This window comes from Paracoccus sp. R86501 (assembly GCF_042466435.1).
In the GTDB taxonomy this organism is placed as follows: domain Bacteria; phylum Pseudomonadota; class Alphaproteobacteria; order Rhodobacterales; family Rhodobacteraceae; genus Paracoccus.
The window spans coordinates 608768-665614 of the sequence record NZ_JAXHPZ010000001.1 but is presented as its reverse complement, the minus strand read 5'-3'; the positions used below and the strand labels follow the sequence as shown (position 1 = coordinate 665614).

Sequence of the window (56847 nt, the reverse complement as noted above, 5' to 3'; positions counted from 1 at the left end):
GCAAAGCGGCACCTTGACGTCCGACAGGTGCAGACGCTGGCCCATGACCTCGAAGCCTTCGCCCGCAAAGGCGTTCTGCTGGCACAGGCCGTGCAGGTATTGCATTGCCATGCGCCCCGGCAGGTTGGTGCTGTCGCCATTCCAGAACAGCAGGTCGAAGGCCGGCGGCGCTTCGCCCATCATATAGCTGCGGATCGCCGGTCCCCAGACCAGATCATTGGCACGCAGGAAGCTCATGGTGCGCGACATCAGATGGGCGCGCAGCAATCCGTGGCGCTTGACCTCTTCGGCGATGCCCGAGACGAAATCGTTCTGCAGGAAGCTGGTGAACTCTCCCTGATCCGAAAAATCCGTCAGCGTCGTGAACAGGGTGGCCGAATTGACCCGCGTGTCGCCGCGCTTTTCCAACAGCGCCAGCGTCAGCGACAGCGTCGTCCCCGCGATGCAGTATCCGACCGCGTTCAACTGCTTTTCGCCGGTCAGGTCGCGGACCTTGTCCATCGCCTCTAGGTAGGCCGCGATGTAATCCTCCATGCCGGTTTCGGACAGTTCGGGGCCGGGGTTCTTCCAACTGACGATGAACAGGGTATGCCCCTGTTCCAGCAGCCAGCGGATCATGCTGTTCTGCGGCTTGAGGTCCAGGATGTAGAACTTGTTGATCCAGGGCGGGAAGATGATCAGCGGAAGCGCATGGACCTTGTCGGTCGTGGGCGCATATTGGATCAGCTCGTACAAGGGTGCGCGGTGAACGACCGTGCCGGGGGCGGTGCCGATGTTGTCGCCGACGGCAAATGCCTTGCGATCGGCCAGCGACACGACCATTTCGCCGCCGTTCATCTCGACGTCGCGGACCAGGTTCTCAAGGCCGCGGACAAGGCTTTCCCCCTCGGTCTCGATGGCCTTTTCCAGCGCATCGGGGTTGGTCGCCAAGAAATTCGTCGGCGCCATCATGTTGACGATCTGGTTGGTCAGCCAATCGACACGGCGGCGGGCGACCTTATCGGGCAGTTCCAGTTCGCTTGCGGCGTCGCGCAGGGCGCGGGCGTTGGTCTGGTACTGCTTCTTGATCAGGTTGAAATAGGGGTGACTTTTCCACAGCGGGTTCGAGAACCGCCGGTCGCCGGTATCCTCATCCTCGGGGACGGACAGCGGTCCCTTGACCAGCGCCCGCTGCGCGCGGGAATAATTCGTCAGTGTTTCGGCCCAGTACGACACCTGCGTTTCCAGCATGCGCGTGGGATGTTCGGTCAGCGTCTTCATGAAGGCGCTGGTGGCGGTCATGAACAGATCCGCACCCGGCCCTTCGACACCGGGATTGGGCAGGCTGCGCGACCCGAAGGCCTGCATCAGGCGCTGTCCCAGCCCCTCGATCCGCTCGATGTTCTCGGCCAGCTTCTGCGCGGTCGGGCCATGGCCCATATCGGCCATGCGCGACAGCATGCGCGCAGCCTCCTGCTGGCTGTCATGGATGTCCTGCACGGGATCGGCCGCCTTGTCGGCAGTTGCCTGTTCCTTTGGCACATCGACCTTGGGTGCCGCCTTGGCCGAGGGCTTGCGCACCCTGCTGCGGGGGGTGGCCGACGGGTCCTTCTTCGCGGCAGTTTTTCGCTGCACTGCAGCATCTTGCGACGGCTTTTCGGTTGCCGCATCCGCCGTCGTGACCTTGCTGCGCGATTTGCCGCTGGTTGGCTTCTTGCGCCCTGCCCCGGTAACTTCTTTGTCGGAATTCCTTGGCTGGCTTGCCATATGAAACATTCCCCCCTAATAATATTGGAATGATACGCGCAGGGCAGGCAAGGCGTAAACCCGGCTTGTGACCGAAATTCGGCACGCCTCGATCGCGAAAATACTGATGCCGCAGCGCAGCAAGATGGTGGATGACATGCCGGTCAAGGGTATCAAGGGCATCGTGTCCTATGACGCGATGGAGACGATCAGGAATACGAACGAATGGCTGGGTGCCACGGCGCGCGCGATGGGGTCCTATCCGGCTTTCGCGCTGGTGCCGAACCCGGCGTTCCACCTGCTCAGCGCATGGGGCCGCGTCACCGAGCGCAGCTTCAGCCGCATGGTGCTGAAACCCGATTGGGAAATTCCCAGCATCGTCGGCGAAGAAGGTCAGGACCACATCGTCTATGTCGAACCCGAGGTGAAGCGCGCCTTTGGCGATCTGATCCACTTCCGCGTCGCACGCCGCGAACCCATGCCGCGCAAGGTGCTGCTGGTCGCGCCGATGTCGGGCCATTACGCGACGCTGATGCGGTCAACGGTCATCTCGCTGCTGCCCGACTGCGAGGTTTACGTCACAGATTGGCACAACGCCCGCGACATTCCGGTCAGCGAGGGCAAGTTCGACGTCGAGGATTACACCAGCTATCTGGTCGATTTCATCAAGCATCTCGGCCCCGACACCAATGTCATCGCCGTCTGCCAGCCCGCCCCCTTGGCGCTGGCCGCGACCGCGATTCTGGCCGCCGAAAACCCAAAGGCCCAGCCCCGCACGCTGACCCTGATCGGCGGTCCCGTCGATCCCGACGCCGCCGCGACCGAGGTGACCGATTTCGGCAACCGCATCACCATGGGCGAGCTGGAGCATCTGCTCATCCAATCCGTCGGCTTCAAATATCGCGGCGCGGGCCGGATGGTCTATCCGGGGCTGGCGCAGCTTAGCAGCTTCATCGCGATGAACGCCGAATCCCATTCGCGCGCCTTCATCAACCAGATCTTCGCAGAAGCCCGTGGCACCGCATCCGAGGCCGACAAGCACAACAAGTTCTATGACGAATATCTGGCCGTGATGGACATGACGGCCGAGTTCTATCTGTCAACGGTCGAACGCGTCTTCAAGAACCTGGAAATCGCGCAGAACCGGTTCACCGTCAACGGCACGCCGGTCAACATCAGCAAGATCACCGATGTCGCCGTGATGACGGTCGAAGGCGGCAATGACGACATCTCGGCGCCCGGGCAATGCGTCGCGGCGCTGGACCTGTGCAGCGGCGTTCCCTCCGAAAAGAAGGTCCAGCATCTGGAACCGGGCGCGGGCCATTATGGCATCTTTGCCGGCAAGTCATGGCGCTTGAACATCCGCCCGCTGGTTCTGGACTTCATCGATGAAAACGCCGCCCTGCCGGATTCGATCAAGCCCAAGCGTCGCCGCAAGGAAGGCGCCAAGAACCCCGATTGCGGCATCGTCAACTCCATGGACGACGGCAAGATCGCCGTCTGAGGTCGGCGGAACCGCAGGTCGCGCGCGTCGTTATCCCCCGATGGTCGCATCATGCGGCCAAGGGGGATTTCCATGACCGACCATGACACCCACGCCGACCAGTTCTGGGGCCGGCTCGACGATGTGAACGCAGGCATGCTGGGCACCACCGAGGATCCTCGGCTGGTGCCCATGTCGCATTATGCCGATCGTGATCAATCCACGCTTTGGTTCATTGGCGCCAAGGGTACCGATCTGGCCGAAACGCTGGCAGGCGGGCCCAAGGACGCCATTCATGTCGTCACCGATGCCGGCAAGGGCATCTATGCCCGCATCCATGGCAGCCTGTCGCTGTCGGATGATCGCACCAAGCTGGACGAGATCTGGAACGCCATCGCCTCCAGCTGGTTCGAGGGCGGCAAGGACGATCCCGACGTGCAGCTGATGCGGCTGACCCTGTCCGAGGCCGAGGTCTGGGCCACGGACGGCAGCATCGGCTTCCTGTTCCAGATCGCCAAGTCCAAGGTCACCGGCGACAAGCCCGACATGGGCGAACATTACACCCTGCCGTTCTGATTACGACCCGATCGGCAGCGCGCTGATCGTATCGGTGACCAGATCCAGACATTCGGGCGTCGAAAAGCGATGATCGGCGCCCTTCACCATCGTCAGCCGCAGGTCCGGCGATGTCGCATGCTCCATCAGGTCCAGCGCCCATTGAATCGGCACATCGGTATCGGCCGTCCCCTGCAGCAGACGCACCGGGAAGGGCAGGTCCAGAGGCTGGTTCAGAACCTGCTGTTCGCGACCGTCCTCGATCAGGCGGCGGGTGATGACATAGGGCTGATCGGCGTAATCACTTGGCAGCTCCAGCCTAGCGTCCCGCATCAAGGTCTGGCGCTGTTCCTCAGAAAAGCCGGGCCAGAAGCCACGCTCGGTGAAATCGGGGGCGGCGGCGATGGTCACCAGACCCGCTACGCGTTCGGGCATCCGGCGCGCGAACAGCAGGCTGATCCAACCGCCCATCGACGATCCGACCAGCACCTGCGGTCCCGTCGTTAGGGTGGCGATGACCTGTATGGCATCCTCGGCCCAATCGCCGATGCAGCCATCTTCGAAGGCCTCGCTGCTGTCGCCATGGCCTGAATAATCAAAGCGCATGAAGGCGCGGCCCTGCGCGCGGGCCCATTCCTCCAGATGTACGGCCTTGGTGCCGGTCATGTCGGACTTAAACCCGCCCAGAAACACGATGCCGGGCCCCTGCCCCGTTGTCTGTCTGTAAGCAATCCGCCGACCCGAGGGCGTATCAAGATAGTCGTTCATCAGCCAACCTCGTCCAATCCAAAGGCGACCCATGCGCCGGCAACCGAGGCCAACGCAAAGACCGCAATGACCCACAGCGCGCCCAAAGTCGCCAGTGCCGCCGATGCAGCACCCGCCACCAGGATCACCACCCCGACGATCAGGTTCGACACTGCAGTATAGGCCGCGCGCTGATCGTCGGGCGCCATGTTGACCAGATAGGTCGAGCGCCCCTGCCTGACGCCGTGATAGGCGATCATCAGGCCGAACAAAACCACCGCGATGGCAATCGCATGCCCCGCCAGACCAGCGACGCTCAGCCCGATGGCCAATGCAAGCGCGACAGCGGCCGCAACCCCCGACCAGATCAGCACCCGCCGCGCCGAGCGGTCGGCCATCCGGCCCCAGACCCAGGACGACACCAGCGATGCCAATGCCGAGGCCAGCACCAGCAGTCCCAGCTGCCTGTCGTCCGCATCCTGCCCCGCTGCCAGCACCAGAAGGAATGGCGGCGCCAGTGCAGTGCCCACCAGCAGCGACCGGGCCACGACAAAGCGCGCCAACTGCCCGTCGCGCCGCAGCAGCTTCAACTGCGCCAAGGATTCGCGCAGGCCAAGCGCACCCGTTTTGGGCTCGGCGGCCTCGTCCAGCGTGGCAAGGATCGCGCCGCCCGCAATCCAGGCCGCGCCTGCCAGCAGGATCGCGCCGACGACCAGAGGCGCGCGATCCACCGGTCCCCACAACAATAACAGCGCGAAGATGATGACGCCCGCTGCTCCGATGCTGCTGGCAAGCCCGGTGGCCGATCCGCGCCGTGATTTGCCGACCGTCTTGCCAAGGATGTCCTTGTAGGATGCCGAACAGGCCGACCGCGCCAGCGCCAGAACCGCCAACAGTCCGACAATCGCCAGCCCTGCCGCCGCCCCCTGCATGGTCAGCGCCACGCCCGCGATGCCAAGCGCGGCCAGACCCTGCAGGATGCTGCCCGCCGCCCAGACCCATTTGCGGCGCGGCAGCGCGCCGATGGCCCCCGCGGTGAACAGTTGCGGCAACAGCGATCCCGCCTCGCGGACGGGGACCAGCAGGCCGATAAAGACCGACCCCGCGCCCAGGTGCGTCAACAGCCACGACAGGACCAGTTTCGCATCCACCAGCCCATCGCCCAGCTTGGACCCCGACAGCGCCGCGATGTGGCGCAGGAAGTTGCGCGGCTCGGACTTGCGCTGCCTGTCGTCCAGCCCGCCATCGGTTTGGGGGTCGTCGACCAGCGCCTCGAACAGCTGTTCCTCGATATCTCTCATCCGGTCATCCTGATTGCTGCCAGCACTTATCTTGACAGTTTTTGCACGGGGGTCCATTCCTGCGGCCTTAACATAACCCGCAACCGGGCGTTCCGTGGGCGCCAAACCGACGAGGAGGACCTATGTCCCAGATTTCCCTCACCTTCCCCGATGGCAATTCGCGCGAATATCAGGCAGGCGTCACCGCCGCCCAAGTGGCCGAAAGCATCGCCCCCAGCCTTGCCAAACGCGCCATCAGCGCCAGCCTTGATGGCCAGCACATCGACCTTGCGTGGCCGATCATGGCCAGCGGCCAGATCGCCATCCATTCGATGAAGGATGAGGAACAGGCGCTGGAACTGATCCGCCACGATTTCGCGCATGTCATGGCCCGCGCCGTGCAGTCGATCTGGCCCGATGTCAAAGTCACCATCGGTCCGGTCCGCGACTATGGCTGGTTCTATGACTTCGACCGCGCCGAACCCTTCACGCCCGAAGATCTGGCCGTGATCGAGGCCGAGATGAAGAAGATCATCGGCGCCCGTGATCCTGTCCGCACCGAGGTCTGGGACCGCGACAGCGCCATCGCGCATTACAAGGCCGCGAACGAGCCCTTCAAGCTGGAGCTGATCGACCGCATCCCCGAAGATCAGGATCTGCGGATGTATTGGCATGGCGACTGGCAGGATCTGTGCCGCGGCCCGCACCTGCAGAACACCGGCCAGCTGCCGGCGGACGCTTTCAAGCTGACCCATATCGCGGGTGCATACTGGCTGGGTGATGCGACGCGCCCGCAGTTGCAGCGCATCTATGGCGTCGCCTTCCGCAATCGCGACGACCTGAAAGCCCATATGACCATGCTGGAGGAGGCCGCAAAACGCGACCACCGCAAGCTGGGCCGCGAGATGGACCTGTTCCACATGCAGGAGGAGGCCCCCGGCCAGATCTTCTGGCACGCGAACGGCTGGAACATCTATACCACGCTGCAGGATTACATGCGCCGCAAGCAACGCGCCGATGGCTATGTCGAGGTGAACACCCCGCAGGTCGTCAGCCGCAAGCTGTGGGAAGAATCCGGCCATTGGGAAAACTATCAGGACAATATGTTCATCGTCGAAGTCGATGAGGAACATGCCAAGACCAAGACCATCAACGCGCTGAAGCCGATGAACTGCCCGTGCCACGTGCAGATCTTCAACCACGGCCTGAAATCCTATCGCGACCTGCCGCTGCGCATGGCCGAATTCGGGTCGTGTAACCGGTATGAACCCTCGGGCGCGCTGCACGGCATTATGCGGGTGCGCGGTTTTACGCAGGATGACGCGCATATCTTCTGCACCGAAGATCAGATCGAGGCCGAAACCAAGAAGTTCATCGACTTTCTGGCGGGTATCTATGCCGATCTGGGCTTCACCGGCTGGCGGATCAAGCTGTCCACGCGCCCTGAAAAGCGCATCGGTTCGGATGAAAGCTGGGATCGGGTCGAGGCGGCCTTGGGCAATGCCTGTCAGGCGGCGGGCTATGACTACACCATCTTCCCCGGCGAAGGCGCCTTCTATGGCCCCAAGCTGGAATTCGTGCTGACCGACGCCATCGGTCGCGACTGGCAATGCGGCACCTTGCAGGTCGATCCCAACCTGCCGGAACGTCTGGACGCAGAATATGTCGGTCAGGACGGGCACAAGCACCGCCCGATCATGCTGCACCGCGCGGTTCTGGGCAGCTTCGAACGATTCATCGGCATCCTGATCGAAAGCCATGCGGGCAAGCTGCCCTTCTGGCTGGCTCCGCGTCAGGTCGTCGTCGCCTCGATCGTGTCGGACGCCGATGACTACGTCCATGAGGTCGTCACGGCACTGCGCGCCGCAGGCATCCGCGCCGAGGCCGACATTCGCAATGAAAAGATCAACTACAAGGTCCGCGAACATTCGGTCGGCAAGGTCCCCGCGATCATGGCCATCGGCATGAAAGAGGTCGAGGATCGCACCGTTTCCCTGCGTCGCCTTGATGCCCAAGGCAGTCGCACCCTGCCCTTGGCAGAGGTGATCCAGATGCTGACGACCGAGGCGACCGCCCCCGACCTGCGCTGAAACGGCCAGATGTCGCCCAAGCTTCACGCGCAGGCCACCGCCTGCGCGTAAAACAGACTTGCCTTTTAATTCGATTCGGTCATCCTTTGATCTGCGTGAGCAAGAGACTTTCTACCGCTCCCTTTACGGGCAGCCGGAAGACCGAAAGCGGGCTGCACGGCCTGGCGCAATCCCTGCGCCGGGATGACTTGAAGGAGAGAACGGTTATGGCGACCGGAACGGTTAAGTGGTTCAACGCCACCAAAGGCTTTGGCTTTATTGCACCTGATGATGGCGACAAGGACGTCTTCGTCCATATCTCGGCCGTGGAACGTGCCGGGCTGACGGGCCTGCAGGACAACCAAAAGGTCAGCTACGAATTGCAGTCGGGCCGTGATGGCCGTGCATCGGCAAGCGATCTGCAGCTGCTTTAAGACGCGTTCGTCGCGTGACTTGACGGCCCGTTCGCACGGGCCGTTTTTATTTGGCCAAAAGGCTGACCCAAGTATTCCAGAGCCATGGCCTTCGCAGTTGCCACAGGCTGCTTTCACTGCAGCCCCGGCAGGCCAAAGCACATCCTGCCGTCATCGGCGATATCCCTGCGGCGTGCCGCTGGCCGATGCGCAGGCTCTGGCCCGCGACAGGTCGGCGCGTTACAAGCAGCCCCGCGAATTCGTCGGTGGTGCCGCATCAGCTCCGCACCCCGACCGGCAAGATCAACCGCCGCGCTTTGCGCGACGCCCACTGCAAGGATCGATCATGACCCGCCTTGATATTTTCGCCGACCCTGTCTGCCCCTGGTGCCTGATCGGCAAGCTGGAGCTGGACGCGGCATTGGTGAACCGCCCCGACCATCCGTTCACGATCATCTGGCACCCGTTCCGCCTGAACCCGCAGATGCCCAGGCAGGGGATGGATCGCGCCGAATATCTGACCGCCAAGCTGGGTGAGAACGCGCAGGCTGCCGAACAGGCCGTGGCCGATCGTGCCGCTGCATTGGGCGTGACGCTGAACCCCGCGACGCGCGAACCCGACACCACCGATGCCCACCGCCTGATGCATTGGGCGGGTCTTGAAGGATGTCAGGACGCCGTCATGACCGGTCTGCTGCGCGCCCATTGGCTGGAGGCCGAGGACATCGGCGACCCCGAGACCCTGACCCGCATCGCCGCCGGTGCTGGCATGGATATCGCGTCAACCGCCCGGCTGCTGGCCAGCGACGCCGACCGGGATGAGATCAACAGCCGCGAATCCCATGCCCGTCAGCGGGGCATCAATTCCGTCCCCACCTTTGTCGTGGCCGACACCCATGCGGTCAGCGGTGCCCAGCCTGCAACCCTGTGGGAAGGCGTCATCGATGAATTGACGGGACAGACGCCGCTGTAAAACTTGCATAGTCTGCAAAACGGGGTTATCTGCCGGGTCTGAACCGACAGGTGATCCCCATGACCCAAACGACCATGACCGGCACGACGCAGCAGCGTCGGCTGCCCTTGCCCGAATTCATCGCGATGCTGGCGTTCCTTTTCGCCACCATCGCCTTTTCCATGGATGCGATGCTGCCGGCCCTGCCCCGCATCGCGTCGGACCTGACGCCCGACAACGTCAATCGCGCCCAACTGATCCTGACCAGCTTTGTGGCCGGCATGGGGCTGGGCACGCTGTTTGCCGGTCCGCTGTCGGATGCCTTGGGCCGCAAGCGGACCATCACGCTTGGCTTTGGCATCTATATCGTCGCCACCATCGCGGCCCTTTACGCCAATTCGCTTGAACTGCTGCTGATCGCGCGCTTCGTGCAGGGTATCGGCGCGGCTGGACCCCGGATCGTCGGGCTGGCACTGGTCCGCGACCTCTATCAGGGCCGCGAGATGGCGCGCATCACCAGCTTCGTGATGATGATCTTCATCACCGTTCCCGCCATCGCGCCCACCATCGGTGCGGGCATCATCAGCTTTTCGGATTGGCACGGGGTCTTCATCGCCTTCATCGCCTTCGCCCTGATCGGCGCCACATGGCTGAACCTGCGCCAGGCCGAGACCCTGCCCGTCCCCGAGCGCCGCCCCCTGCGCGTCACCACCTTGCTGGCGGCCGCCCGCGAGGTGCTGTCGAACCGTCAGGTCATGCTGGCCACCGTCATCCTGACCCTGGGCTTCGGGCAGATGTTCGGGCTGCTGTCATCGGCACAGCAGCTGTTCGGTGAAACCTATGGCAAGGGCGAGAATTTCCACCTGTGGTTCGCGCTGATGGCGTTGTTGTCGGGGTCGGGCACGATCCTGAACGCGACCTTCGTGATCCGCTTCGGGATGCGCCGGATGGCGAAATGGGCCTATGTGATGCAGACCGTGGTGTCCTCGGTGATCCTGCTGCTGATGCTGGCCGATGTCATTCCGGTGGCTCTGCAGTTCCCGGCCTTCTTCTTTTGGGCGACCAGCGTCTTCTTCATGGCGGGCGTCACCTTCGGCAACCTGAACGCGCTGGCCTTGCAGCATATGGGGCATATCGCGGGGATGGCGGCCTCGATCGTCGCGGCAATCTCGACGCTGTCGGCGGTGGTCATCGCGGCCCCCGTGGGGCTGCTGTATGACGGGACCGCGATCCCCGCGATCACCACGACGCTGATCTGTTCGGCGCTGGCATGGTTCCTGATCCGCCGCTTGGGCGACTGACATGCAAAAGGGCGGGACATCACGTCCCGCCCTTTTCAGATCTGCCATCGCCTTGCGTCAGGCGGCGACTCCGTCCGGAACCTTGGCGCCGGTCATATAGGCCACGGCATCCGACATCGTATGTTCCTTGGGGTTGATCACGCAGAGGCGCTTGCCAAGACGGTGGATGTGGATGCGGTCCGCGACCTCGAAGACATGGGGCATGTTGTGGCTGATCAGCACGATCGGGATGCCCCGCGACCGCACATCTTGGATCAGGTCCAGCACGCGACGGCTTTCCTTGACGCCAAGCGCCGCAGTCGGTTCGTCAAGAATGATGACGCGGCTGCCGAAGGCTGCGGCACGGGCCACGGCCACGCCTTGACGCTGACCACCCGACAGGGTCTCGACCGGCTGGCTGATGTTCTGGATGGTCATCAGCCCCAGTTCGGACAGCTTTTCACGAGCAAAATTATCCATGGCGGGCTTGTCCAGCATGCCAAGGAACTTGCCCATGAAACCTTTGCGGGTGATTTCGCGGCCCATGAACATATTGTCGGAAATCGACAGGGCGGGAGACAGTGCCAGCGTCTGATAGACCGTCTCGATCCCCGACTTGCGGGCATCCAGCGGGCTGTCGAAGCTGATCGGCTTGCCGTCCAGCCGGATCTCGCCCTCATCGGGGCGGACCGCACCGGAGAGGGCCTTGATCAGGCTGGACTTGCCGGCACCATTGTCGCCGATAACTGCCAGGATCTCGCCGGGATAGAGGTCGAAATCCGCGTGGTCCATGGCGGTCACGCGACCATAGCGCTTGACCAGATTGCGGGCGGAAAGAAGCGGCTCGGTCATGACGACACCTTTCTGATCCATTGGTCGATGGCGACGGCGAAGATGATCAGCCAGCCGGTCGCGAACAGCTGCCACAACACGTCCACACCCGCCAGCCGCAGCCCCGAGTTGAAGACACCCACGATCAGCGCCCCGATCAGCGGCCCAAGGATCGACCCGCGACCACCGAACAGCGAGATGCCCCCGATGACGACTGCGGTGATGGATTCAAGGTTGGCCTCGAAGAACGAGGTCGGGCTGATCGAACCGACGCGCCCGATGGACGACCAGGCGGCCAGCGCGCAGATCATGCCCGCGACAACATAGACGGACATCAGGATCTTGTTGGTCTGGATGCCTGCCAGCGCCGCCGATTCCGGATCATCGCCGACGGCATAGACGCGACGGCCCCATGCGGTCTTGTACAGCGCGTAATACAGCACGGCAAAGACGATCACCATCAGGACGACGCCATAGGTCAGCACCGCGTCCCCGACGTTGAAGCGGGTGCCGAAGAATTTCAGGAAGGGCGCTTCTGCGTCCAGCGTCTGGCTTCGGATCGTTTCCCTGCCCGACATGTAGTAGTTCAGCGCAAGGAAGATGTTCCAGCTGCCAAGCGTGGTGATGAAGGGCGGCAGTTTCAGCCGCGTGACCAGCAGGCCGTTCAGCGCGCCGGTGCCCGCACCGCAGGCCAGACCGATGATGATGGCGATCGGCACCGGGATGCCGAAGTTCACCGCCAGGTTGCCCATGATTACCGAGATCAGCACCATGACCGCACCGACCGACAGGTCGATACCCGCCGTCAGGATCACCAGCGATTGCGCCGCCGCCAGCGTGCCGACGACCGCCACCTGCTGCAGGATCAGCGACAGGTTGAACGCCGAGAAGAAGTTGGGAGAGATCATCCCGAAGGCGATCAGCGACAGTACCAGCACGATGACCGGTACCATGGTGGGATATTGGTGCAGGAAATGCTGCGTCCGGTCCAGAAGGCTGCGCGAGTGGTGTTCGAATTGGGCAACCGACTCGCTGGCATTTCGCTGGACCACGGGATCTGGGGAATCGGACATGAATGTCTCCGTGGGTTTGGACCGACAAGGCAAGGCGGCGACCAATGTCGCCGCCGCCCCGTCAGGTTGTCATGGTCGGCAGGGGATCAGCCCCAGCAACGATCCAGGCCTTCTTCGACGCTGATCGACTCGACGCCATCGACGGCTTCATCCGTGACCAGGCTGACGCCGGTGTCGGTGAAATCAAGACCTTCGGTGGTCTCGGGCTTGGTGCCGTCCTTGGCGAAGGCGGCAATGGCTTCGACGCCCTTGGATGCCATCAGCAGCGGGTACTGCTGGGACGTGGCGCCGATGACGCCTTCCTGCACGTTGGTCACGCCCGGGCAACCGCCGTTGACCGAGACGATCAGGACGTCGCTTTCCTTGCCGAAGGACTTCAGCGCCTCATAGGCACCGGCCGCGGCAGGTTCGTTGATGGTATAGACCAGATTGATGGCGGGGTCCTTTTGCAGCAGGGCCTCCATCGCCTCGCGGCCGCCTTCCTCGTTGCCCGAGGTGACGTCATGGCCGACGATGCGGGCATCGTCTTCGTCGCCGATCTGGTTTTCGTCCTTCACGTCGATGCCAAAGCCTTCCAGGAAGCCCTGGTCGCGCATCACGTTGACCGAAGGCGCACTGGCCGACAGGTCAAGCATGGCGATCTTGGCGTCAGCGGCCGCTTCGCCCATCTTGCCCGCGGCCCATGCGCCGATCAGGCGGCCGGCTTCGCGGTTGTCGGTGGCAAAGGTCGCATCGGCGGCGTCGATCGGGTCCAGCGGCGTGTCCAGCGCGATGACCAGCATGCCGTTGTCGCGGGCCTGGCTCAGCGAATCGACGATGGCCTTGGTGTCGGATGCCGCGATCAGGATGCCCTTGGCACCAGCCGCGATGCAGCTTTCGACGGCCTGCTGCTGGGTTTCGTGGTCGCCATCGACCTTACCGGCAAAGGTCATCAGCTCGACGCCCAGTTCATTGGCCTTTTCGGTCGCGCCTTCCTTCATCTTGACGAAGAACGGGTTGATGTCGGTCTTCGTGATCAAGCACGCCTTGGTCGTGTCCTGCGCTTGTGCGAAACCTGCCGACAAGGCAAGGGCGGACAGCGCGACGGACGCGCGGAAAACGGTTTTCATGGTCACTTTATGTATCTCCTCCAGCATGGCGGTTCCTCGGCCGCCTTGCGATCAGAAAGCCTCAAGAAATAACCCTTGTCAATAAATCAATCATGTTGATTAATACATTTTCGGAGGAGAACTGCATGACAACTGATCGTGTCGATCCCGGCTGGCTCAGCCGGAACGAGCGGCTTGTGCTGTCGTTGATACGGCGTCACGGCCCGATGTCGCGCGCGGTGCTGGCCCATCAGATCGGGCTGTCGGCACAATCGGTCACCAACCTGACGCGCAAGCTGATCGGCGCCGGTCTGCTGGAAACCGAAGCCGCCATCCGGGGCAAGGTGGGCCAGCCTTCGACGCCCTTGGCGCTGGCTCCGGGCGGGGCGCTGTTTCTTGGCCTCAAGATCGGGCGACGGCTGGTGGAACTGGCGCTGGTGGATTTCACCGGTCAGGTCCGCATCCACCGCCAAGAGGTCTATGCCTTTCCCGACCCCGAAAGGGTGCTGGCATTTGCCCGCCACGGGCTGGCCACCATCCTGCGGTCCCTGGACCCCGACGAGATGCGCCGCCTGATGGGTCTTGGCATCGCGGCCCCCTATCGCCTGTGGGACTGGGGCAGCGACATGGAGACATGGCTGGACGTCGATTTGCACCGCATTCTGGATCAGGAAATGCCGTTCCCGGTGTTTTTGGAGAACGATGCGACGACGGCCTGCGCCGCCCAGCTGATCTTTGGCGGACAACGCCTGCCACCCGACTTCATCCACATCTATATCGCCCATTTCGCGGGGGGCGGCATCGTGCTGGATGGTGCCCTGCGTCACGGACCACAGCGCAATGCCGGGGCGCTTGGCTCGATGCCGGTCCCCGAGGGCGGGCAACTGCTCGAGATCGCTTCGGTCGCGGCACTGGAACGCGACATCGGTCACATCCTGCCGCCCGACGACAGCGGCTGGAACGTGCCGCCGGATCTGGAAGCGGCGTGGTGCAAACGCGCGGGCAAGGCGCTGGCCTTCGCCGCACTGTCGGCGGTGGCGCTGGTCAACCTGCCGCTAGTGGTGATCGACGGCGCCCTGCCCCCCGCCACCCGGACCCGGCTGGCCGAAGCGACTCGCTTGGCACTGCTGGAGCGCCCCACGGCGGGCATCGATCTGCCGCAGGTGATCGAAGGGTCCCTGGGCCGCAGTGCCCGCATTCTAGGTGCCGCCGCCCTGCCCCTGTCGCATTTCTTCCAACCGGACGGCACCCTGTCGTGAATCTGCGCCGTTTCTGCGGGCTTTGCGGTTGACGCGCGGCCACACCCCTGTATAAGCCGCGACTTCATTGGTGTTGGTGGACCCCGCGAGGGGAACCCTGTCAGGCGCAAGCCAGAGGACAACGCCCTTCGTAACCTTAAGAAGGAGATCAGCCGTGACAAAACGCACGTCTGCCAAGTACAAAATTGACCGCCGCATGGGCGAAAACATCTGGGGCCGCGCCAAATCGCCGGTCAACCGTCGTGAATACGGCCCGGGTCAGCACGGTCAGCGCCGCAAGAACAAACTCTCCGACTTCGGCACCCAGCTGCGCGCCAAGCAAAAGCTGAAGGGTTACTATGGCGACCTGACCGAAAAGCAGTTCCGTCGCATCTTCGGTGAAGCCGAGCGCGTCAAGGGCGACACCGGTGAGAACCTGGTGGGTCTGCTGGAGCGTCGTCTGGATGCGATCGTGTATCGCGCCAAATTCGTCGCCACGATCTTTGCCGCACGTCAGTTCGTGAACCACGGCCACGTGGAAGTGAACGGCCAGCGCGTCAACATCCCGTCCTACCGCGTCAAGGAAGGCGATGTCATCTCGATCCGCGAGCGTTCGCGCCAGCTGGCCGTCGTGCTGGAAGCCGTCGCCCTGACCGAGCGTGACGTTCCGGACTATATCGAAGCGGACCACAACAAGATGACCGCGACCTTCGTCCGCACCCCGGCACTGGGCGACATCCCCTATGCCGTGCAGATGGAACCGAACCTGGTCGTCGAATTCTACGCGAAGAACTGATCTTCGCCATCATCGACTGTCGAAAGGGTCGCATCTTCGGATGCGGCCCTTTTTCATGTCGCATCCCGTGGGGTCTTTCATAACCCGCAGCGGCGGATTAGACGGGGCGGGACAAAGGATGGACCCATGACCCAGATACCCGTGCAGCCCGGCATCATGGACATTGCGCTCTACGTCAGCGGCGAAAGCACGCTGAAGGGGCGCGCGGACGTGTTGAAACTGTCCTCGAACGAAAACCCGTTGGGCTGCAGCCCTGCGGCGCAGGCGGCCTTCGCGGCGGCCTCGGGCGATCTGCATCGATATCCGGTCACCGATCACAAATCCCTGCGCACCGCCATCGGCCAGATCTGCGATCTGGACCCCGACCGCATCATTTGCGGCGTGGGTTCCGACGAGGTGCTGCAGTTCATCACCCATGCCTATGCCGGCACCGGCGATGAGATCATCACGACCGAGCACGGCTTTTCCATGTATCCGATCCTGGCGCGGATGGTCGGCGCGGTCCCCGTCACCGTTTCCGAAGGCGAACGGCGCGTCGATGTTCAGGCGATCCTTGATGCCGTAACCGAACGCACCCGTATCGTCTTCATTGCCAACCCGGCCAATCCGACGGGGACGATGCTGAATGCGGATGAACTGCAGCAGTTGGTTGACGGCCTGCCCGACCGCGTGATTCTGGTCCACGACGGCGCCTATACCGAATTCGCCGATGGCTTCGACGGTGGCGCATCGCTGGTCAACCGGCATCCGAACGTCATCATGACGCGCACTTTCTCCAAGATCCACGGGCTGGGCGGGCTGCGCATCGGCTGGGGCTATGCCGCGCGGGACATCATCGATGTCCTGAACCGCGTGCGCCAGCCGTTCAACCTGTCCAACGCGCAGATGGCCGCCGCCGAAGCCGCCATCCGCGACACGACATTCACCCGGACCTGTGCCGATCTGAACCGCCGGATGCGCGACTGGATGCGTCAATCGCTGGTGCAGATGGGCATCGGCTGCGACGAAAGCTTTGCCAACTTCGTGCTGGCGCGGTTCGACAGCCCTGAAACCGCCGCCGCCGCCGATGCCGCCCTGCGCGACGATGGCATTCTGGTGCGCCGCGTCGGTGGATACGGCCTGCCGGCTGCCCTGCGGATCACGGTCGGCGACGAAGACGGCTGCCGTCGTGTCATCGCGACCCTTGGCAGCTTCATGGCCGAACGGAGAGCGGAATGACCGTCATTTACGACCGCGTTGCCCTGATCGGGCTGGGGTTGATCGCGGGCTCGATGGCGCATGCCATGCGGGCGGGTGGGCTGGCCGGACATATCGCAGGCTTTGCGCGTAGCGCCGAGACCCGCCAGACCGCCCGCCAGATCGGTCTGTGCGACAGCATCCATGACGATATCAAGGATGCCGTTGCCGGTGCCGATCTGATCGTGCTGGCGGTTCCGGTGGGCGCCATGGGTCAGGTGATGGCCCAGATCGCGCCGCATCTGGCACCGGGGGCGACGGTCACGGATGTCGGCTCGGTCAAGCAATCGGTCATTGATGCCGTCGCGCCGCATGTCCCGCAGGGCGTCCACTTCGTTCCCGGGCACCCCTTGGCCGGGACCGAACATTCGGGGCCAATGGCCGGTTTCGCAACGCTTTTCGCCAATCGCTGGTGGCTGCTGACGCCCCTGGCCGACAGCGATGATGCTGCCGTTGCGCGGCTGGACCGCCTGATCACCGCCATGGGTGCCAAGACCGACCGGATGGAGCCGACGCATCACGATCTGGTGCTGTCCGTCACCAGCCATGTTCCCCACCTGATCGCCTATACGATGGTCGGCGTCGCCGATCATCTTGGCCGCGTGACGGATGAGGAAGTGATCCAATATTCCGCCGCCGGTTTCCGCGATTTCACCCGCATTGCCGCCAGTGATCCGACCATGTGGCGTGACGTGTTCCTGCACAACAAGGATGCCACGCTGGACATCCTTGGCCGCTTCACCGAGGAACTGTTCGTTCTGCAGCGCGCCATCCGCATGGGTGACGGCCAACAGCTGCATGATTACTTTACCCGCACGCGCGCAATCCGGCGCGGCATCATCGATGCGGGTCAGGACACGGGCGCACCCGATTTCGGCCGGACGCCGGGGGCGAAACCCTCGGCCTAGATGGCGCCGAAGGGCGGGGCGGGTCCGATGGGGATGCCGCCCAGCCTGATCTGCCCCTCGATCATCTGTACCGGCAGCCGCACCTGCCCGTTCGCCGGTTCGGGATAGTCGGGGCCGGGCATTTCCGCATCGATCTGCGCCCTGGCCAACTGTCCCAGCCCGGCACGCAGCAACATCCGCGTCGATGGCGGGATCAGCCCCATGTCCGAGGCCTGATCGATGATCTGCTGGGCATCGGCGGTATAGATGGCGACCTGTCCCTCGGCCAGACCGTCCTTGTCGCGCACGACACGGCCCACGACGCGCAGCGACATCGCCCCTGCCCCGATGGTCAGGCCCGATGTCTGCCAGCCCACGATCGACGGCGTCGCCTGCCCCCGAACCGAAGGCGTCCCGTCCAGCCACAGCAGGATGCTGCCGCTGACACTGACCGGATCGGGAATGCCCTGCAGGTTCAGCCCCATCTGCGACAGCAGCGCCGTCTGAACCGCCCCCAGCCCCAGATGCGCATCATAAGACGCACGCGCGACAAGCGGCGCGTCCGAACCCAGGCGTGACATCTGCAGTTCAAGATCTAGCCCCTCGATCACCGGCGTGCCGTCAAGCGTGATCCGATCTGCCATGATGTCGATGTGATCGGGCGCCAGACGCTTCAGCGGTGCTAGACGGATCATCGCATGCGGACCATCCAGCCCAAGGACATGGGTCTGACCGGCAATGGTCATCTGGCCGTCGTTCGGCAGGATCAGATGCGCCGTGGTCGGTGCGGCAGGCGACATGCGGACCACCGCCCAAGGCAGCGACAGGCCGCCCACCGGATCGCTGAAAGAAGGCGCCTCGATCCGCAGTCCGAAATCCGGAGGGTCGCGCAATGGCTGAACGGATGCTGCCTGCAACGCCGGATCGCCCGCGATCAATTCGGCGACACGGCGGCTGGCCAAGGTTTCACCCCCCGCCCAGAGGCCCACGACCGCCGCAGCACACAGCCCGATGCCGATGAATGCCCTGAACATGCGACCTGCCTCTTTTTTCCGCCCGTCTGGTGGCTTACCTTTGCCGACAATGGATGAAACGACAACGCATAAGATCGAATGGGTCTTCGGCTATGGCTCCCTGATCTGGGACCCGGGCTTCGACCCCGTCGAAACCGCCCCCGCGCGCCTTGCAGGTTTTGCGCGCAGCTTCTGCCTGCGCTCGATCGAGCATCGGGGCACCTATGACCTGCCCGGGCTGGTCCTGGGTCTGGATGAGGACCCGCAGGCCGCCTGTCGCGGTGTGGCACTGCGCATCGCCCCGCAGGACCATGACCGCGTGCTGGCCTATCTTCGCGCGCGCGAACTGGTCACCGAGGCCTATCGCGAAGAAATCCTGCCCCTGCAGCTGGAGGACGGGCGCCATGTCCACGCGCTGGCCTATGTGATGCGACGCGATCACTGGCAATATGCGGGCGGCTTGCCGCATGACGAACAGGCCCGCATCATCGCCATGGCGCATGGTGGCCGGGGACCGAATGCGGATTATCTGCACAACACCGCATCCCATCTGGCCGACATCGGCATGGCCGACGATGAGCTGAACAGCCTGTCGCGCGCGGTTCGGGCATTGCAGGACGCCATACCGCGCGGCTGAGGCCCCTTTCGGAACGCTTGGCAAGTGCAGGGGCCTTCCCTACACTTGGCGGAAAAGCATCGAAGGGACGGGTATTTACGTGAGCGATCCGACACATGGCGAACCTCGTGCCCCCGGGCGGCTGACCCTTGGCGAACGCCGTATCACCGCGACGCGCGATCAGGCGTTGATGGGTGCCGGTGCGCCGCGCTTTTCCCAACCGGTGCGCCAGATCCTGCTGATGCTGACGGTGCTGGCGCTGGTGATGATCGGGGGCTGGCTGACCTATGGTCGGATCCTGCCGATCTTCATGGCCAACACCTGGCTGAACGGCCTGATCTTGGCGGTCTTTGGCCTGGGTGTGCTGGCCTGTTTCTGGCAGTTGGCGCAGCTGGTCCGCTCGGTCAGCTGGATCGAAGGATTTGCCGCCCGCCGTCGCGGTGCCGAAACCGCCGCGCCCGATGCGGTGGCCCCGCGTCTGTTGGCGCCACTGGCCGCGCTGTTGGGCACGCGGGGCCCTGCGGATGGCGTGATCTCGACCGGATCGGCGCGCTCGATTCTGGATTCGGTGGCGACGCGCATCGACGAATTGCGCGACATCACAAGATATCTTGCCAACCTGCTGATCTTCCTTGGTCTTCTTGGAACCTTCTACGGGCTTGCGACCACGGTTCCGGCGGTGGTCGAAACCATTCGTGCCCTTGCGCCGCAGGATGGCGAAACCGGGCTGGATGTCTTCGACAAGCTGATGACCGGCCTTGAGGCGCAGCTGGGCGGGATGGCGACGGCGTTCTCATCCTCGCTGCTGGGTCTGGCGGGGTCGCTGGTGGTGGGCCTGCTGGAACTGTTCGTGACGCATGGCCAGAACCGCTTCTATCGCGAGCTGGAGGAATGGATGTCGGGCTTTACCCGCATCAGTCTGGCCGGCAGCGACGGTGAAGGTGTCGATCAGGCGGCATTGGCCGGTTTCCTTGAACAGATGGCGGGTCAGATGGACCGGCTGCAAAGCTATCACGCCGATCGTGACACGCTGCGCGAGGAAGCCGCCCTGATGGCCGACGAGCGCGTCGTCGTCATGGCACAGGCGATCGAGGCGCTGGTGCAGCGCCCCGACGGGGGCAATGCGCAACTGGTGGACGGCCTGAACCGTCTGGCCGACGGGCAGGACAAGCTGCTGGCCGCGTTGGCGACGCAGACCCCTGTTGCCCCCGACCTGTCGCGTCTGGAGGCGGCTCTGACCACCATGATGCAGGATATGAACGAAGGCCGGGACGAGATGGTGGCCGAATTGCGCTCGGACATTCTGGTGCTGACCCGCGCCGTGCGGGCCGCGCGCTTCAGCGACCCCTTCCGCGACGACCTGCTGCCGGGCGATCCGCTGTTGCCGCATCAGGGGGGCTAGGGGATGCGCTTGGCAAGAGGCTCATCCGCGCAACGGTTTTCGGCCACGATCTGGCCGGGGTTCGTGGATGCCATGACGGCGCTGCTGATGGTGCTTATGTTCGTGCTGACCATCTTCATGGTGGTGCAATCGGTGCTGCGCGAACAGATCACCTCGCAGGACAGCACCATCACCGATCAGGGGCAGATGATCTCGGATCAGCAGCAACAGCTTGAGGGATTGGGGCAGCAGGTCGCATCTTTGAATCAGGCCCTTGGCGCAATGGGCGATGAACGCGACGCGCTGGCCGACGATCTGCAGAGTCAGACCGCCCGGGCCGCCGATGCCGAAGCTGCGGCCCGCGAACGCGCCGCCCGCATCACCCGCCTGCGCAGCCAGCTGGACCAAGGCCGCCAACAACTGGAAACCGCTCAATCCCGCCTGACCGATTTCGAAGCCGAGGTCGCCACCCTGCTGGCCGCACGCGCGACCGATGCCGCACGGGTCGAACAGCTGCAGGCGGATGTGGAACAGGCTGACCAGCGCGCTTCAGCCGCAGAGATGGCCATAGCCGCCGCCCGCAGCGAAACGGATGCTGCGGCCGAAACCGCCCGCCTTGCCGCCGCCCGTCGAGATGCGCTGCAGGCACTGGTCGCGGATCTGCGCAGCCGCAATGCCGAAACCGGTCAGGCTCTGGCCAGCGCGCAGAATGACCTTAGTCAGGCCGAGCAGGACCGTCTGGCCGAATCCGAGGCCGCCGCCCTGCTGCGCGACCGGCTTGAGACTGCGGACAGCGAATTGACCGCCATGACGCTGGCGCTGGAGGAACAGCGGCGGCAGGCGGAAGACACGCTGACCCTGCTGGCCGCGGCAAATGCCGCCAAGGACGACGCCGAACTGCAGGCTGCCCGCCAGATGGACGAGGCCGAACGCCAGGCTGCCTTGTTGGCCACCGCGCGACAGGAACTGGACCAGCAGGATGACATGGCCGATGACAGCCAACGACGCGTTGCCCTGCTGAACGAACAGGTGGCGCAACTGACGGCGCAGTTGGGGTCATTGCAGGCGCTGTTGCAGGCGGCGGGGGATGAACAGGACCAAGCCGAACTGCAGGTGGCCGAATTGGGACAGCAGCTGAACGCCGCCCTGCTGCGCGCTGCCAACGAAACCCGCCAGCGCCTGACGCTGGAAGAACAGGCCCGTCAGGACGCCGAGGCCGAAGCGCAGGACCTTGCCCGCTATCGGTCGGAATTCTTTGGCCGGCTGTCGCAGATCCTGTCTGGACGCGATGGCGTCAAAGTGGTGGGCGACCGCTTCGTCTTCCAGTCCGAGGTGCTGTTCGACACCGGTGAGGCGACACTGTCCCCCGCCGGACGCGACCAGATCGCGGGCGTGGCGCGGCTGCTGACCGAAATCTCGGACCAGATCCCCGATGAGATCGACTGGATCATCCGCGTGGATGGCCATACCGACAGCCTGCCCCTGTCCGGCACCGGGCGCTATCGCGACAACTGGGAACTGAGCCAAGGACGGGCGCTGGCCGTGGTGCGATATCTGACCGATCAGCTGGGCTTCCCGGCGAACCGCTTGGCGCCCACCGGTTTTGCCGACACGCGCCCCATCGCGCCGCAGGACACAGCCGAGGACCGCGCCTTGAACCGCCGGATCGAGTTGAAACTGACCGAGCGTTAATGTCCGACGGTGTTGGAAAAGACGTTGATGACCACCACTCCGGTCACGATCAGCGCCAGCCCCAACACCGCAGGCAGGTCCAGACGCTGGCCGAAGACGACCAATCCGATGATAGCCACCAAGGCCACGCCGCAAGCGCTCCAGATCGCATAGGCGACGCCCAGGGGCAGGACCTTCAGGCTGACCGACAGCAGATAGAAGCTGGCTAGATAGCACAGCGTCATCGCGACCGTTGGCCACAGCCGGGTGAATTGCTCGGACCGCTGCAGCATCGAGGTACCCAGCACTTCGAGCACGATGGCCGTGATCAGCGGGAGATAGGGCGAAGGCATCACTCGGCTTTTTTCCCTAACGCCTCAAGGGGTTCAAGACCGGCCATCTTGCGCAGATGGCTGTCCAGTTCCGAGTTGATCTCGGCGCCGACCAAGACGATGGTCGCGTTCAGCCACAGCCATGTCATCAGCGCCACGACCGCGCCCAGCGAACCATAGGTTTCGTTGTAGTCGGCAAAATTCGCGGCGTACCAGGAAAACAGCATCGAGGTCGCCACCAGAACCACCGCGGCAAAGACCGCCCCCGGCGATACCCACCGCCAGCGCACGTCCGGAACCGCCGGTCCCCAACGATAGATCGCGGCCAGCGCCAGGACCAGCACGCTGAACATGATAGGCCAGCGGACGATATTCACGAAGGTTTCGCTGCCCAAACCAAGCGGCAGATAGCCCAAGACAATGGGCACGACGGCGATGACGATCAGCATCAGTGCAATCATCAGCAGACCGCCAAGCGTAAAGGCCATGGCAACGATGTTCAGCCGGAAAAAGCCGCGGGTTTCGCGTTGGAAGAATGCAACGTTCAGCGCCGACAACAGTGCCTTCATCCCACCATTGGCGGAATAGAACGCCAGCAGTAACGCCACGATCCCCGCCACCGACAGCGCACTGGAAGATGCCGAGGTGATCGAGCTAACCTGTTCGCGGATGATATCCAGCGAACTGGCCGGCAGCAGCGCCTGCAGCATTTCCAGATGCGACTGGATGGTCGCCGGGTCGGCCAGCAGACCATAAAGCGACACGAACGCCGTGATCGCGGGGAACAGCGACAGCAGGCCAAAGAAGGTCACGCCGCCCGCAACCGAGGTGACGCGATCTTCCCCGATCTGCGTGAAGATCGACTTGCACAGCGCAATGATGTCGCGCCACCGCAGGTCGCGCAGCCGCGGGTTCTTGCCCTTCGGCAGGGAATCCGGCTCCAAGGGCGGTTTCTTGCGGTCCTCGGCCAGGCCGAAGCGGCTGCGGGTCTGGTCGTCCAATGGATCGAAGATCGCGCTGAGTACGCCCGGCTTGTCCTGCATCATATGTCCCTTCGTCATTCGTGGCAGCTTACAACCGGTTGATCCGGTGGTCGCCCCCATCATCATGGGCCTGCGGTGCAGGCGTCGGCGCGGGTGTCGGCGCTTGTCGCGGTGCTGGGGCCGGTCCCGGCGCGCCGTTGACCATGGATTTCAGCTGATCGGCCGCCGCCACGAAATCGGCAACAATGGTGGTCGCCTGCTGCGACACGCCGCGGAAGCTGTCGAAGGCCGTCACCAGCGATTGCGCGACGCCGTTCAGGCCATCGGTCAGCTCGGTCGCGGTGCGGGTCAGGTCCTGGGCGAAATTCGACCGGTCACGCCCCTGCCCCGCCTTGGCACGCAGGCGCGCCTTCTGGGTGGCATCTTCCCGGGCTTGGGCACGGACGCGGCGGCGCATGGCCTCGCGGTCGTCTTCCTCCATCTGGGCAAAGCGGGGGGCGACCGGAGCGGGACCGGTCAGACGCGGAGGCACGGTATCGGGACGTTCGCTGGCAACCAGCTTGCGCGCCGCGATCGAGGTCGCAGCCGTGATGCCGGCAACACCAAGCGCCATGCCACCCCAGACGATGATCTTGGCGCTCAGCGAGGGTTCGGGCCATGCATGGCGTCCATCGGGCGACACCCGCCCCGAGGGCGGCACCTTGCTGACACGCATCGGGCGGTGGGGATAGGGGCTGCCGGTCTTGTGCCCTTCGGGGACCGGGCGCGGGCCGAACCGTGTCTGGCTGGTGTGATCGGCTTCGGTCAGTTCGGGATGGGGTTCATGGGGGCGGCGCATGGCGTACCTCGTCTTGAATGGCATTTCTTGACGACAGAACCCGCCATCTGGGCGGAATGTTCCCCCCGAATGCACGCAGGCGTGATGAAAACTTGCCCCTGCGGCACGTCGAGGCTATGCCCACGGCAACCGAAAGGAGCCCTCCATGATCCCGCGTTATTCCCGCCCCGAAATGGTCGCCATCTGGTCCCCCGAGACCAAGTTCCGCATCTGGTACGAGATCGAGGCCCATGCCTGCGATGCCCAGGCCGATCTGGGCGTGATCCCGCGCGAGAACGCGGATGCGGTCTGGAAGGCCAAAGACGTCCAATTCGACGTCGCCCGTATCGACGAGATCGAAGCCGTCACCAAGCATGACGTCATCGCCTTCCTGACCCATCTGGCCGAACATGTCGGCAGCGATCAGGCGCGTTTCGTGCATCAAGGCATGACGTCGTCCGACGTGCTGGACACCACGCTGAACGTCCAGCTGGTCCGCGCGGCAGATATCCTGCTGGCCGATATGGACAAGCTGCTGGATGCGCTCAAGCGCCGTGCCTATGAACACAAGGACACCGTCCGCATCGGTCGAAGCCACGGCATCCACGCCGAACCCACCACCATGGGTCTGACCTTTGCCCGTTTCTATGCCGAAATGGCCCGCGGTCGCGCCCGTCTGGACGCCGCGCGCACTGAAATCGCCACCGGCGCGATCAGCGGCGCGGTCGGCACCTTCGCCAATATCGACCCCGCGGTCGAAGAACATGTCTGCGCCAAGATGGGCCTGCGCCCCGAGCCGATCAGCACGCAGGTCATCCCGCGCGACCGCCACGCGATGTTCTTCGCCACCCTCGGCGTCATCGCCAGCAGCATTGAAAACGTCGCCACCGAAATCCGCCACATGCAGCGCACCGAGGTGCTGGAGGCCGAAGAATTCTTCAGCCCCGGCCAGAAGGGTTCGTCGGCCATGCCGCACAAGCGCAACCCCGTCCTGACCGAAAACCTGACCGGTCTGGCGCGTCTGGTGCGCATGTCGGTCATTCCGGCGATGGAAAACGTCGCCCTGTGGCATGAACGCGATATCAGCCATTCCTCGGTCGAACGCGCCATCGGGCCGGATACGACCATCACGCTGGACTTCGCGCTGAACCGTCTGGCGGGCGTCGTCAACAAGCTGGTCATCTATCCCGACAACATGCTGCGCAACATGAACCAGTTCAAAGGTCTGGTCATGTCGCAGCGCGTGCTGCTGGCCCTGACCCAAGCCGGTGTGTCGCGCGAGGACAGCTATCGTCTGGTCCAGCGCAACGCCATGAAGGTCTGGGAAAAAGGCGCGGACTTCAAGACCGAGCTGTTGGGCGATGCCGAGGTGACCGCCGCGCTGTCCCCCGCCCAGATCGAGGAGAAATTCGACCTCGGCTATCACACCAAGCATGTCAACACGATCTTCAAGCGCGTTTTCGAACAGGCGCCCTTGTAAAACCACCCGCCCGCTAACCTTGCGTTAGGGTTGTTCTGCCAAAGGTGGTCGTCAGGAAGATGACCACCAAGGGGGCAGTGATGACCACGCAGATCGGGCTTAGCCAAAGGCAGAAGGCGGCCGTCATTGTCCGCCTTTTGCTGGATGACGATCAGGTCGCGGGGCTGGATCGTCTGGACAGCGACGCACAGACATTGCTGGCGCAGGAAATGGCCGGAATGCAGTTGATCGACCGCCAGACCCGCGATGCCGTCATCACCGAATTCTGCGACCGGCTGGAATCGGTCGGCGTGACCTTTCCGGGTGATATGGACGGGACGCTGGCGATGCTGGGCGCGCGGATTTCCGACACCAGCAGCGACCGGGTACGACAGGCCGATGCCATATCGGGGCGCGGTGACCCTTGGGGGCGTATCTGCGCACTGCCCAACGACACGCTGATCAAGCTGGCGCAGGCGGAATCCGTCGAACTGGTCGCGCTGATGATGTCCAAGCTGCCGGTCGAGGCGGCCTCGGCCACCTTCCTTGCCTTGTCACGCGATCGGGCGCGATCGGTGGCGCAGGCGATGTCGATGACCGCCGCCGTCACGCCCGAGGCGTTGAAGCGTGTGGGGCTGGTCCTGCTGCAGGCCGCAGATGCGCTGCCCAAACCCGCGATCCCCACCCCCGCCGCGGATCGCATGGGCGCCATCCTGAACTTTGCCACCGCCGATCTGCGCGACGACGTGCTGCAGGTGCTGGACGAACGCGATATCGGCTTTGCCGACGGTGTGCGCAAGGCGATCTTCATCTTTGGCCACATCCCCACCCGCCTCGAGCCGCGCGAAGTGCCCCGCGTGGTGCGCGATGTCGATCCGGCCCGGCTGGTCCTTGCCCTTGCCGCGACCGAACCTGACGATCAGGCCGCGGCCGATTTCATCCTGTCGAACCTGTCCCAACGCATGGCCGACGGCCTGCGCGAGGAACGCGACGCGCTTGGCAAACCCCGCGCCAAGGACATCGAGGATGCCAAGACCGAGGTCGTCTCGACCATCCGGCGCCTGCAGGAAGACGGGCAGATCACCCTGCGCCTGCCACAGAATGACGAATAGGCTGGCGGCGAAAGCGTCTTGCCCCCGAACGCGCGCCGCGTGATAAACCCCTCACCGGAGGCGCAGATGACCAATCAAATCGCAATCGCCCTGCTGCTGCTGATCGCCGCAGCCTTTCTTGTCGATCAAGTCTGGCTGGGCGGCACGTTGCCGCTGTTCGTAGGCAAGACGATGGATCGGTTCATCGAATATTGCGCCTTCTGGCGTTAGGTCGCCATCTGCGGCCATCGTCGCGTTTGCATCAAGGTTGCCGTCACGTTAGAGGATGGCAACCGTCACCTGCTCAAGAGGGGTACCCATGGCAGTCAAGGTCGCCATCAATGGCTTCGGCCGTATCGGTCGCAACGTCCTGCGCGCAATCATCGAATCGGGACGCACCGATATCGAGGTTGTCGCCATCAACGATCTGGGCCCGGTGGAAACCAACGCCCACCTGCTGCGCTATGACAGCGTGCATGGTCGCTTCCCCGCCAAGGTCACCGTGGATGGATCCTCGATCGACGTGGGCCGCGGCCCGATCAAGGTGACCGCCATCCGCAATCCGGCAGAACTGCCGTGGGGCGATATCGACGTCATCATGGAATGCACGGGCATCTTCACGTCCAAGGAAAAGGTGCAGCCGCATCTGTCAACCGGCGCCAAGCGGGTGCTGATCTCGGCCCCTGGCCAGGATGCCGACAAGACCATCGTCTTCGGCGTCAACGACGACACGCTGACCGCCGATGACCACGTCGTCTCGAACGCCAGCTGCACCACCAACTGCCTGTCGCCGGTGGTCAAGGTCCTGAACGACACGATCGGCATCGATCGCGGCTTCATGACCACGATCCACAGCTATACCGGCGACCAGCCGACGCTGGACACCATGCATGGCGACCTGTATCGCGCCCGCGCTGCAGCGCTGTCGATGATCCCGACCTCGACCGGTGCGGCCAAGGCCGTGGGTCTGGTTCTGCCGGAACTGAAGGGCAAGCTGGACGGCGTCGCCATCCGCGTGCCGACGCCGAACGTCTCGGTCGTCAACCTGACCTTCGAAGCAAGCCGTGACACCACCGTCGAAGAAATCAACGCTGCCATCCGCGCTGCTGCCGACGGCCCGCTGAAAGGCGTGCTGGGCTACACCGACGAACCGCTGGTATCTTCGGACTTCAACCACGATCCGCATTCGTCGATCTTCCACATGGATCAGACCAAGGTCATGGAAGGCCGCCTGTGCCGCATCCTTACCTGGTACGACAACGAATGGGGCTTCTCGAACCGTATGTCGGATACCGCCGTCGCGATGGGCAAGCTGATCTAAGCTTGCACCACAGCACATTGAAAAGGCGGCGGGATCATCCCGCCGCCTTCTTCATTCGGCATAGATCATCTTGACGCCTATGCCACCGTCGACAACAAAACTCTGCCCGGTGATGAACCCCGCCTGATCCGAGGCAAGCCAACTGACCAGCCCCGCGATATCGTCCGGCGTTCCAACACGCCCGACCGGATGCTGTGCCTTGTCGGTCTGCGAATGTTCGGGATGGGTCCGATTTTCCTGCTTTTGCCACGGGCCGGTTTCGATCCAACCGGGCAGGATGCAATTCGCACGAATATCGGGACCAAGGCTGACCGATAACGCGCGGGTCAAGGCCGTCAACGCCCCCTTGGCGGCGGAATAGGCCTCGGTCTGTGGTTCGGATTGCAAGGCGCGGCTCGACGACATCATAACGATGCTGCCACCCACCATCCGCAGCAAAGGCACCGCCGAACGCGCGCAAAGGAATGCCCCCGTGACGTGGCTGTCCTGCCACCGCTGCCAGTCGCGCAAGGACAGGTTTTCGATCGGTCCGCAGAAGGGGTCGGCGATGCCCGCATTGCAGACCAGCAGATCAAGCCCCTGTCCGTCCAGCCATTGTCGAAGCTTGTCGAAACAGGTGACGATCTGATCTTCGTCGCCGACATCTGCCTGCAGCGTCAGGATGGCATCATCGTCGGCACCAAGTTCTGCCAATGCCTGATCGTCCAGATCAAGGGCCGCGACGCGCCAACCTTCTTGGCGCAATCGCGTCACGATGCCTTTGCCGATGCCTTGCGCACCGCCGGTAACCAATGCCGTCTTCATCATGTCCCCATCCGGTCATTTCTTGACCAGACAACGGGACAGAGACGGCACCGTTCCCCGATTATCCGCTTTTGGAGGTCAGACGACGGCTGTTGGCGCGGGTCCGCTTGCCATAAGGGCGCAGGGCGGCCGACATGACACGTTCGGGGCTGGCTCCGGCCATGCCAGCCTTGGCCATGGCGAACATCGACTCGGATGCGGCGGCCTGCTTTTCTGCGATCATGCGGAAATTCTCGCCCGGTTCCTGCGGCATCAGGCCCATCATGCCCGCCATGCGCATTCCGATCACCATCTGGGATTCGATCGCCATGCGGGAAAACTGGCTGACCAAACGCATCTGGGCGGCAGGCAGCACCATTGGCATCATCATGTTCATGTCCGGATCTTTCTGTGTTGCACCGGCACCAATGTGGATCGGATGATCAAGGGTGCCCGTTGAGATCGCAAGAAGCAACTGCGACCAAGGGGCAAGGTTCCAAGAAACATGCAGCTGACGCTTGGCAAGACGCCATGACAATGTAAAAGGCAGATCCATGACACAGACGCTGACGCTTCGCCGCCCCGACGACTGGCACCTGCACCTGCGCGATGGCGCGATGCTGGCTGCCGTGGCCCCTCATTCCGCGGGCTTCGGCCGTGCGATCATCATGCCGAATCTGGTGCCCCCCGTGGTGACGGGCGCGCAGGCCGCGGCCTATCGCGACCGGATCATGGCCGCCCTGCCCGAAAATGCACCTTTGCAACCGCAGATGACGCTCTATCTGACCGATGCGACCGATCCCGCCGATGTGGTCGCCGCCTTCAGGGCCGGTATCATCCGCGCGGTCAAGCTGTATCCGGCGGGGGCAACCACCAATTCCGACAGCGGCGTGACCGACATGGACCGCGTGCGCCCCGTGCTGGAGGCGATGGCCGAAAGCGGCATCACCCTCTGCGTCCACGGCGAAGTCACCGACCCCGCCGTCGATATCTTCGACCGCGAGGCCGTCTTCATCGACCGCGTGCTGGACCCGATCCGCCGCAAGGTGCCGGGTCTGCGGGTGGTCATGGAACATATCACCACCTCGGACGGCGTCGATTACGCACGTTCCGGTGGCGACGATCTGGCCGCGACGATCACGACGCATCATCTGGTCATCAACCGCAATGCCATTCTGGCAGGCGGCATCCGGCCACATTATTACTGCCTGCCCGTCGCCAAGCGCGAAAGCCACCGTCTGGCCCTGCGGCAAGCCGCCACCAGCGGCGAGGGTCGGTTCTTCCTTGGCACCGACAGCGCGCCCCATCCCGATACCGCCAAGCTGCAACCCTGCGGCTGCGCGGGCTGCTTTACCGCGCCGAACACCATGTCGATCCTTGCGCAGGTCTTCCAGGACGACAGCGCGCTGGACCGGCTGGAGGCCTTCACCAGCCTGAACGGCGCGGCCTTCTATCGCATGGCGCCGTCTGACGATCGCATCACCTTGGTGCGCCGCGACACGCCCGCCCCCTATCCCGCCACCATTTCCGCCGGCGACGAAGAGGTCACCGTCTTCGACCCCGGCTTCCCCCTGTTCTGGCATCCGGAGACCGCATGAGCCTGACTTTCCCCACGCGCGACGAAATCGCCCGCCTGACCGCCCGGATGCTCCTGGAGATCAAGGCCGTCGACTTCAACGCCGAAACGCCCTTTACCTATGCATCCGGCCTGAAAGGCCCGACCTATGTGGATTGCCGTCGCATCATCAGCTTTCCGCGCGTCCGCGCCACGCTGATGGATTTCATGGCCGCGACCGTCATGCGCGACGCGGGCTTCGAGGCCTTCGACAACGTTGCAGGCGGTGAAACCGCGGGCATCCCCTTTGGCGCGATGGTGGCCGAACGCCTGTCGCTGCCCATGACCTATGTCCGCAAAAAGCCCAAGGGCTATGGCCGCAACGCCCGTATCGAGGGCGTGATGACCGAAGGCCAGCGCGTGCTGCTGGTCGAGGATCTGACCACCGACGGCGGCTCGAAGCTGTCCTTCGTGGATGCCATCCGCGAAACCGGCGCGACCTGCGCGCATACGGCGGTGATCTTCTATTACGGCATCTTCCCCGAAACCACGCAACGTCTGGCCGATCACGGGGTGCAGCTGCACCACCTGTGCACCTGGTGGGACGTGCTGGCCGAGGCCCGCGAACAAGAGGCCTTCGACGAAGCCACCCTGACCGAGGTTCAGCATTTCCTGACCAACCCGCGCCAATGGCAGGCGACGAACGGCTGAAGACGGTTTTATCCACAAGCTGTCCACAGTTTCATCAACCGAAATTTTGGCGGGGGTCGTGTCATCGGCCCCCGTCTTGCGTTAGAATGACAGCTTCGAACATCAGGAAGGCGGCATGGACATGACCGGATTACGCGTCATCACACCGGGTCAGGACGGGGCCGAGGGCGAGAAGACCTCGATCCCCTATTCGCTCGAGGCGGAGCAGCAGTTGCTGGGCGCGCTTCTGACCAATAACGACGTGTTCGACCGGGTCAGCCAGATCATCAAGGCCGACCATTTCTATCACCCCGTCCATGCCCGCATCTATGACATCTGCGGCGAACGTATCCGCAAGAACGCGCTGGCCAGCCCCGTCACCATCAAGGCCTTCCTTGAAAACGATGAAGGCCTGAAGGAACTGGGCGGCCCCGCCTATCTGGCCCGCATGGCCAGTTCCGCGATCAGCGCCTATGCCGCGCGCGACTACGCCCAGATGATCCGCGAATTTGCCCTGCGCCGGGAATTGATGCAGCTGGGGCAGGATATTTCTGCCCGCGCGTCCGCTGTCGAAGTAGGCGATGAGGCCGAAGAACAGATCAAGGCCGCCGAACAGACGCTCTACAAGCTTGGGGAACAGGGCGTTGCCGAACGCGGCTTCCAAAGTTTCCTGAAAGCCGTCACCGGCGCCGTGCAGGTCGCCAATGCCGCATATCAGCGCGACGGCAAGCTGTCGGGGATTTCCACCGGGCTGGTCGATCTGGACGGCAAGATGGGCGGGTTGAACAATTCGGACCTTGTGATTCTGGCGGGTCGTCCCTCGATGGGGAAGACCTCGCTGGCGACGAACATCGCCTTCAACATCGCCAAGGCGCATAAGATGGGCGAAAAGCCCGACGGCACGCATGGGACCGTCGAAGGCGGCGTCGTGGGCTTCTTCAGTCTGGAAATGTCGGCCGAACAGTTGGCCGCGCGTATCCTGTCGGAGGCCGCCGAGGTGCCGTCCGAACGCATCCGTTCCGGCAACATGGACGAGGCCGAGTTCCGTCGTTTCGTCGAAGCCGCCCATGCTTTGCAGAACTGCCCGCTGTTCATCGACGACACGCCCGCCCTGCCCATCAACCAACTGGCCGCCCGTGCGCGCAAGCTGAAGCGGACACATGGGCTGGACGTGCTGATGGTCGACTATCTTCAGCTGCTGAAGGCCGCTTCGGCCAAGGACAGCCGCGTGAACGAGGTGTCCGAGATCACTCAGGGCCTGAAGGCCGTCGCCAAGGAATTGAACATCCCCGTCATCGCCCTGTCGCAGCTGTCGCGTCAGGTCGAAAACCGCGAAGACAAACGCCCGCAGCTGAGCGACCTGCGCGAATCCGGCTCGATCGAGCAGGACGCCGATATCGTGATGTTCGTCTTCCGCGAGGAATACTACAAGGAACGCGAAAAGCCTTCAGATGCCGATCTGGACGCGATGGCCAAATGGCAGCAGATCATGGAAAACGTCCATGGCAAGGCCGAGGTCATCCTGGGCAAGCAGCGCCACGGTCCCATCGGCACGGTGGAACTGTCCTTCGAGGGTCAGTTTACCCGTTTTGGCAACCTTGCCCGCGACCGTCAGACGCAGTGGGACTGACCTCCATCACGCGCGCTTGACTTGATCGACAGGCCCCCTGCACGCAGGATGCTGCGAAATGTAGGAGGCCACGATGACCATGCCCAAACGCCTTGCACTGGCGGCGTCCCTTGCTTTCAGTTTCGCCGCCCCCGCCATCAGTCAGGCACAGGAAACCGCCATCGTCGCCGGCGGCTGCTTCTGGTGCGTCGAGGCCGATTTCGAAAAAATGGCCGGCGTCTCCGAGGTCTATTCGGGCTTTACCGGCGGGACCCTGGCCAACCCCAGCTATGAACAAGTCACGGCTGGCGGCACCGGCCATTACGAGGCCGCACGCATCCTCTATGATCCCGCCCGCGTCAGCTATGACCAAATCATGTATGCGTTCTTCCGTTCGGTGAACCCGACCGATCCGGGCGGGCAGTTCTGCGACCGGGGCGACAGCTATCGCACCGCCATCTTCGTGCGCAACGCCGCCGAACGCCAATCAGCCGAGCGTGCCAAGGCGCAGGCCGCCGCCGATTTGGGCAAAAAGATCGTGACGCCGATCTTAGACGCGGGACAGTTCTATGACGCCGACGCCTATCATCAGGATTACTACAAGCAGAAGGACCTGATCCTGACGCGCTTCGGTCCGCGATCCAAAGCCTCGGCCTATAAGCTGTATCGCGATTCATGCGGGCGCGATCAGCGGGTGCGCGACCTGTGGGGGAATGCCGCACCTTTCGCCAATCACTAGTCTTGCACGATCTGCATAATCGGAGGAAGCTGTCGCGCCTGCCCCGCGGCCTTCAGGAACTCCGATGTCACAACTGCGCACTGCCCCCCACCTGCTGACCCTTGTGGTCCTGTCCGGCGTCTCGGCGCTGTCGATGAACGTGTTCCTGCCGTCGCTGCCCGGCATGGCGCGCGATTTCGACGTCGATTATTCGGTGATGCAGCTGTCAGTGTCCGCCTATATCGGGGCCAGCGCGGTGCTGCAGCTGCTTGGCGGACCGATCAGCGACCGCTTCGGACGCAGGCCCGTGGTGCTGTGGTCGCTGGTGCTGTTTCTGCTGGCGACGATCGGCACGATGCTGGCCGACGATATCACCACCTTCCTGATCTTCCGCCTGCTGCAATCGGTCATCACCGTCTGCATGCTGGTGCCGCGCGCGGTGGTGCGTGATCTTTACGACGGGGATCGGGCGGCCTCGATGCTGGGCTATGTCACCATGGGCATGGCGGTCGTGCCGATGATGGCCCCGGTCTTCGGCGGGGTCTTGGATGAACTGTTCGGCTGGCAGGCCAATTTCGCCGTCATGGGGCTGCTGGCGCTGATCGTACTGGGGGTGGCGTGGCGCGACATGGGCGAGACCGTGCGCGGCGGCGGCATGCCCCTGCGGCGGCAGATGGCGAATTACCCCATCCTGTTCCGGTCGCACCGCTTCTGGGGATATTGCTTGGCGGCGACGCTGTCCTCGGGGGCCTTCTTCGCCTATCTGGGCGGCGCGCCCTTCGTGGGCGACAAGGTCTTTGGCCTGACACCCGCGCAGGTCGGCTATTGGTTCGCGGCACCCAGCATCGGCTATATCACCGGCAATTTCATCTCGGCGCGCAACTCGGCACGGCTGGGGTTGAACCGGATGATCCTGATCGGGGCCATCACCTGTCTGACCGCGCTGTCGGTCGGGCTGGCGGCCGATCTGGCAGGCCATGTACGCCCGCTGATCTTCTTTGGCGCCATCGCGGCGATGAGCTTGGGCAACGGCATGGTCCTGCCCAATGCCAACGCCGGGATGATGAGCATCCGACCCGAGCTTGCGGGCACGGCCTCGGGGTTGGGTGGGGCGCTGGCCGTGGCGGGGGGCGCCGTGCTCTCGGCGCTGGCCGGGGCGCTGTTGCAGCCGGGCAGCGGGGCGACGCCGCTCTTGACCATCATGTGCTGTTCGGCCCTGGGCTCGCTTCTGGCCATCGGATGGGTCTTTCACCGTGAACGCCGGATCATGGTCCCCGCCTGAGACCACTTGCCGCGACGCCTTTGCAAAGGCTAACACTGGCTTTGCAACGGTGGGGACAGCATGGCCACGCAAAAGATCTATGCCGGCAGCGCGCTGCGCGAAACCCGCGCCCGTGCCGGGCTGACGCAGAAGCGCTTTGCCGAGACGCTTGGCGTATCCCTGCCCTATCTCTCGCAGATGGAGAACAACCACCGGCCCATTTCGGCCGGTGCGTTGCTGCGGCTGGCACAGGAATTCGGCGTCGATCTGACCACTCTGGCCGCAGGCGACGCCGAACGCATGGTCATCGACATGCAGGAGGCTTTGGCCGACCCCCTGTTCGACGCCACGCCCCCCTTGGCCGATCTGCGGTTGGCCGCGACCAACGCGCCGGTGCTGGCGCGGGCGTTTCTAGACCTCTATCGCGCGCATCGTCAAGGGCAGGAACGGCTGGCCGCGATGGATCAGGCGATCGGCGCGGACGGTCGCAACAGCCTGAGCACCCCCTGGGAGGAGGTGCGCGACTTCTTCCACTATTGCGACAACTACATCGACGCCGTCGATCGCGCCGCCGAACATTTCGCCTGTCCGGACGGGCTGCGTCAGGACCCGTGGCAGTTGGCCGTGGCGGCACTGGCGCGGTGTGACATCCATGTGCAGATGGCGGAAATGCCCGCCAATTCCGTCTTCCGCCGTCAGGGAAACCAGATCCTGGTGAATGCCGCATCCGAACCCGCCACGCGTCTGTTCCAGTTGCTGCACATCGTGGCGCTGGAACGTCAGAACGACCTGCTGGAGGCGACGCTGGATCTGGCGCGTTTCCGCAGCGATACCGCACGCGACATCGCGCGGCTTGGGCTGGCCAATTACTTCGCCGGGGCTGCGCTGATGCCCTATCGCCCCTTCCTGGCCGCCGCCCGGGCCGAGCGTCACGACCTTGAACGCCTGTCGCATCTGTTCGGCGCATCGTTGGAACAGGTGGCCCACCGGCTGTTGACGCTGCAGCGACCGGGGGCCAAGGGCGTGCCGTTCTTCTTCGTGCGCGTCGATCAGGCGGGCACCATCACCAAGCGCCATTCCGCCACGCGGCTGCAATTCGCGCGCTTTGGCGGAGCTTGTCCGTTGTGGAACGTGCATCAGGCGTTCGAACAACCGGGCCGCTTCCTGCGCCAATTGGCCGAAACGCCGGACGGGGTGCGCTATCTGTTGCTGTCGCGGGACGTGTCGAAACATGCAGGCGCCTTCAACGCGCCGGTGCGCCGCTTTGCCATCGGGCTGGGATGCGAGGTCACACAGGCCGAGGGCATGGTCTATGCCGACGGGCTGGACCTGACCAAGCCGCGGGTCTTCGATCCCATCGGCATATCCTGCCGGATTTGTCCGCGACCCGACTGCCACCAGCGTTCGGTGCCGCCAATCGACCGGCCTTTGCGCATCCCGGCGGACCGCGACGGCCCCCTGCCATATGAAATAGCGTGACTTATCAATAGGTCCGCCTTTGTATAGGCAATTACTTGCCGACTGCAGCAGAGATCCGCCAATCAAGGGAACCAATCGCCCCGACCCTGTTGCCAAGAAGGCACAGGTGCTGTTTACCCGATGCTGAACGGAACCAACGCGCAGTATCTGCAAATAATCGCGCGTATTCGGGGGACAGTGTCAGACAATGGCTGTTATCGATCGACTGAACTCTTCGCTGGAAAAGTGGCTGCCCGAGCAGCGCCTGTTCCTCCGGTCCGACGATACCACCCGCTTCGTGCGTCTGCGCCCCCTGACCCAGCTTGCCGGCATCAGCGGCATGACCGCCGTCTTCGGTTGGACGCTGGTGGCCAGTTCGTTCCTGGTGATCGACGCCGTCAGTTCCGGCAATTCGCGCGACCAGATGCTGCGGGCGCAATCATCGTTTGAGGAACGGCTGGACCAGCTGTCGGCCGAACGTGACGCCCGTGCCGCCGAAGCCCTGGCCGCCCAAAGCCGCTTTACGGTCGCGCTGGATCAGGTGTCCAAGATGCAGACCCAGCTGTTGAAATCCGAAGAACAGCGCCGCGAGGTCGAGACCGGTCTTGATGCCGTCCAGACCACCCTGCGCGACGCCATCACCGAACGCGATCAGGCCCAGGCCATCGTCACCGCCGAAGCGGGCGATCAGGCTACCCCCGACCGCAGCGGCGAGTTTTCGGTCGCGCTGGACATCCTGTCGAACGAATTGCGCAGCGCTGCCGATCAGCGCGCCTCGGCTGAACAGGAAGCTGCCGACGCACAGCTGGCCGCGCAGGAACTGACCGTCGAGCGTGACCAGATCCTGGCCCGCAACGACGAAATCCTGACCCAGCTCGAGGACGCCGTTTCGGTCTCGGTCAAGCCGCTGGACGATGTGTTCCGTTCGGTCGGGATGAACCCCGACGACGTGTTGAACACCATCCGCCGCGGTTATTCCGGCCAAGGCGGCCCGCTGACCCCGATGTCCTATTCAACCCGCGGCGACGCTGCGCTGAGCCAGGGTGAAACCAAGGCCCGCCAGATCATCGTCACGCTGGACCAGATGAACACCTATCGCATCGCGATCGAAAAGCTGCCGCTGGCGATGCCGGTCAAGGCCAGCTTCCGCTATACCTCGGGCTTCGGTCGTCGTTGGGGTCGCATGCATGAAGGCATCGACATGGCTGGTCCGATCGGCACGCCGATCTATGCCACGGGCGATGGCGTCGTCATCCATGCAGGCCGCGCCAGCGGTTACGGCAATCTGATCAAGATCCAGCATGAGCTGGGCACCGAGACCCGCTATGGCCACCTGAACCGCATCAACGTCAAGGTTGGCGATAAGGTGTCGCAAGGCGATCGCATCGGTGATATGGGAAACACTGGACGTTCGACCGGCCCGCACCTGCATTACGAAGTGCGCATGAAGGGCCGCGCCGTGGACCCGATGAGCTTCATCAAGGCAGCAGACAATGTTTTCTAAGACCCGCGTGACTGAAAATACCCGCCCGCAGCAATCCTCCGGCCCGCAACCTGCACCCGAGGCAGCCGCCCCCGCAACGCCCGAGCGCACCCCCGAGGCCCCTGCCGCCCCGGCAAGCGCACCGCGTGCGCGCACGACGCCTTCGGTGCTGTCATCGGACCTGACGGTCATCGGCAACATCAAGACCCAGGGCGACATCCAGATCGAAGGCACGGTGGAAGGCGACATCCGCGCCCACCAGTTGACGGTCGGTGAATCCGCCACCATCAAGGGCGAAATCGTAGGCGACGACGTCATCGTCCATGGCCGTGTCATCGGTCGCGTCCGTGGCCTGAAGGTGCGCCTCAGCGCCTCGGCCCGTGTCGAGGGTGACATCATCCACAAGACGATCGCCATCGAATTGGGTGCGCATTTCGAAGGCTCGGTCCAGCGTCAGGAAGACCCGCTGGCCAATGGCGGCACCAAGAAGCTGGCACCTCCCGCCGAGTGATCCACCCCACATGACGATCAGGGCCCGCTTCGGCGGGTCTTTTTCATGCGCTATTCCCCTTGGCCCCGCAGGGTGCCACAGTCGCCCCGAATGCCGACACATGGGGGGAAACCATATGAAACTGCTGCGCCACGGACCGGTTGGGTCCGAAAAACCGGGACTGCTGGATGCGGACGGTCAGGTCCGCGACCTGTCGGGTCAGATCGACGATATTTCGGGCCCTGCCCTGACGACTGCAGGCCTGCAGCATCTGCGCGAACTGGACCCTGCCAGCCTGCCGTTGGTTCCAGCGCAGGGCCTACGCATGGGGGCCTGCGTCGCGGGCGTGGGCAAGTTCATCGCCATCGGCTTGAACTATGCCGACCACGCCGCCGAGGCGGGCATGGACGTTCCTGCCGAACCCGTCGTCTTCACCAAATGGACCAGCTGCATCGCGGGACCGGACGACGATCTGCATCTGCCGAAAGGATCACAGCACACCGATTGGGAGGTCGAGCTGGGCATCGTCATCGGTGACGCGGGTCGCGACATCGCGCCCAAGGATGCGTTGAACCACATTGCGGGCTATTGCGTCGTCAACGACATCAGCGAACGCGACTGGCAGATCAACCATGGTCCGACATGGGACAAGGGCAAAGGTTACGACGGCTTTGGTCCCATCGGCCCCTGGCTGGTCACACGGGACGAGGTTCCCGATCCGCAATCCCTGCGCCTGTGGTTAGAGGTTGACGGCGAAATGCGGCAGGACGGTAATACCCGGACGATGGTCTTCGGCGTGGCCGAACTGGTCGCCTATTGCTCGCGGCTAGCGACCTTGCATCCCGGCGACATCATCACCACCGGGACGCCGCCGGGCGTGGGCATGGGCCAGAAGCCCCCGGTCTATCTGCGCAACGGGCAAGTCATGCGGCTTGGGATCGAAGGTCTGGGCGAACAGCGCCAGCGCGTGATCGGTCAGCCCTGATCGTAACGGGTGATCAGCGCCTGACAGACCGGCGGCGTGACGAATTTCGACACGTCGCCGCCAAGCCGGGCAATTTCCTTGACCAGTTTCGAGGCGATCGCCTGACGGCGGGCATCGGCCATCAGGAAGACCGTTTCGATCTCATGGTCCAGCGCGCGGTTCATGCCGACCATCTGGAATTCATATTCAAAATCGGCCACCGCCCGCAGACCGCGCACGATCATCGAGGCCCCCACGTCGCGGGCACAGTCGATCAGCAGGTTCTCGAACGGGTGGACGACAATTTCGCCGCCGGTCTTGGCGGCGATGGCATCGCATTCGGCCTGCACCATGGCCACGCGTTCTTCCAGGCTGAACAACGGCCCCTTGTCGCGGTTGATGGCGACACCGATCACCAGACGGTTGACCATCACCATGGCGCGCTGCATGATGTCGATATGACCCAAGGTGATCGGATCGAAGGTGCCGGGATAGAGTCCGATGCGCATGGGGCTGACGTCCTGTTTCAAGGTATCGGCCTTCAGGCAAACCGCATTTGCCCCCGAATTGCAAGTTCGTGATATCGTGGCGCCGCGTCAGCTGCCCATGATCATCCCGGTCAGCGCGTCCTTTTCGGCCGCCAGTTCCTTCAGCCGCCCGCTGACGGCATCCCCGATGGACACCACGCCCAGCATGTCGCCATTGCCATCGACCACAGGCATGTGGCGGAAGCGGCCCTCGCTCATCCGCTGCAGCACGGCCATGCCGTCTTCGCCGGGCGCGCAGGTCTGGACCGCCTTGGTCATCACACCGCTGATGGGTGTGGTCAGGACAGCCGTGCCGTGCTTGCCCAGCTGACGCACGATGTCACGTTCCGAAAGGATGCCTTCGGGCGTGCGCCCGTTCGATGACACGACCACGGCACCGATCCGCTGTTCGGCCAGCAGGGTCGCAGCCTCGGCCAGAGTGGCTTCGGGCTTGATCGTCACGATCAATCCAGCCTCGATCCACGGCTTGTCAGTATCCGATTTCATCGACAGCAGTTGCTTGACCAGCATCAGACGCCCCCCTTTGCGGCTTGGTTACCCTTATCAAATTCGCACAATCGCCCCGCGTCAAGTGGGACCATCGCCCGGATCGGTCAACTGTGCCTCCAGCCGGGCAACCTCGGCGCGGATCCCGGCGGCCAAAGCCTCGGCCAGCAGGGTCAGCCGACGCGATGCGCGATCGTCGGCGTGGCGGATCATCCAGAAGCTGCGGCGCAGGCTGATCTGGTCGGTCAGGATGCGCGTGACCCCCGGCGCGAAGGGAATGGCAAAGTCATGCACGATGCCCAGACCCGCCCCCGCCCGCACCGCCTGCATCTGCACCGCGACCGAATTCGAGCTGATCTGCGCCGTCTCCAGTCCCGTCGCGGACAGGTAATCCAGCTCACGGTCGAAGATCATGTCGGGTATATAGCTGATGATCCGGTGCCCGCGCAGATCGTCCAGCCCCTTCACCGGCGGGTGGCGGTACAGATAGTCGCGATGCGCGGCCAGATGCAGGTGGTAGTCGGTCAACCGCTGCACGACTAGGCGGCCCGTATCGGGGGGCGATACGGCGATGGCCATATCGGCCTCTCGCTTCGTCAGGTTGACCACGCGCGGCAGGGCGACGATCTGGATTTCCAGCCCCGGATGGGCATCGCAGAGATCGCGCGCCACCTGTGGCAGCAGGTAATTGGCGCAGCCGTCCGGCGCACCGATGCGCAGCTGGCCGGTCAGACCGGCATCGCGGCGCACTCCTTCGGCGGCGGCGGCGGCGGCCTGTTCGGCAGCCTCGGCGGGGGCGACAAGGCGCGCACCTTCCGCCGTCAGGGCATATCCCTGCGGCGTCTTCAGGAACAGCGCTGCGCCCACCGCCGCCTCCAGCCGCGCGATGCGCCGCCCCACGGTCGAGGCATCCATCGTCAGACGCCGCCCCGCCGAAGACAGGCTTTCCGTCCGCGCCACCGCCAGAAATATCCGCAAGTCGTCCCAGTCCATTCCGCAACCTTTGCAAAAATGCAAAACCCTTTTGCCATCATTCATCTTTATCTGGCATTTCCGCAAGGATATCGTCCCGGCAACAACATTCAGGAGGACGGCATGAAAGAGATTCATCACTGGATCGACGGCAAGGAAACCAAGGGCACCTCGGGTCGCTTTGCCGATGTCTTCAACCCCGCCACCGGCGAAGTTCAGGCGCGACTGTCGCTGGCCACCAAGGCCGAGCTGGACGCCGCCGTCGAAGGCGCCGCCAAGGCACAGGTCAAATGGGGCTCGACCAACCCGCAGCGCCGCGCCCGCGTGATGATGAAATTCGTCGATCTGATCAACCGCGACATGGACAAGCTGGCCGAGGCCCTGTCCGCCGAACACGGCAAGACCTTCCCCGACGCCAAGGGCGACGTCCAGCGCGGGTTGGAAGTCATCGAATTCTGCATCGGCGCGCCGCATCTGCTGAAGGGTGAATTCACCGACAGCGCCGGCCCCGGCATCGACATGTATTCCATGCGCCAGCCGCTTGGCGTCGTTGCGGGCATCACGCCCTTCAACTTCCCCGCCATGATCCCGCTGTGGAAGATGGGCCCGGCGCTGGTCTGCGGCAACGCGATGATCCTGAAACCGTCCGAGCGTGACCCCTCGGTTCCGCTGATGCTGGCCAAACTGCTGCAGGAAGCCGGTCTGCCCGATGGCGTGCTGCAAGTCGTCAACGGCGACAAGGACAGCGTCGATGCGATCCTGGACAATGAGACCATCCAGGCCGTCGGCTTTGTCGGCTCGACCCCCATCGCGCAATACATCTATGAACGCGCCTCGGCCAACGGCAAGCGTGCGCAGTGCTTCGGCGGTGCCAAGAACCACATGATCATCATGCCCGATGCCGATCTGGATCAGGCCGCCGACGCGTTGATCGGGGCCGGTTACGGCGCGGCTGGCGAACGCTGCATGGCGATCTCGGTTGCTGTGCCGGTGGGCGAAAAGACCGCCGACGCGCTGATCGAGAAGCTGATCCCGCGCATCGAAAAGCTGAAGGTCGGTCCCTGGACCGCGGGCGACGATGTCGATTACGGTCCGGTCGTCACCAAGGCCGCCAAGGAAAACATCCTGCGTCTGGTCCAGACCGGCGTCGATCAGGGTGCCGAACTGGTCGTCGATGGCCGCGACTTCAACCTGCAGGGATACGAGGACGGCTTCTTCGTCGGCCCGCATCTGTTCGACCGCGTCACGCCCGACATGGACATCTATACGCAGGAAATCTTTGGCCCGGTCCTGTCAACCGTCCGCGCCGGCAGCTATGAAGAGGCCATCCAGCTGGCGATGGACCACGAATACGGCAACGGCACGGCCATCTATACCCGCGACGGTGACACGGCCCGCGATTTCGCCAGCCGCATCAACATCGGCATGGTTGGCGTGAACGTGCCGATCCCGGTTCCGCTGGCCTATCACACCTTCGGCGGCTGGAAGAAATCGGGCTTTGGCGACCTGAACCAGCACGGCCCGGACGCGTTCCGCTTCTATACGCGCACCAAGACCGTGACCGCACGCTGGCCCTCGGGCATCAAGGAAGGCGGAGAGTTCAACTTCAAGGCCATGGACTGATCCCACGACCCTGATCTGAACGAACCGGATGGACCGGGGGCCCGCGCCCCCGGTCCATCGCGACCACGGGCTTCCCTGAATGGAAACCGCCCATGACCACCGAACCTGATTTCACCCTTGGCATCGAAGAGGAATATCTTCTTGTCGATGCCGATACCGGCGATCTGGCCCCTGCCCCGCAGGCGCTGATGGATGCCTGCACCGCCGAGCTGGGCCATCAGGTCAGCCCCGAATTCCTGCGCTGCCAGATCGAGATCGGCACCCCCGTCAGTGCCAATGTGACCGAGGCCCGCGACCACCTGCGCCGCCTTCGCGCCTGCGTGTCACGCCATGCCGCCGATCACGGGCTGGCACCGATTTCCGCGTCCTGCCACCCGCTGGCCGATTGGCGTGATCAGGACCACACCGACAAGGACCGCTACAACCAGCTGTCGCGCGATCTGGGCGGCGTGGCGCAGCGGATGGTCATCTGCGGGATGCATGTCCATGTCGGCATCCCCGACAAGGCGCAGCGCATCGACCTGATGAACCAGCTGTCCTATTTCCTACCGCATCTGCTGGCGCTCTCGGCCTCCAGCCCGTTCTGGCAAGGGCAAGATACGGGGCTGGCCTCCTATCGCACGACGGTCTTCGGGGGGATGCCGCGCACCGGCCTGCCGCCGTTGATGCGCAGCTGGGACGAATACGAACGGTCCATCAAGGCGCTGACCGATCTGGAGGTGATCGAGGACAGCAGCAAGATCTGGTGGGACCTGCGCCCCAGCAACAAGTTCCCGACGCTGGAAACCCGTATCTGCGACGCCTGCCCCCGGATCGAGGATGCCGTGACGCTGGCCGCCCTGATCCAGGCGACGCTGCGGATGCTGTGGCGGCTGTCGCGCAGCAATATCCGCTGGCGGGAATACGACAACTTCCTGCTGGGCGAGAACCGCTGGCGGGCCATGCGCTATGGCACCTCGGAAGGGCTGATCGATTTCGGCGCCCGCCAGATCGTCCCTTTCGACCAGATCGCCGAGGATTGGCTGGCCCTGATCGCGCGGGATGCCGATGCGCTGGACAGCCAGCCACAGGTCGCCCGCCTGCGCGACATGGTGGCACGGGGCACGGCCGCGCAGGCACAGCGCGACGTCGCCGCCCGCGCCCGCAGCGCCGGTGCGACCTCGCCCGAGGTGATGCGCGCCGTGACGAAACACCTGACGGAGCAGTTCACATGCGACCTATGACCGCCGGGCCTTGCAATATTCTGGCAACATCTGGCAATTAAACATCTGTTCAATTCAGCACATCTGGGGAGGGATGCCGCATGGATTTCGCACTGAGTGAGGAGCAGCAGGCCATTTTCGACATGGCCCGCGATTTCGGCCAATCCCGCATCGCCCCCTTCGCCCGCGAATGGGAAGCCGAAGGAACCATTCCCCGCGACCTGTGGGCCGAGGTCGCGGAACTGGGCCTTGGCGGGCTCTACGTCTCCGAGGATCACGGCGGATCGGGCCTGTCGCGGCTGGACGGGACGCTGGTCTTCGAGGCCCTGTCGATGGCCTGCCCCTCGGTCGCGTCCTTCCTGTCGATCCACAACATGTGTGGCGGCATGATCGACAAATTCGGCAGCGAAGAAGCAAAGCAACGCTGGCTGCCCGACCTGTGTTCGATGAAGCGCATCTTCAGCTATTGCCTGACCGAACCCGGCAGCGGGTCGGATGCCGCCGCCCTACGCACGACGGCCCGCGCCACGGACGACGGATGGATGCTGAACGGCACCAAGGCGTTCATTTCCGGTGGCGGCTATTCCAACGTCTATATCGCCATGGTCCGCACCGGCGACAACGGCGCCAAGGGGATCAGCACCGTGCTGGTCGAAAATGGCACGCCGGGCCTGTCCTTCGGCGCGCTGGAGGACAAGATGGGCTGGCGGTCCCAGCCCACCGCGCAGGTGCAATTCGACGATTGCACCATTCCGGCCGACAACCTGCTGGGTCAGGAAGGACGCGGCTTCAGCTATGCCATGGCAGGTCTGGACGGCGGTCGCCTGAACATCGCGGCCGCGGCCTTGGGCGGTGCGCAATCGGCGCTGGATGCGACGCTGGCCTATATGGGCGAGCGCCACGCCTTCGGGAAATCGCTGGACCAGTTCCAGGCCCTGCAGTTCCGCTTGGCGGAAATGGAGACCGCCCTGCAATCCAGCCGCATCTTCCTGCGCCAGGCCGCATGGAAGCTGGATCACGGCACCCCGGACGCCAGCAAGTTCTGCGCCATGGCCAAGCTGCATGTCACCGACCGTGCATTCGAGGTGGCCAACCAGTGTCTGCAACTGCATGGTGGCTATGGTTATCTGGCCGATTACGGGATCGAAAAGATCGTGCGCGACCTGCGCGTGCATCAGATCCTGGAAGGCACGAATGAGATCATGCGCCTGATCATCTCTCGGGCGCTGCTGGCCGAACGGGGGTAAGGCTTTGGAAGACCTGAATATTCGCATCAATGGCCGCGCGGGGCGTATCACCCTGACGCGGGAAAAGGCGCTGAACGCGCTGACGCATGACATGGCCTTGGCTGTTCTAAAGGCGCTGAACGATTGGCGCGACGATCCTGAAGTTGACCTTGTGATCATGGACGCGGCGGGCGACCGCGCCTTCTGTGCGGGCGGCGACATCGCGGCGGTCTATCACGCAGGGCGCGCGGGCAACCATCAGGTGGGGCGCGATTTCTTCCGTGACGAATACCTGATGAATGCCGCCATTGCGGATTTCCCCAAGCCGGTCGTAGCCTTCATGCAGGGCTTTGTCATGGGCGGCGGCGTCGGCTTGGGTGGTCATGCCAGCCACCGCATCATTGGCGACACGACCCGCATTGCCATGCCCGAAAGCGGTATCGGTCTGATCCCCGACGTCGGCGGGACGTGGCTGCTGGGTCGTGCGCCGGGGCGCATCGGGGAATATCTGGCGCTGACCGGCGCGCGGATGGGACCGGGCGATGCGATCCATGCCGGTTTCGCCGACACCTATCTGCCCGAGGCTGACTGGCCCGCCCTGATCGAAACGCTGGAACAGACTGGCGAAATTCACCGGATTACCGGGGCCGACGCCCCCGCCGCGACCCTAGCCTACCGCGATCTGTCGACCTTCGGCGGCCGCAATGTCGCCGACATCATCGAAGCGGTCGAATCCGCCAAAGACACCGACAGCCTCAAGGCGCTTCAACGAAACTCGCCCCTGTCGATGGCGGCGGGGCTGTTCATGGTCCGGGCCGCGCGGGGCGATCTGCGCATTCAGGAATCGCTTAGCCGCGAATACCGCTTTACGGCCCGCGCGACCGAACAGACCGATTTTCTGGAGGGCGTGCGCGCCCAGATCATCGACAAGGATCGCAGTCCGAAATGGACCGCCGAAGCTTCGACAGCGGCCGTGCAGGCCGTGCTGGCCCCCTTGGGCACCGACGAAATGACATGGGAGAACGCGGAATGAAGATCGGTTTCATCGGTTTAGGCAACATGGGCGCGCCCATGGCCGCCAATCTGGCCAAGGCAGGCCATCAAGTCACGGGCTTTGACACCGCCGCCCCCATGCCGCCGGGTGTGACCGCCGCCGACAGCGCCGAATGTGCCGCCGAAAGTGCCGATGTCGTTATCACCATGTTGCCGAACGGCCAGATCCTGCGTGCCGTTGCCGACAGCATCATCCCCGCGATGCAGGCCGGCGCGGTCCTGTGCGATTGTTCGACGGTGGATGTGGACAGCGCCAAGTTGGTCGCCGAACAGGCCCGCACGGCAGGGCTGGGTGCAGTGGATGCGCCGGTTTCGGGCGGGATCGGCGGCGCGCAGAACGGCACGCTGACCTTCATGGTCGGCGGCGACGTCAGCGATTTTGCCAAGGTCGAGGCTCTGCTTGAGATCATGGGCCAGAAGACCGTCCATTGCGGCGACAGTGGCGCGGGTCAATCCGCCAAGATCTGCAACAACATGATTCTGGGCGTCACCATGATCGCCACCTGCGAGGCTTTCGCCCTTGCCGACAAGCTGGGTCTGGACCGCCAGAAGATGTTCGACGTCGTGTCCACCAGTTCGGGCAGCAGCTGGTCGATGAACACCTATTGCCCGGCACCGGGGGTCGGCCCCAGCTCTCCCGCGGACAATGATTATCGCCCGGGATTTGCCGCCGAACTGATGCTGAAGGACCTGAACCTGTCGCAGCAGGCCGCGGAATTTGCCCATGCCGACACGCCCATGGGACGGATGGCCCAACAGCTGTATCAGCGGTTTGTCGAAGACGAAGACGGCCGCGGGCGTGACTTTTCTGCCATGCTGCCAAGATTTACATCGAAAGGACGCTGAATCCGATCACGGTCGGGTGGACTATGCGGAACCCTGCGGCAAAAGGCTGGTTGAGATATCAGAGATGAACCCGGGAACCGCGATCCATGAAGGCGCAGACGATCATAGTGGCAACCTTGATGGCAGGGCTGGGCCTCGGCTCGCTGACGACCTATGCGCCGGACACCTTGCGCGTGACCAGCGTCGCCGCCAAGCAGCCGGCGGATCGTCCCGTCATCGGTGAGGTTCCCGGCAAGGGTCAGGCGCGTCGTATCAGCAATCCGGGCAGCTATGGCCTGGGCGGCGACATCGCCGGAAGCGTTTATGCAATCGTTTCGGGACATCTGGTCCGGCTGGACAAGAAGTCTGGGCGGATCATCTCGATCCTGCGGCCCGTTCCAAGGTAATTAACCTGCCAGCAAGGCCCGTGCCGCATCTGTCGCCGCATCTGTCACGCGATCACCCGACAGCATCCGTGCGATTTCAGCGGTACGTTCTTCGGGATCCAAAGCGACGACATTCGAAGTCGTCATTCCCTTCGTCACCGATTTCGCCACACGGAAATGCACCGCACCAAGTGCCGCGACCTGAGGCGAATGGGTAATGACCAAGACCTGCGACCCTTGGGCCAAGGCCTGCAAACGACGCCCCACCGCATCTGCAGTCGCACCGCCGACGCCGCGGTCGATCTCATCGAAGATCATCACCAGCGCATCGTTGCCCCGCGCCAGACAGACCTTCAAGGCCAGCAGAAAGCGAGACAGCTCGCCCCCCGAGGCGATCTTGTCCAGCGGACCCGAGGGCGCGCCGGGGTTCGTGGCGACGGTAAAGGCTACGACGTCGCGTCCGTCCGGCCCCGCCTCGCCTTCCGATACCCGGGTTTCAAAGACGGCGCGATCCATCTTCAGCGGAACCAGTTCTGCGGTGACAGCGCGATCCAGCTGCTTGGCGTGGCGGGCGCGCTGTGCCGTCAGCTTGGCGGCCGCGTCGTCATAGGCCTGCGCGGCGGCTGCGGCATCGGCCCGCAGCGTTCCGATCTGCGCCTCACCGGCATCGATGCGACCCAGCCTTGTGCGAAGTTCATGTCCCAGTTCGGCCAGATCATCGGCCAGCACATCGTGTTTGCGCGCCAAGGCGCGTAGGGCAAACAAGCGTTCCTCGGTGGATTCCAGCAAATAAGGGTCGAACTCCAGCGCGCTCAGCGTGTCCTCGACGCCGCGTGTCGCCTCTCCCAGTTCGATCAGGGCACGTGACAGGGCGGCCAGTGGCGGATCAAGACGACCCTCTGCGTGGTCCGAGACGCCCTCCAACCAGCGACCGGCATCGACCATCGCCTTTTCGGCACCGTCATTTCCCAACAATTGCAGGGCGCGGGCGACATCGTCGCGGATCCGTTCGGCCCCCTGCATCTGCCTGCGGGCGATGTCGAGGCTTTGTTCTTCGCCGGGTTCGGGGGCAAGCTTGTCGATCTCATCAACGGCATGGCGCAGGAATTCTTCCTCCTGACGCGCAGCCTCCAGTGCGGCCTCGGCCTGCGCCAACTGCTGCGCGGCCTCGCGGCGCAGGTTCCACGCCTTGCGGACGGGTTTGGTATCGATGACGCCAAAGGCATCCAGCAGCGCGCGATGCCCGCGCGGGTTCAGCAGCCCGCGATCATCATGCTGGCCATGCAATTCCACCAGCGTTTCCGACAGCTTGCGCAGCACTTCGCCCGAAACGCGGCGGTCGTTGACCCAGCCGGTTTTGCGGCCATCCAGCGCGTTCACACGTCGCAGGATCAATTCGTCTTCCTCGACGCTGATCCCGGCTTCGGTCAGGACGGCACGCGCGGGATGATCGGCGGGCAGGTCGAAAACGGCCTGAACCTCGCCCTGTTGGGCGCCGCTGCGAACCAGATCGGCACGGCTGCGCCAACCCAGAACAAAGCCCAGACAATCCAGAAGAATCGATTTGCCCGCGCCGGTTTCGCCAGTCAGGACGTTCAATCCGGGGCCAAACCCCAAATCCAGCCGCTCGATCAGCAGCATGTCGCGGATATCAAGCGAACGGAGCATGCGATGTCGGACCGCGACCTTGGCCTGTATGGCGGAAGGCTACAGCCATCTTCCTTCAATGGTTTGGCGATAAACGTTGGTCAGCCAGCTGTCACCCTTGGCCTCGGCCGACAGACCGCGTCCGCGCAGCTGACGGAAGGCGTCCTGATAGAAGGGTGAGGACTGGAAATTGTGGCCCAGAATGGCGCCAGCGGTCTGCGCTTCGTCCATCAGGCCCAAGGCCAAATAGGATTCCACCAGACGCAGCAGCGCTTCGGGCGTTTGCGAGGTTGTCTGGAATTCCTCGACCACGACGCGGAAACGGCTGACGGCGGCGGCGTAATGGCCCCGCTTCAGATAATAACGCCCGATCTCCATTTCCTTGGCGGCAAGGTGATCGAAGGCCAGGTCGAACTTCAGGATGGCGCTGCGGGCATATTCGCTGTCGGGATATTGTTCGATGACAGTGCGCAGCCCCTGCAGCGCCTGGAAGGTCAGCCCCTGATCGCGACCGACATCGTCGATCTGGTCGTAATAGGACAGCGCCAGCAAGTATTGCGCATAGGCTGCATCTTCGTCTCCCGGATAGGTATCCAGAAAACGCTGCGCAGCGCCCCGTGCCTCTTCGTAGTTCTTGGCTTTGTGGTTGCCATAGGCCTGCATGATCAAGGCACGCTTGGCCCATTCGGAGTAGGGATAAAGGCGCTCGATTTCGCTGAAATAGAAGACCGCGTCATCGGGTTCGCCGCTGTTCTCCAGCTCGAACTCACCGCGTTTGTAGATTTCTTCTGCGGTGAATTTGTCGAGGTTCTGCTTTCGTGCGGCGTCGCCGTTGCCGGCACACCCTGCAAGAACCAAGCCCGACAGCATCACAGCCATCACCGAAGCCGAAATTTTCGAGCCCGCCATCTTTACCCTGCCCTACAATTCTGCCGTGCGGCCGCCCCTGAAAGGCTGCGCTGCCGGCACCTCCTAGCACAGAACATCAGGGGGCGCAAAATGGCAATCCGTTGAATTCCGCGTGGGTTTCCCGTGACGTCGCAAGGAAGCATCGGGGAATCGGCCAGGCGGTCGATTTCATTCAGCCGCAAAAGCAAAGGCGGCCATATCGGCATCTGCCAGCATATGTTCGGTGATGCGCGCACCCGGCAGGCGATCTTCCAGATCGGCCGAGCAGACCTCCCACGTCCAGGCGGTCGGATCGGCGAACAGCGCACGCAGCAGGTGGTTCGTCATCGCATGACCCGCACGGTGACCGGTATAGCGTGCCAGCAGCGGTGCACCGGCCAGTGCCAGATCGCCGGTGGCATCCAGCATCTTGTGACGCACGGCCTCGTCCTGATGGCGCAGGCCACCGGGCGAAAGCACCTGCGCGCCATCAACGACGACCGCGTTCAGATAGGTACCACCAAGGGCCAGACCGTTCTGGCGCATCGTCTCGACATCGGACGCGCGGCAGAAGGTGCGGCTGTCGGCCAGTTCGCGCAGGAATGCACCGTTGGCCATGTCCAGACGCTTTTCCTGATGACCGATCGCAGCATCCGTGAAGTCGATCTGGAAATCGATCTCAAGATGGTCGGCGGGGCTGAGGCGGGCAAAGGCTTCGCCGTGACGAACCTCGACCGTGCGCAGGACGCGGATGGCGCGCAGTTGGGCATTCTGGCGTTCGATGCCGGTGTCCAGAATTGCATCGACGAAGGGCGCTGCCGAACCGTCCAGAATCGGAACCTCGGGGCCATCGACGGTGATCAATGCGTTGTGGATCCCGGTGCCTGCCAGCGCGGCCATGACGTGTTCGACCGTGGACAGGGTCACGCCCTGGCCATTGTCCATCAGCGTGCACAGCGGCGACGGGGTCACCTGGTCCCAAATGGCGGGAATGTCAACGGCAGGCGTCAGGTCGATCCGACGAAAGACGATGCCATGACCGGCGGGGGCCGGATGGATCACAAGCTGGGCCGAGGCTCCGGAATGAAGTCCGACGCCCGAGAATGCCACCTTATCTTTCAATGTCGCCTGCATGATATGCCTGCCTTCGTTTCTTGTTGTCACGACCTTCGTGGTCCGTGTCAGTTCAGCTAGGATCAGACGCCCAAGCATTCAATTAACGTTTTGTAACGGAGTGAAACACTTGGGGGCCGCCGTGGACAGGCAGGGGGTGATATCAAGTCAAACATTTGGATTGGCAAGCAAAAAGGGCCGCCAGAGGCGACCCTTTCCGTCAGTCGGATGCCAGTTTCGTGATCGCGCTCAGTTTGCCTGACGGCGAAGGAAAGCCGGAATTTCGACATTGTCCTGCCCGCTGTCGGGGCTGGCCAGATCGTCGAAATCGGTTTCCTGCTGACGCGCACGGGTGGCGACACGTTCGTTCACACGCTCGGCGATCGAGGAAGACGACGGCTTCTGCGCCGTCGACTGATCGCCATGACCAGCCATCCGCTCAAGCATGCGGCCAAGACCGCTCATGCGGTTGTTGGGGGCTGTTGCCTGCGCGGGCTGCTCCTTGGGGGCGCCCGACGCGCTGCCGGTCTGGTTGTGGTTGTCGACGGCACGACGCAGGCGATCCATCACCTCGGGGGCGGGCTGACCTGCACGAGCGGCTTGCGGTGCGCGCGGCGCGACGAACGCGGATGCGTCGTCGTCGATACGGGCGGCAGGTGCCTGGCGGGTGTTGTCCTTGGGCTGATAGGCTGGCTGCGGCATGTCTTCTTCGGTCCGGGCAGCAGGTGCCTGCGGAGCGGCGGGCTCGGGCTGCTGAGCGACGGGCGGGGTCACGCGGCGCTGCGGCATCTGAGGCTCGGCTTCGGCCTGCGACCCGACGACCGGGTTCTGCGTCAGCGGTGCAGCCATGCTGCGGCGGGGCGAGGGAACCTCGGCCACGGCGGCGGCGGCATCGATGCCCGTGGCGACGACCGAAACGCGGATGTTGCCATCCATGTCCGGATCCAGCGTGGAACCGACGATGATGTTGGCGTCGCTGTCGACCTTGTCGCGGATAACGTTTGCTGCCTCGTCCAGCTCGAACAGGGTCATGTCGTAACCGCCGGTGATGTTGATCAGAACACCACGCGCGCCGTTCAGGCTGATTTCATCCAACAGCGGGTTGGCGATGGCGCGCTCGGCAGCTTCCTGCGCACGGTTGTCGCCGGTCGCTTCGCCGGTGCCCATCATCGCCTTGCCCATTTCGTCCATCACGGCGCGAACGTCGGCAAAGTCCAGGTTGATCAGACCCGGACGGACCATCAGGTCGGTCACGCCCTTGACGCCTTGGTACAGCACGTCATCGGCCATCGCGAAGGCTTCGGTAAAGGTGGTCTTTTCGTTGGCCAGACGGAACAGGTTCTGGTTCGGAATGATGATCAGCGTGTCGACGACCTTCTGCAGGGCTTCGACACCCTCCTCGGCCTGACGCATCCGCTTGGTGCCTTCGAACTGGAAGGGCTTGGTCACGACGCCGACGGTCAGGATACCCATTTCACGGGCAGCCTGCGCGATGATCGGGGCCGCACCGGTGCCGGTGCCGCCGCCCATACCTGCGGTGATGAAGCACATATGCGCGCCCATCAGATGATCGACGATGTCTTCGATGGTTTCTTCGGCGGCCTTGGCGCCGATCGAAGGCTTGGCGCCGGCACCCAGACCTTCGGTCACTTTCGGGCCCATCTGCACGCGGCTGGTCGCCAGCGACTGCTGCAGCGCCTGCGCGTCGGTATTCGCGACCACGAATTCGACACCATCAAGCTGCTTCTGGATCATGTTGTTGACCGCGTTGCCGCCTGCCCCGCCAACACCGAAGACGGTGATGCGTGGCTTCAGCTCTTCTTCGTCATTCATCATCAGATTGAGGTTCATGGTGTCCGCCTGTAATCGCTGCTTCGTTATCGGGCGCGGGCTGCCCGCTCGAATCCCCGTATTTGCTGACTATCGTAAACATTCCCTCGCCAAGCGTCACCCAAAAAACACAGTCGCCACGCAGAATATGGCGGTGATTGGACAATGTTTCGGCGGTATCTTGCCACAACATCCGAATATGGTGGCCGCATCATACGACCTCCATATTCCATGCCATTTCGGCACCTTCACCAGTTGTTTTTGAACCAGCGATAGGCGCGCCGGAAACTGCGTCCCGGATAATTGTCGGCGGGCATTTCGAAGTCCCACCATTCGTCCTGCGGATGTGCCGCAAACAGCGCCAGACCGACCGCACTGGAAAAGCTCGGGTCAGTCAGTTCATGCGCCAGACCATCGATCCGCAGCGGCCTGCCGCAGCGGATGTTCGGGCCCAGAATGCGCGTCGCCAGCCCGTCCAGACCAGGGATCTGGCTGCCGCCGCCGGTCAGTACGATCTGCTGGCTGGGCATGTAATCAAAACCCGCCGCATCCAGCACGCCACGCACGTTTTCCAAGATCTCCTCGACGCGCGGGCGCATGACGCCGATCACATCGGCGCGGCTGACGGTGCGGCGGTCGGTTTCCCAATCGCCGGTATTGCCGCCGACGTCGATCATCTCGCGATCGTCCTGCCCGGTCGCCTCGACACCGCCATCAAGCGTCTTCAGACGCTCGGCCACGGGCAGCGGCACGCGCAAACCCTGGGCAATATCTTGGGTGATCAGATTGCCGCCGATCGGCACGTGATCGGAAAAGATCATGTGCTTCTTGATGAAGATCGAGACCCCCGTCCCGCCCCCGCCGAAATCGATGCAGGCGGCGCCCAGTTCCTGCTCGTCCTCGACCAGACTGGCGCGGGCTGATGCATAGGGCGCCGAAGCGATGCCCGCCAGTTCCAGATCACAGCGGCGGATGCATTGCACCAAATTGCCCATGACATCGCCGTCGACGGTCAGGACATGCATGTCGCAGAACAGCTTGTTGCCGACGTGATCGCGCGGATCGGCCAGACTGGACCGGTTGTCAACGGCGAAATTCACCGGCTGTGCATGCAGCACTTCGCGGCCACGACCGAAATCGGGAACCTCGCAGGCGGCCATGACCGAGGCGACATCATGCTCGGCGACCTTGCCCGCCGCCAGGGTGATGTCGCCCGCAAGTCCATAGGACGACGGCGAACCGCCCGAAAGGCAGGCGATGACATGATCGATCCGGACGCCGGCCAGCTTCTGCGCGGCGGCGACGACGGTGCGGATGGCACGTTCCGTTTCGGCCATCGTCTCGATCTGGCCACGGCGCATGCCCCGCGACCGGGTCGAGGCCGCGCCGATCACGCGGAAATTCACCTGCCCCGCCATCGGCCCCACGCCGTCGGTTTCGCGGAAGGTGCCCGTTCCATCAAAACGCAGCACCAAACATGCGATCTTGGACGTGCCGATATCCAAAATCCCGATCACGCCCCTTTGCAGGGCGGCCCGGCGCATGTTCCGCATCGCGCGCTGAGTCTGGTACAATTCCGCCATTCGCTTGGTCCCCCCTTTGCCGATTTTCAGCTTTTTGTTTCGTCTTCCAGTGGCGCGCCATCCGGTCCCAGCAGGGACAGTCCGCGTGCGCCACGGATTGTATTGCGGGCATCCATCCCCAAACGCAGCACCGGTCGCTGCGGATCGCGCAGGTTGACGATGTTGACATCGCGGGCCAGCAGATCCTCGGCCCGGTCAAGGGCGATGGCAGCCTCGAGCGCGACAACGGCGCCATGTTCGGGCAGCATGATGCGCTGCCCCTGATCCAGAACCAGATCCCACCGACGCTCGCCCCGGCGCACCAGACCTCGCACGCGCGGCAGGATCGGTCCCGCAGCATCGAACAGGTTCAGCGCCTCGGAGGTCACGACATCGGCCCCATCCCCCGAAATCAACGGCAATGCGGGCCGCACCTCGCGCGAGGTGACGCTGGCAACGCGGTGGCCGCCCCGATCCAGGATCTCGATCCCGCGGGCACGCCGCCACAGGATCGCGGGTTCACGTTCCTTGACCACCGCCGACAGGATACCGCCCGGCTTGACGCGCAGATCGATGCTTTCGACCGCGTCCAGCTGCATCACCTGAATGCGCAGCGCGGGAAGATCGATATCGAAGCTGGAAGCCGGCAGATCGACCGGTAGCATGGCCCGCAATGCACGCTCCACCACCGGGGACGCACCCTCGATGGTCATGGTGCGGACCTGGAATTCTTCGCGGCTCTGGATCTTGTCGACGACCGAGGCGATGCCGCCTTTCAGCAGCGCACGGCGGTCCTCATCTGCCAGCCAAAGCCCTGCGACCATGGCGATCAGGAAGGCCGGAACCCCCACGCGCACCATCCGGCGATAGAGCGGCGTCAGCCACATCCGTTCCAGACGGTACTTCAGACGCGAAGGCGCGGGATCGCGCCGCTGGCGGGCGGGTTCGGTGGTGCTTTGTTTTCCGGGGCGGTGATCGATCACGACCGGCACATCGCATCCTCCACCATCCACCGCATCAGGGCGGGGAAATCGATGCCGACATGCGCGGCCTGTTCGGGCGCAAGCGAGGTCGGGGTCATGCCGGGCTGGGTGTTCACCTCGAGGATGATCAGACCCTCGACCCCGCGCGCCTCGTCCCAACGGAAGTCGGTGCGGGTCAGACCGCTGCAGCCAAGCGCATCATGGGCACGCCGGGCCAGCGACAGGCAGGCATCGCGGATATCATCGGGGATCTGCGCCGGAATGACGTGACGCGATCCGCCGACGGTGTATTTGGCAGCGTAATCATACCAGCCGTCGGTGATGATCTCGGTCACCTCCAGCGCGCGGTCGCCCATGACGGTGGTGGTCAGTTCGCGTCCCGGCGCATAGGTTTCCACCATCACGCGCTCAGGCATGTCATCGGACAGCTGCGGCGGCTGATTGGCCCCGTCATGCACGATATAGACGCCCACGGACGATCCTTCGTCGTTGGGCTTGACCACATAGGGCGCGGGAATGACGTGGCGCAGGCGCACCTCGGCGGCATCGGCGATGACGCTTTCGACGATGGGCAGATTGGCGGCGCGGAAGGCATCCTTGGCGCGGGTCTTGTCCATCGCCAGCGCCGAGGCCAGCACGCCCGAATGCGTATAGGGCAGCCCCAGCCATTCCAGCAGACCCTGCACGCAGCCGTCTTCACCCCATTTGCCATGCAAGGCGTTGAAGACCACGTCTGGCTGGCATTCGGTCAGCGCCCGGACGACCTGATCGCCCAAGGCATCATCCAGAACGATCTGGGTTACCTGATATCCTGCCACCCGCAGCGCATCCGCGCATTCGCGACCCGATGACAGCGAAACCTCTCGCTCGGCCGAGGGGCCACCCATCAGGATCGCGACCGAGTGGGCTGTCCTGCTCGACCTGCCCGCCACTTCCATCGCCTTTCGCGCCCGGTTGATCCGGGCTTCAGATTTGATACGTCGCACCCGTTCTGGGCGTCACACGTGCCTAAAGGTTACATGCAAAGCGGGTATCGCAAAAGACTGAATTTTCCGCTAACGCGCAATCGGCGGCATGGCGCGCCTATTCGTCCTCGGGCGCGGGATCACCGATGCGGATGACCTCCCACTGCAGGTCGTGACCGCTTTCCTCCAT

At 63.7% G+C, this 56847-nt stretch carries 55 protein-coding genes (2 of these 55 only partly in view); 32 read left to right on the top strand and 23 right to left on the bottom strand.

The annotated features are described in order from the left end of the window. Positions 1-1440, bottom strand: the 5' portion of a protein-coding gene (phaC, locus tag SJY40_RS03350; RefSeq protein WP_378948266.1) for a class I poly(R)-hydroxyalkanoic acid synthase. The gene continues 345 nt to the left of window position 1, outside the view; only the first 1440 of its 1785 coding nucleotides appear in the window; it begins with the start codon at positions 1438-1440; the stop codon falls past the left edge of the window. A 457-nt stretch (positions 1441-1897) separates the two neighbouring features. On the opposite strand from phaC, the gene phaZ reads away from it, so the two are divergent. Then, positions 1898-3229 (top strand): polyhydroxyalkanoate depolymerase, encoded by a 1332-nt coding sequence (gene phaZ, locus SJY40_RS03345; protein ID WP_378948263.1) that lies wholly within the window; start codon positions 1898-1900, stop codon positions 3227-3229. 72 nt (positions 3230-3301) lie between these two features. Continuing rightward, positions 3302-3784 (top strand): pyridoxamine 5'-phosphate oxidase family protein, encoded by a 483-nt coding sequence (locus SJY40_RS03340; protein WP_378942725.1) that lies wholly within the window; start codon positions 3302-3304, stop codon positions 3782-3784. On the opposite strand, the gene SJY40_RS03335 is transcribed toward SJY40_RS03340, so the two are convergent. Then, the gene (locus SJY40_RS03335; protein WP_378942723.1) at positions 3785-4531 is read right to left on the bottom strand and encodes an alpha/beta fold hydrolase; all 747 of its coding nucleotides are present in this window, start codon (positions 4529-4531) and stop codon (positions 3785-3787) included. Beyond that, positions 4531-5811, bottom strand: a complete 1281-nt coding sequence (locus tag SJY40_RS03330) for an MFS transporter (protein WP_378942720.1) — start codon at positions 5809-5811, stop codon at positions 4531-4533. The genes SJY40_RS03335 and SJY40_RS03330 overlap by 1 nt, the downstream gene beginning before the upstream one ends. 122 nt (positions 5812-5933) lie before the next feature. Between SJY40_RS03330 and thrS the strand changes: the two genes are divergently transcribed. The 4 genes from thrS (at position 5934) to SJY40_RS03310 (ending at position 10525) form a co-directional block, all read left to right on the top strand. Then, positions 5934-7880 carry a threonine--tRNA ligase gene (gene thrS, locus SJY40_RS03325; protein ID WP_378942718.1) on the top strand — a complete coding sequence of 649 codons (1947 nt, stop codon included), beginning with the start codon at positions 5934-5936 and terminating at the stop codon, positions 7878-7880. Positions 7881-8086: 206 nt separating this feature from the next. Beyond that, positions 8087-8293 carry a cold-shock protein gene (locus SJY40_RS03320; protein WP_378948260.1) on the top strand — a complete coding sequence of 69 codons (207 nt, stop codon included), beginning with the start codon at positions 8087-8089 and terminating at the stop codon, positions 8291-8293. A gap of 325 nt (positions 8294-8618) precedes the next feature. Beyond that, positions 8619-9245 carry a DsbA family oxidoreductase gene (locus SJY40_RS03315; RefSeq protein WP_378942716.1) on the top strand — a complete coding sequence of 209 codons (627 nt, stop codon included), beginning with the start codon at positions 8619-8621 and terminating at the stop codon, positions 9243-9245. 59 nt (positions 9246-9304) lie between these two features. Continuing rightward, entirely contained in the window at positions 9305-10525 is a 1221-nt protein-coding gene (locus SJY40_RS03310; protein WP_378942713.1) for a multidrug effflux MFS transporter, read from the top strand. Between the two features lie 57 nt (positions 10526-10582). Here SJY40_RS03310 and SJY40_RS03305 read toward each other — a convergent pair whose 3' ends face one another. The 3 genes from SJY40_RS03305 to SJY40_RS03295 form a co-directional block, all read right to left on the bottom strand. Beyond that, on the bottom strand, positions 10583-11356 hold the full coding sequence (locus tag SJY40_RS03305; RefSeq protein WP_378942710.1) for an ATP-binding cassette domain-containing protein: 774 nt from the start codon (positions 11354-11356) through the stop codon (positions 10583-10585). Continuing rightward, complete coding sequence (locus SJY40_RS03300; RefSeq protein WP_378942707.1) at positions 11353-12408, bottom strand: ABC transporter permease; 1056 nt, start codon at positions 12406-12408, stop codon at positions 11353-11355. Before SJY40_RS03300 ends, SJY40_RS03305 begins: the two co-directional genes overlap by 4 nt. 86 nt (positions 12409-12494) lie before the next feature. Next, entirely contained in the window at positions 12495-13517 is a 1023-nt protein-coding gene (locus SJY40_RS03295) for a sugar ABC transporter substrate-binding protein (protein ID WP_378942705.1), read from the bottom strand. Positions 13518-13642: 125 nt separating this feature from the next. Between SJY40_RS03295 and SJY40_RS03290 the strand changes: the two genes are divergently transcribed. The 4 genes from SJY40_RS03290 to SJY40_RS03275 all read left to right on the top strand — a co-directional run bounded on the left by SJY40_RS03290 (position 13643) and on the right by SJY40_RS03275 (position 17674). Beyond that, the gene (locus SJY40_RS03290; RefSeq protein ID WP_378942702.1) at positions 13643-14755 is read left to right on the top strand and encodes an ROK family protein; all 1113 of its coding nucleotides are present in this window, start codon (positions 13643-13645) and stop codon (positions 14753-14755) included. 154 nt (positions 14756-14909) lie between these two features. Further along, positions 14910-15530, top strand: a complete 621-nt coding sequence (rpsD, locus tag SJY40_RS03285) for a 30S ribosomal protein S4 (protein WP_072296971.1) — start codon at positions 14910-14912, stop codon at positions 15528-15530. Between the two features lie 126 nt (positions 15531-15656). Then, the gene (gene hisC, locus SJY40_RS03280) at positions 15657-16748 is read left to right on the top strand and encodes a histidinol-phosphate transaminase (protein ID WP_378942698.1); all 1092 of its coding nucleotides are present in this window, start codon (positions 15657-15659) and stop codon (positions 16746-16748) included. Beyond that, complete coding sequence (locus SJY40_RS03275) at positions 16745-17674, top strand: prephenate/arogenate dehydrogenase family protein (RefSeq protein ID WP_378942696.1); 930 nt, start codon at positions 16745-16747, stop codon at positions 17672-17674. Before hisC ends, SJY40_RS03275 begins: the two co-directional genes overlap by 4 nt. Here SJY40_RS03275 and SJY40_RS03270 read toward each other — a convergent pair. Further along, positions 17671-18687 (bottom strand): DUF2125 domain-containing protein, encoded by a 1017-nt coding sequence (locus tag SJY40_RS03270; protein WP_378942694.1) that lies wholly within the window; start codon positions 18685-18687, stop codon positions 17671-17673. The two genes, SJY40_RS03275 and SJY40_RS03270, sit on opposite strands and share 4 nt — an antisense overlap. A gap of 49 nt (positions 18688-18736) precedes the next feature. Between SJY40_RS03270 and SJY40_RS03265 the strand changes: the two genes are divergently transcribed. The 3 genes from SJY40_RS03265 (at position 18737) to SJY40_RS03255 (ending at position 22355) form a co-directional block, all read left to right on the top strand. Then, on the top strand, positions 18737-19303 hold the full coding sequence (locus SJY40_RS03265) for a gamma-glutamylcyclotransferase (RefSeq protein WP_378942691.1): 567 nt from the start codon (positions 18737-18739) through the stop codon (positions 19301-19303). 169 nt (positions 19304-19472) lie between these two features. Continuing rightward, complete coding sequence (locus SJY40_RS03260) at positions 19473-20684, top strand: biopolymer transporter ExbB (RefSeq protein WP_378948257.1); 1212 nt, start codon at positions 19473-19475, stop codon at positions 20682-20684. Positions 20685-20687: 3 nt separating this feature from the next. Continuing rightward, entirely contained in the window at positions 20688-22355 is a 1668-nt protein-coding gene (locus SJY40_RS03255; protein WP_378942688.1) for a peptidoglycan -binding protein, read from the top strand. On the opposite strand, the gene SJY40_RS03250 is transcribed toward SJY40_RS03255, so the two are convergent. From SJY40_RS03250 to SJY40_RS03240, 3 genes are read right to left on the bottom strand one after another with little or no spacing between them, the layout of a single operon-like run. Beyond that, positions 22352-22687: a DMT family transporter gene (locus SJY40_RS03250; RefSeq protein ID WP_378942686.1), complete on the bottom strand. Its 336-nt coding sequence runs from the start codon at positions 22685-22687 to the stop codon at positions 22352-22354. The genes SJY40_RS03255 and SJY40_RS03250 overlap by 4 nt on opposite strands. Continuing rightward, positions 22687-23712, bottom strand: a complete 1026-nt coding sequence (locus SJY40_RS03245; RefSeq protein WP_378942683.1) for a YihY/virulence factor BrkB family protein — start codon at positions 23710-23712, stop codon at positions 22687-22689. Before SJY40_RS03245 ends, SJY40_RS03250 begins: the two co-directional genes overlap by 1 nt. A 25-nt stretch (positions 23713-23737) precedes the next feature. After that, positions 23738-24487 carry a hypothetical protein gene (locus SJY40_RS03240; protein WP_378942681.1) on the bottom strand — a complete coding sequence of 250 codons (750 nt, stop codon included), beginning with the start codon at positions 24485-24487 and terminating at the stop codon, positions 23738-23740. A 145-nt stretch (positions 24488-24632) separates the two neighbouring features. Between SJY40_RS03240 and purB the strand changes: the two genes are divergently transcribed. From purB to gap, 4 genes are all read left to right on the top strand, one after another. Continuing rightward, a complete protein-coding gene (purB, locus tag SJY40_RS03235) occupies positions 24633-25946 on the top strand; it encodes an adenylosuccinate lyase (protein ID WP_378942678.1) in 1314 nt (437 codons plus the stop codon). An 80-nt stretch (positions 25947-26026) separates the two neighbouring features. Next, positions 26027-27037 carry a FliG C-terminal domain-containing protein gene (locus SJY40_RS03230; protein ID WP_378942676.1) on the top strand — a complete coding sequence of 337 codons (1011 nt, stop codon included), beginning with the start codon at positions 26027-26029 and terminating at the stop codon, positions 27035-27037. Between the two features lie 66 nt (positions 27038-27103). Continuing rightward, complete coding sequence (locus tag SJY40_RS03225; protein WP_378942673.1) at positions 27104-27247, top strand: hypothetical protein; 144 nt, start codon at positions 27104-27106, stop codon at positions 27245-27247. 88 nt (positions 27248-27335) lie between these two features. Beyond that, positions 27336-28337: a type I glyceraldehyde-3-phosphate dehydrogenase gene (gene gap / locus SJY40_RS03220; protein WP_378942671.1), complete on the top strand. Its 1002-nt coding sequence runs from the start codon at positions 27336-27338 to the stop codon at positions 28335-28337. 51 nt (positions 28338-28388) lie between these two features. Here the strand turns inward: gap and SJY40_RS03215 are convergent, their stop codons facing one another. Next, positions 28389-29141, bottom strand: coding sequence for an SDR family NAD(P)-dependent oxidoreductase (locus tag SJY40_RS03215; protein ID WP_378942669.1), 753 nt, complete (start codon positions 29139-29141; stop codon positions 28389-28391). A 61-nt stretch (positions 29142-29202) separates the two neighbouring features. Continuing rightward, positions 29203-29517 (bottom strand): antibiotic ABC transporter, encoded by a 315-nt coding sequence (locus SJY40_RS03210; protein WP_378942666.1) that lies wholly within the window; start codon positions 29515-29517, stop codon positions 29203-29205. Between the two features lie 157 nt (positions 29518-29674). Here SJY40_RS03210 and pyrC point away from each other — a divergent pair, with 157 nt between their 5' ends. From pyrC to SJY40_RS03165, 9 genes are all read left to right on the top strand, one after another. After that, a complete protein-coding gene (gene pyrC / locus SJY40_RS03205) occupies positions 29675-30718 on the top strand; it encodes a dihydroorotase (RefSeq protein WP_378942664.1) in 1044 nt (347 codons plus the stop codon). After that, the gene (locus SJY40_RS03200; RefSeq protein ID WP_378942661.1) at positions 30715-31386 is read left to right on the top strand and encodes an orotate phosphoribosyltransferase; all 672 of its coding nucleotides are present in this window, start codon (positions 30715-30717) and stop codon (positions 31384-31386) included. The genes pyrC and SJY40_RS03200 overlap by 4 nt, the downstream gene beginning before the upstream one ends. 121 nt (positions 31387-31507) lie before the next feature. Further along, positions 31508-32995 (top strand): replicative DNA helicase, encoded by a 1488-nt coding sequence (locus tag SJY40_RS03195; RefSeq protein WP_378942659.1) that lies wholly within the window; start codon positions 31508-31510, stop codon positions 32993-32995. 73 nt (positions 32996-33068) lie between these two features. Continuing rightward, positions 33069-33713 carry a peptide-methionine (S)-S-oxide reductase MsrA gene (gene msrA / locus SJY40_RS03190; protein ID WP_378942656.1) on the top strand — a complete coding sequence of 215 codons (645 nt, stop codon included), beginning with the start codon at positions 33069-33071 and terminating at the stop codon, positions 33711-33713. 64 nt (positions 33714-33777) lie between these two features. Then, the gene (locus tag SJY40_RS03185) at positions 33778-34974 is read left to right on the top strand and encodes a multidrug effflux MFS transporter (RefSeq protein ID WP_378942654.1); all 1197 of its coding nucleotides are present in this window, start codon (positions 33778-33780) and stop codon (positions 34972-34974) included. A gap of 60 nt (positions 34975-35034) precedes the next feature. Continuing rightward, the gene (locus tag SJY40_RS03180) at positions 35035-36432 is read left to right on the top strand and encodes a short-chain fatty acyl-CoA regulator family protein (protein ID WP_378942651.1); all 1398 of its coding nucleotides are present in this window, start codon (positions 35035-35037) and stop codon (positions 36430-36432) included. 187 nt (positions 36433-36619) lie between these two features. Next, positions 36620-37915 carry a DUF5930 domain-containing protein gene (locus SJY40_RS03175; RefSeq protein ID WP_378942649.1) on the top strand — a complete coding sequence of 432 codons (1296 nt, stop codon included), beginning with the start codon at positions 36620-36622 and terminating at the stop codon, positions 37913-37915. Beyond that, the gene (locus SJY40_RS03170) at positions 37905-38405 is read left to right on the top strand and encodes a polymer-forming cytoskeletal protein (protein ID WP_378942646.1); all 501 of its coding nucleotides are present in this window, start codon (positions 37905-37907) and stop codon (positions 38403-38405) included. The genes SJY40_RS03175 and SJY40_RS03170 overlap by 11 nt, the downstream gene beginning before the upstream one ends. Positions 38406-38520: 115 nt before the next feature. After that, positions 38521-39369 (top strand): fumarylacetoacetate hydrolase family protein, encoded by an 849-nt coding sequence (locus SJY40_RS03165; RefSeq protein ID WP_378942644.1) that lies wholly within the window; start codon positions 38521-38523, stop codon positions 39367-39369. Here SJY40_RS03165 and coaD read toward each other — a convergent pair. From coaD to SJY40_RS03150, 3 genes are all read right to left on the bottom strand, one after another. Beyond that, positions 39360-39857, bottom strand: a complete 498-nt coding sequence (gene coaD, locus SJY40_RS03160) for a pantetheine-phosphate adenylyltransferase (protein ID WP_378948255.1) — start codon at positions 39855-39857, stop codon at positions 39360-39362. The two genes, SJY40_RS03165 and coaD, sit on opposite strands and share 10 nt — an antisense overlap. An 87-nt stretch (positions 39858-39944) precedes the next feature. Further along, positions 39945-40406, bottom strand: a complete 462-nt coding sequence (locus SJY40_RS03155; protein ID WP_378942642.1) for a CBS domain-containing protein — start codon at positions 40404-40406, stop codon at positions 39945-39947. Between the two features lie 57 nt (positions 40407-40463). After that, positions 40464-41375: a LysR family transcriptional regulator gene (locus tag SJY40_RS03150; RefSeq protein WP_378942639.1), complete on the bottom strand. Its 912-nt coding sequence runs from the start codon at positions 41373-41375 to the stop codon at positions 40464-40466. Positions 41376-41477: 102 nt separating this feature from the next. Between SJY40_RS03150 and SJY40_RS03145 the strand changes: the two genes are divergently transcribed. The 6 genes from SJY40_RS03145 to SJY40_RS03120 all read left to right on the top strand — a co-directional run bounded on the left by SJY40_RS03145 (position 41478) and on the right by SJY40_RS03120 (position 47690). Further along, positions 41478-42977 carry a CoA-acylating methylmalonate-semialdehyde dehydrogenase gene (locus SJY40_RS03145; RefSeq protein ID WP_378942636.1) on the top strand — a complete coding sequence of 500 codons (1500 nt, stop codon included), beginning with the start codon at positions 41478-41480 and terminating at the stop codon, positions 42975-42977. Between the two features lie 92 nt (positions 42978-43069). Next, the gene (locus SJY40_RS03140; RefSeq protein ID WP_378942634.1) at positions 43070-44200 is read left to right on the top strand and encodes a carboxylate-amine ligase; all 1131 of its coding nucleotides are present in this window, start codon (positions 43070-43072) and stop codon (positions 44198-44200) included. A gap of 80 nt (positions 44201-44280) precedes the next feature. Continuing rightward, the gene (locus SJY40_RS03135; RefSeq protein ID WP_378942631.1) at positions 44281-45426 is read left to right on the top strand and encodes an acyl-CoA dehydrogenase family protein; all 1146 of its coding nucleotides are present in this window, start codon (positions 44281-44283) and stop codon (positions 45424-45426) included. 4 nt (positions 45427-45430) lie between these two features. Beyond that, positions 45431-46438, top strand: coding sequence for an enoyl-CoA hydratase/isomerase family protein (locus SJY40_RS03130; protein WP_378942628.1), 1008 nt, complete (start codon positions 45431-45433; stop codon positions 46436-46438). Next, the gene (gene mmsB / locus SJY40_RS03125; RefSeq protein WP_378942625.1) at positions 46435-47304 is read left to right on the top strand and encodes a 3-hydroxyisobutyrate dehydrogenase; all 870 of its coding nucleotides are present in this window, start codon (positions 46435-46437) and stop codon (positions 47302-47304) included. The genes SJY40_RS03130 and mmsB overlap by 4 nt, the downstream gene beginning before the upstream one ends. An 86-nt stretch (positions 47305-47390) precedes the next feature. Further along, the gene (locus tag SJY40_RS03120) at positions 47391-47690 is read left to right on the top strand and encodes a hypothetical protein (protein ID WP_378942622.1); all 300 of its coding nucleotides are present in this window, start codon (positions 47391-47393) and stop codon (positions 47688-47690) included. Here SJY40_RS03120 and recN read toward each other — a convergent pair whose 3' ends face one another. The 8 genes from recN to murB all read right to left on the bottom strand — a co-directional run. Next, a complete protein-coding gene (gene recN / locus SJY40_RS03115; RefSeq protein ID WP_378942619.1) occupies positions 47691-49337 on the bottom strand; it encodes a DNA repair protein RecN in 1647 nt (548 codons plus the stop codon). 39 nt (positions 49338-49376) lie between these two features. Next, positions 49377-50225, bottom strand: a complete 849-nt coding sequence (locus SJY40_RS03110) for an outer membrane protein assembly factor BamD (RefSeq protein WP_378942617.1) — start codon at positions 50223-50225, stop codon at positions 49377-49379. A gap of 168 nt (positions 50226-50393) precedes the next feature. Next, a complete protein-coding gene (gene lpxC / locus SJY40_RS03105) occupies positions 50394-51338 on the bottom strand; it encodes a UDP-3-O-acyl-N-acetylglucosamine deacetylase (protein ID WP_378942615.1) in 945 nt (314 codons plus the stop codon). A gap of 228 nt (positions 51339-51566) precedes the next feature. Next, the gene (gene ftsZ / locus SJY40_RS03100; RefSeq protein WP_378942612.1) at positions 51567-53168 is read right to left on the bottom strand and encodes a cell division protein FtsZ; all 1602 of its coding nucleotides are present in this window, start codon (positions 53166-53168) and stop codon (positions 51567-51569) included. 227 nt (positions 53169-53395) lie between these two features. Continuing rightward, positions 53396-54730, bottom strand: a complete 1335-nt coding sequence (ftsA, locus tag SJY40_RS03095; RefSeq protein WP_378942610.1) for a cell division protein FtsA — start codon at positions 54728-54730, stop codon at positions 53396-53398. Positions 54731-54756: 26 nt separating this feature from the next. Next, the gene (locus tag SJY40_RS03090) at positions 54757-55701 is read right to left on the bottom strand and encodes a cell division protein FtsQ/DivIB (protein WP_378942607.1); all 945 of its coding nucleotides are present in this window, start codon (positions 55699-55701) and stop codon (positions 54757-54759) included. Continuing rightward, entirely contained in the window at positions 55689-56579 is an 891-nt protein-coding gene (locus tag SJY40_RS03085; RefSeq protein ID WP_378942605.1) for a D-alanine--D-alanine ligase, read from the bottom strand. The genes SJY40_RS03090 and SJY40_RS03085 overlap by 13 nt, the downstream gene beginning before the upstream one ends. Before the next feature lie 196 nt (positions 56580-56775). After that, positions 56776-56847, bottom strand: the 3' portion of a protein-coding gene (gene murB / locus SJY40_RS03080) for a UDP-N-acetylmuramate dehydrogenase (RefSeq protein ID WP_378942602.1). The gene runs 864 nt beyond the window's last position; only the last 72 of its 936 coding nucleotides appear in the window; its start codon lies off the right edge, out of view; it ends in the stop codon at positions 56776-56778.

Bases quoted from the DNA above. Each gene is read 5' to 3' on its own strand.
- SJY40_RS03270 (WP_378942694.1), bottom strand. From the start codon at position 18,687: ATGTTCAGGGCATTCATCGGCATCGGGCTGTGTGCTGCGGCGGTCGTG.
- SJY40_RS03290 (WP_378942702.1), top strand. From the start codon at position 13,643: ATGACAACTGATCGTGTCGATCCCGGCTGGCTCAGCCGGAACGAGCGG.
- SJY40_RS03200 (WP_378942661.1), top strand. From the start codon at position 30,715: ATGAGCCTGACTTTCCCCACGCGCGACGAAATCGCCCGCCTGACCGCC.
- SJY40_RS03330 (WP_378942720.1), bottom strand. From the start codon at position 5,811: ATGAGAGATATCGAGGAACAGCTGTTCGAGGCGCTGGTCGACGACCCC.
- ftsA (WP_378942610.1), bottom strand. From the start codon at position 54,730: ATGGCGGAATTGTACCAGACTCAGCGCGCGATGCGGAACATGCGCCGG.
- SJY40_RS03230 (WP_378942676.1), top strand. From the start codon at position 26,027: ATGACCACGCAGATCGGGCTTAGCCAAAGGCAGAAGGCGGCCGTCATT.
- ftsZ (WP_378942612.1), bottom strand. From the start codon at position 53,168: ATGAACCTCAATCTGATGATGAATGACGAAGAAGAGCTGAAGCCACGC.
- SJY40_RS03175 (WP_378942649.1), top strand. From the start codon at position 36,620: ATGGCTGTTATCGATCGACTGAACTCTTCGCTGGAAAAGTGGCTGCCC.
- SJY40_RS03305 (WP_378942710.1), bottom strand. From the start codon at position 11,356: ATGACCGAGCCGCTTCTTTCCGCCCGCAATCTGGTCAAGCGCTATGGT.
- SJY40_RS03320 (WP_378948260.1), top strand. From the start codon at position 8,087: ATGGCGACCGGAACGGTTAAGTGGTTCAACGCCACCAAAGGCTTTGGC.
- SJY40_RS03135 (WP_378942631.1), top strand. From the start codon at position 44,281: ATGGATTTCGCACTGAGTGAGGAGCAGCAGGCCATTTTCGACATGGCC.
- SJY40_RS03210 (WP_378942666.1), bottom strand. From the start codon at position 29,517: ATGAACATGATGATGCCAATGGTGCTGCCTGCCGCCCAGATGCGTTTG.
- SJY40_RS03300 (WP_378942707.1), bottom strand. From the start codon at position 12,408: ATGTCCGATTCCCCAGATCCCGTGGTCCAGCGAAATGCCAGCGAGTCG.
- SJY40_RS03250 (WP_378942686.1), bottom strand. From the start codon at position 22,687: ATGCCTTCGCCCTATCTCCCGCTGATCACGGCCATCGTGCTCGAAGTG.
- hisC (WP_378942698.1), top strand. From the start codon at position 15,657: ATGACCCAGATACCCGTGCAGCCCGGCATCATGGACATTGCGCTCTAC.
- lpxC (WP_378942615.1), bottom strand. From the start codon at position 51,338: ATGCAGGCGACATTGAAAGATAAGGTGGCATTCTCGGGCGTCGGACTT.
- SJY40_RS03170 (WP_378942646.1), top strand. From the start codon at position 37,905: ATGTTTTCTAAGACCCGCGTGACTGAAAATACCCGCCCGCAGCAATCC.
- SJY40_RS03255 (WP_378942688.1), top strand. From the start codon at position 20,688: ATGCGCTTGGCAAGAGGCTCATCCGCGCAACGGTTTTCGGCCACGATC.
- SJY40_RS03245 (WP_378942683.1), bottom strand. From the start codon at position 23,712: ATGATGCAGGACAAGCCGGGCGTACTCAGCGCGATCTTCGATCCATTG.
- SJY40_RS03185 (WP_378942654.1), top strand. From the start codon at position 33,778: ATGTCACAACTGCGCACTGCCCCCCACCTGCTGACCCTTGTGGTCCTG.
- SJY40_RS03310 (WP_378942713.1), top strand. From the start codon at position 9,305: ATGACCCAAACGACCATGACCGGCACGACGCAGCAGCGTCGGCTGCCC.
- SJY40_RS03265 (WP_378942691.1), top strand. From the start codon at position 18,737: ATGGATGAAACGACAACGCATAAGATCGAATGGGTCTTCGGCTATGGC.
- SJY40_RS03215 (WP_378942669.1), bottom strand. From the start codon at position 29,141: ATGAAGACGGCATTGGTTACCGGCGGTGCGCAAGGCATCGGCAAAGGC.
- SJY40_RS03260 (WP_378948257.1), top strand. From the start codon at position 19,473: ATGGGTGCCGGTGCGCCGCGCTTTTCCCAACCGGTGCGCCAGATCCTG.
- SJY40_RS03140 (WP_378942634.1), top strand. From the start codon at position 43,070: ATGACCACCGAACCTGATTTCACCCTTGGCATCGAAGAGGAATATCTT.
- SJY40_RS03195 (WP_378942659.1), top strand. From the start codon at position 31,508: ATGACCGGATTACGCGTCATCACACCGGGTCAGGACGGGGCCGAGGGC.
- SJY40_RS03110 (WP_378942617.1), bottom strand. From the start codon at position 50,225: ATGGCGGGCTCGAAAATTTCGGCTTCGGTGATGGCTGTGATGCTGTCG.
- SJY40_RS03335 (WP_378942723.1), bottom strand. From the start codon at position 4,531: ATGAACGACTATCTTGATACGCCCTCGGGTCGGCGGATTGCTTACAGA.
- SJY40_RS03085 (WP_378942605.1), bottom strand. From the start codon at position 56,579: ATGGGTGGCCCCTCGGCCGAGCGAGAGGTTTCGCTGTCATCGGGTCGC.
- pyrC (WP_378942664.1), top strand. From the start codon at position 29,675: ATGACACAGACGCTGACGCTTCGCCGCCCCGACGACTGGCACCTGCAC.
- SJY40_RS03150 (WP_378942639.1), bottom strand. From the start codon at position 41,375: ATGGACTGGGACGACTTGCGGATATTTCTGGCGGTGGCGCGGACGGAA.
- SJY40_RS03340 (WP_378942725.1), top strand. From the start codon at position 3,302: ATGACCGACCATGACACCCACGCCGACCAGTTCTGGGGCCGGCTCGAC.
- SJY40_RS03315 (WP_378942716.1), top strand. From the start codon at position 8,619: ATGACCCGCCTTGATATTTTCGCCGACCCTGTCTGCCCCTGGTGCCTG.
- SJY40_RS03165 (WP_378942644.1), top strand. From the start codon at position 38,521: ATGAAACTGCTGCGCCACGGACCGGTTGGGTCCGAAAAACCGGGACTG.
- thrS (WP_378942718.1), top strand. From the start codon at position 5,934: ATGTCCCAGATTTCCCTCACCTTCCCCGATGGCAATTCGCGCGAATAT.
- mmsB (WP_378942625.1), top strand. From the start codon at position 46,435: ATGAAGATCGGTTTCATCGGTTTAGGCAACATGGGCGCGCCCATGGCC.
- SJY40_RS03295 (WP_378942705.1), bottom strand. From the start codon at position 13,517: ATGAAAACCGTTTTCCGCGCGTCCGTCGCGCTGTCCGCCCTTGCCTTG.
- gap (WP_378942671.1), top strand. From the start codon at position 27,336: ATGGCAGTCAAGGTCGCCATCAATGGCTTCGGCCGTATCGGTCGCAAC.
- recN (WP_378942619.1), bottom strand. From the start codon at position 49,337: ATGCTCCGTTCGCTTGATATCCGCGACATGCTGCTGATCGAGCGGCTG.
- SJY40_RS03155 (WP_378942642.1), bottom strand. From the start codon at position 40,406: ATGCTGGTCAAGCAACTGCTGTCGATGAAATCGGATACTGACAAGCCG.
- SJY40_RS03225 (WP_378942673.1), top strand. From the start codon at position 27,104: ATGACCAATCAAATCGCAATCGCCCTGCTGCTGCTGATCGCCGCAGCC.
- msrA (WP_378942656.1), top strand. From the start codon at position 33,069: ATGACCATGCCCAAACGCCTTGCACTGGCGGCGTCCCTTGCTTTCAGT.
- SJY40_RS03145 (WP_378942636.1), top strand. From the start codon at position 41,478: ATGAAAGAGATTCATCACTGGATCGACGGCAAGGAAACCAAGGGCACC.
- SJY40_RS03180 (WP_378942651.1), top strand. From the start codon at position 35,035: ATGGCCACGCAAAAGATCTATGCCGGCAGCGCGCTGCGCGAAACCCGC.
- purB (WP_378942678.1), top strand. From the start codon at position 24,633: ATGATCCCGCGTTATTCCCGCCCCGAAATGGTCGCCATCTGGTCCCCC.
- SJY40_RS03120 (WP_378942622.1), top strand. From the start codon at position 47,391: ATGAAGGCGCAGACGATCATAGTGGCAACCTTGATGGCAGGGCTGGGC.
- SJY40_RS03275 (WP_378942696.1), top strand. From the start codon at position 16,745: ATGACCGTCATTTACGACCGCGTTGCCCTGATCGGGCTGGGGTTGATC.
- SJY40_RS03240 (WP_378942681.1), bottom strand. From the start codon at position 24,487: ATGCGCCGCCCCCATGAACCCCATCCCGAACTGACCGAAGCCGATCAC.
- coaD (WP_378948255.1), bottom strand. From the start codon at position 39,857: ATGCGCATCGGACTCTATCCCGGCACCTTCGATCCGATCACCTTGGGT.